This window comes from Vibrio sp. Isolate33, from assembly GCF_022397895.1.
In the GTDB taxonomy this organism is placed as follows: domain Bacteria; phylum Pseudomonadota; class Gammaproteobacteria; order Enterobacterales; family Vibrionaceae; genus Vibrio; species Vibrio pomeroyi.
Genome location: NZ_JAKEUP010000006.1, coordinates 173,014 through 217,151, shown reverse-complemented (window position 1 = coordinate 217,151; position 44,138 = coordinate 173,014). Strand labels below are relative to the sequence as shown.

Sequence of the window (44,138 nt, the reverse complement as noted above, 5' to 3'; positions counted from 1 at the left end):
TGAATATCTTCGTATAAGGAGGTGATCCAGCCCCAGGTTCCCCTAGGGCTACCTTGTTACGACTTCACCCCAGTCATGAACCACAAAGTGGTGAGCGTCCTCCCCGAAAGGTTAAACTACCCACTTCTTTTGCAGCCCACTCCCATGGTGTGACGGGCGGTGTGTACAAGGCCCGGGAACGTATTCACCGTAGCATTCTGATCTACGATTACTAGCGATTCCGACTTCATGGAGTCGAGTTGCAGACTCCAATCCGGACTACGACGCACTTTTTGGGATTCGCTCACYATCGCTRGCTTGCTGCCCTCTGTATGCGCCATTGTAGCACGTGTGTAGCCCTACTCGTAAGGGCCATGATGACTTGACGTCGTCCCCACCTTCCTCCGGTTTATCACCGGCAGTCTCCCTGGAGTTCCCGACATTACTCGCTGGCAAACAAGGATAAGGGTTGCGCTCGTTGCGGGACTTAACCCAACATTTCACAACACGAGCTGACGACAGCCATGCAGCACCTGTCTCAGAGCTCCCGAAGGCACACCTGCGTCTCCGCTGGCTTCTCTGGATGTCAAGAGTAGGTAAGGTTCTTCGCGTTGCATCGAATTAAACCACATGCTCCACCGCTTGTGCGGGCCCCCGTCAATTCATTTGAGTTTTAATCTTGCGACCGTACTCCCCAGGCGGTCTACTTAACGCGTTAGCTCCGAAAGCCACGGCTCAAGGCCACAACCTCCAAGTAGACATCGTTTACGGCGTGGACTACCAGGGTATCTAATCCTGTTTGCTCCCCACGCTTTCGCATCTGAGTGTCAGTATCTGTCCAGGGGGCCGCCTTCGCCACTGGTATTCCTTCAGATCTCTACGCATTTCACCGCTACACCTGAAATTCTACCCCCCTCTACAGTACTCTAGTTCACCAGTTTCAAATGCAGTTCCGAGGTTGAGCCCCGGGCTTTCACATCTGACTTAATGAACCACCTGCATGCGCTTTACGCCCAGTAATTCCGATTAACGCTCGCACCCTCCGTATTACCGCGGCTGCTGGCACGGAGTTAGCCGGTGCTTCTTCTGTTGCTAACGTCAAGAGATAGCGCTATTAACRCTACCCCCTTCCTCACAACTGAAAGTACTTTACAACCCGAAGGCCTTCTTCATACACGCGGCATGGCTGCATCAGGCTTTCGCCCATTGTGCAATATTCCCCACTGCTGCCTCCCGTAGGAGTCTGGACCGTGTCTCAGTTCCAGTGTGGCTGATCATCCTCTCAGACCAGCTAGGGATCGTCGCCTTGGTGAGCCATTACCTCACCAACTAGCTAATCCCACCTAGGCATATCTTGACGCGAGAGGCCCGAAGGTCCCCCTCTTTGGCCCGTAGGCATTATGCGGTATTAGCCATCGTTTCCAATGGTTATCCCCCACATCAAGGCAATTTCCTAGGCATTACTCACCCGTCCGCCGCTCGACGCCCATTAACGCACCCGAAGGATTGTTAGTGTCGTTTCCGCTCGACTTGCATGTGTTAGGCCTGCCGCCAGCGTTCAATCTGAGCCATGATCAAACTCTTCAATTTAAGATTTTGYGACTCAACGAATACTGACTTCANNGTTTCCGCTCGACTTGCATGTGTTAGGCCTGCCGCCAGCGTTCAATCTGAGCCATGATCAAACTCTTCAATTTAAGATTTTGYGACTCAACGAATACTGACTTCAAAACTACTRTGTAATTYTAAAGCTATTACCATTCCAACAGAATGGTAATGAATTGACTGTGCCAAATAACCGARGTTATTYGTATTGGTCACTCAGTTCATTGAAATCATTTTGATTCCGAAGAATCTGTTTTATCTAACGATAAAACGTTTTGATATTCATCAACGAGTGCCCACACAGATTGATAGGTTTAAATTGTTAAAGAGCTNGCCAAATAACCGAGGTTATTTGTATTGGTCACTCAGTTCATTGAAATCATTTTGATTCCGAAGAATCTGTTTTATCTAACGATAAAACGTTTTGATATTCATCAACGAGTGCCCACACAGATTGATAGGTTTAAATTGTTAAAGAGCTTCTCTTCATTGTGACTTACATCACTTCGGAAGAGGCGGCCATTCTAGCGATTTAATTCTCAGTGTCAAACACTTTTGAAAATTAATTTCTACTTTCTAAAAGTAGAAGCGAATAATCGCTTAAAGCTAGTTGCCTCACTAACATTCTTCGCTGAAGCCTTGTGGCGTCTGCCGTGTCAGTGAGGCGGCATTATAGAGATGTTCATCACATTGGCAAGTGTTTATTAAAGAAAAATGCAAAAATAACGACTACATGACGAATAAACACCCAAAGCCTTATTTATGCAACTTTAACTACAAAGTACCTACAAAATAACCACAGACTTATCCACAATTGCTTTAATTTTATCCCCTAGAAACAAAAAAGCTGCCTTATGTCAGCCTTTAAATAGAAAGGAGTTTAAATTCCAGAGCCATATTGCTCTCCATCATCCTCATGAAGCCCACATTCTCGTTTTAATCCATTAAAGCGGGTTTCTTCTTCCGTCATACCCGGTTCCCATTTCTTAGTCGTATGTGTATCTCCAACAGAAAGGTAACCCTGATCTCGAAGCGGGTGATAACTCAGGCCATGTTCTTCTAGGTAGTAGTGAACATCTTTATTCGTCCAATCGATTACCGGCAAGAATTTAAACACACCATTTTGGATAGATAAGATTGGCAGATTTGCACGCGATTGAGATTGCTCCCTTCTTAAACCGGAAAACCATGTCCCAGCCTCAAGCTCATCTAGCGCACGTCTCATCGGTTCTACTTTATTAAGCTTGTTGTACTTCTCTATCCCTTCGATACCTTGGTCCCAAAGTTTGCCATATTGCGCTTCTTGCCAATTAGGGCTCTGCTGCGCGCGAAAGACTTGAAGGTTTAGAGTCAGTTTCTGACTTAACTCATCTATAAAACGATACGTTTCAGGGAATAGGTAACCTGTATCCGTCAAGATAACGGGAATATCCGGTTTTGCTTGTGTGACCAAATGAAGCATTAACGCGGCTTGAATGCCGAAACTTGAAGACACCACATGTGTTCCTTCCAAGTTTTCTAGCGCCCACTTAACTCTTTCTAATGCTGTTAGCTGCTCTAACTCAGCATTAATTTGTCCAAGACGAAGTATTTGCTCCGTCTTAGTCAATGCGAGTAGTTCTGCTAACTTCAGCTTTGAAGCGACAGAATTATGCATGCAGATCCCTCTTTGAAATGATCACCTCTTCGATGATGCCAGCTCGGATGGTAAAATCGCCAAAGCCTTCATTGTCTTGTCGTTCTGTAGCCCAGCGCCCTACCAGCGAATCAATCTCTTCTAAGATCTGAGCTGATGTGATGTTCTCTTTATACATCTTAGGAATACGAGTACCTGCTTTGTTCCCACCTAAGTGCATATTGTAACGACCTGGTGCTTTACCCACTAAACCAAGTTCAGCCAACATCGCGCGACCACAACCATTTGGACAACCAGTGATTCGAAGGATAATGTTATCTTCTTCTGGTAATCCATGTTTATTGAGAATGTCTTCAACATCTGTCACGAACTCAGGAAGAAAACGTTCGGCTTCTGCCATTGCTAGAGGACATGTTGGGAATGCCACACACGCCATTGAATTTTTGCGTTGCTCGCTTACCGCGTCATCCATCAAGCCGTATTGACGAGCCAGTTTCTCAATTTTAGCCTTCTGGCTTTTAGGGACACCTGCAACAATTAAGTTTTGGTTTGCAGTCATGCGGAAATCACCTTTGTGGACTTTCGCAATTTCAGCCACACCCGTTTTCAAAGCCTTACCTGGGGAATCAAGTAAACGACCATTTTCAATAAACAGTGCTAAGTGGTGTTTGCCGTCAATACCTTCCGCCCAACCGATACGGTCACCACGGCCAGTAAACTCATAAGGACGGCTTTCAGAGAACTCGACGCCTGCACGCTTTTCGACTTCCGCTTTGAATACATCAATGCCAACACGGTCTAGTGTGTATTTGGTTTTTGCGTTCTTACGGTTTGAACGGTTACCCCAATCACGCTGTGTAGTCACAACGGCTGCTGCTACATCTAATGTCTTCTCTAATGGTACAAAACCAAAGTCGTCAGCTTTACGTGCATAAGTAGAGGTATCGCCGTGCGTCATTGCTAAACCACCACCCACTAACACGTTAAAGCCCACCAGCTTTCCGTCTTTAGCAATCGCAACAAAGTTAAGATCATTGGCATGAACATCTACGTCATTCTGTGGAGGGATCACAACCGTCGTCTTGAACTTACGCGGTAGGTAGTTGCTACCTAAGATAGGTTCTTCATCCGTTGTTTCTAACTTCTCACCATCCAACCAGATTTCTGCATAAGCGCGAGTCTTAGGTAATAGATGTTCACTGATCTTTTTCGCCCACTCATACGCTTCTTGATGAAGCTCAGATTCAACCGGGTTTGTTGTACACAGAACATTCCGGTTTACGTCACCTGCTGTCGCAATTGAATCAATGCCAATACTGTTTAGCGTTTGGTGCATCAGCTTGATATTTGGCTTTAACACGCCGTGAAACTGAAACGTTTGACGAGTCGTTAAACGGATTGAACCATAAGACGTGCTTTCATCGGCAAACTTATCTATTGCTAACCACTGCTTAGGAGTAATGATGCCACCTGGCATACGCGCACGAAGCATGACATTATGTAAAGGTTCTAACTTTTGTTTTGCACGCTCGTTGCGGATATCACGGTCATCTTGTTGATACATACCATGGAAGCGGATCAGCTGAAAGTTGTCTGCGGTAAAACCACCAGTTATACGGTCTTGAAGATCTTGTTCAATCGTACCGCGTAGATTCTTACTTTCACGCTTCAAACGCTCATTGTCAGCCAAAGGTCCAAGTACTTGACCTAGCACTTCTTGCTCTATTACTTGCTTGCTCATTAGTACACATCCCTTTGGTAACGTTTCGCTTTACGTAAATCATTAATATATTGTTCAGCTTGCTCACGGCTCTGGTTGCCATGTTTTTCCGCAATAGTAACTAATGCTTCATGAACATCTTTCGCCATTCGAGTCGCATCACCACAAACATAAAGGTACGCGCCCTCTTGCAGCCATTGCCAAAGCTGCTCTGCCTGTTCGATTAAACGGTCTTGAACATAAACTTTTTCTTTTTGGTCGCGGCTAAAGGCAACATCCAACCTGGTTAGCGCACCAGACTTGAGGTATTTCTGCCATTCAACTTGGTATAAGAAATCTTGAGTAAAGGTACGGTCGCCGAAGAACAACCAGCTCTTACCTTGAGCATCATTGTTTTCACGCTCTTGAACAAAGCTGCGGAAAGGTGCGATACCAGTGCCTGGGCCGACCATGATGATTGGCGTGTTGTCGTCTTGTGGTAACTTAAAGTTATTGTTGTTCTCTACAAACACCTTAACTTCGCCACCTTCTTCAAGGCGCTGAGCCAAGAAGCTTGATGCTCCACCTAAACGAGACTCTTCACCTTTTTGGTATTCAACTAAGCCAACCGTTAAGTGAACTTCTTCATCCACTTCTGCTTGACTCGATGCAATAGAATAGAGACGCGGAGTCAGCTTACGTAATAGGCCTAATAACTCATCAGCCGATAACTTGGTTTTCTTCTCTGCTAGTACGTCAACGATCTGAGTATTACCTGCATATTCACGAAGCTTGTCTTTATCTTCCACCAGCTTGATTAACTTCTTGCTGCCAGATAACTCAGCAAACTTAGTTACAAGTTGAGGATTTGACGTGGTGATCTCGAACTTACTCACTAGAGCGCTATGAATAGATAAGCTTTCACCATCTACATCGACACTCTCAATACCAGACAGCCCAACCTTCGCAAGAATCTGATTCGCCAATTCTGAACTGTTTTCGTACCACACGCCCAACGCGTCACCCGGTTGGTAAGTGATACCCGACTCATCAAGATCAATCTCGATATGACGAACATCTTTACCTGAATCACGACCAGTGATCTTCTGGCTTGCTAGCAATGTCGCTGTGTATGGGTTTTGTTTGGTGTATTGCGAATGTCCAGCAGCCGCTTGGCCTACTGGTAGTTGAACTACTTCCGCTTCAGCGCCCGTCGACAATGCTTCTTGAACTTGAGACAGCGCTTTCGCACGCCACTCTGTTGCCGATGCTTCGTAATCAACATCGCAATCAAGACGATCGACAAACGATTTAGCACCACGCTTAGAAAGGAAGTTATCGAAGTCTTTGGCGGTTTGGCAGAAGAACTCGTAGCTTGAGTCACCTAAACCAATCACACCATATTGTAGGTTTGCTAGTTTTGGCGCTTTCTTCGATTGTAAGAATTCGTGCAACTCAATAGCGTTATCAGGCGCTTCACCCTCACCATTGGTAGATGCTACAAAAATGACGTGTGTCTCTTTCGCTAGATTCTTACCTTTGTAGTCACTGGCATCGAAAAGCTCGACGGCAATACCTAAGGCTTTGGCTTCTGCTTCAAGCGATTCAGCAACACCTTTCGCGTTACCCGTTTGAGAAGCAAAGATAATACTTAGCTTACCCGCTGGTTTAGCGGCTACAGAAGCGGCAGCTTGAGCGATTGGTGCAGCTGCACCTACAGGCTGAGCTTGGCTCACACCCCAAAGATAGCCGCTGACCCATGCCAGTTGCTGAGAAGATAGTTCAGAAACAGTTTGCTGAAGATGACCTAATTGTTGGTCATTAAGTGGTGCTGCTAGTCCAGGTAACTCATTAGCCCCAGACTGTGCATTATTATTTTGTGAAGACTCTTTCTTATTTAAAGACATGGTCACGACATCCCTAATCATTGCGTGACGATAGATTAACCACTCCTTTTAATAACAAGAAAGAATAGAAAAGTATGTTTTATAACTTTTTGGAAGTAAAAACCGATTGAAACGTAATTTTACTTACTGGTTTTCGATCCGAACTTGCTGAAAGCCAACCGCCATTGCCGACTTAGATGCTAAGTCTAGATCCGCATAATGGCACTCCTCACCATGAACATCAGTGAGCAGAACAAAGCCGCCTCCCATATGGCGAAACTCTACAACCCAAGACCCTTCTTGTATTGAGGGCTCTATGACCGCTTCCACTAGCAGGTTTTCTCGATATAAATTTCGTAATTCATTGAGTGTCATATTCCATCCCTTGCTTTGACCTCACAACATAGACTCTATAAGAATAGACGCTAATCAGCTCCCTGTATAAGGATGGTCGAAAGTGATGAATGTGCTAACTAATTCCAGAAAGATATATACCCAAGTAACCTCAAGATGCTTGGGTATAACCAATAGATATAAAAAAAACGCCACTTAATAAAGTGGCGTTCTTAAAATTTGTTCTAAATGCTTTTCAAAATAAGCTTTAATCGCTTAGAAACGAACTTCCGCACCAGCAAACCAGCCATCTACCATGACAAAGTTTTTACCTAGATCAGATTTAAAGAACTCATCTGAGTCTAGGTCGATAACACGGTAGCCACCACGCAGAGCAATTTCAGATTCTGACACAGGAATTCGGTACTGAACACCTGCCATTAAGTCCGTACTCTTAATTTCGCTGCTATCACCGAATTCCATCGTACCGATGATATCAAAGTTGGTATCAGGAACGTTGATCTCTGCGTTGCCGTAGAAGCTCCACGTAAATTCATCAAAAGTTGATGTTTTCGCGCCTGTCGCTATTGGTTCTATGTAATTCGAGTTTGAATACTGAGTAAACGTCACACCCGCATCGAAGTTCATCAGCTTGTGTTCTAACAGCGTGTAGTAAAACGTGTAGTCGTACTTATCAAAAGCCAACGCATCCGTATCAATAGACGTATAACGGAAGCTAGCATTTGGTAGCATTGGGGCATTATGCTCAAATGCGAAATACACCGAAGGTGAATTAGAATCTTCGTCTTGTCTCACTTCGTTTAGCTTGGTACTTCCCCACCACATATCGGCACCGACTTTAGCCGTGTAAGAAAACTCTTCTTCAGCAGCGACTGCCGAACTTAAAGATAGCATTCCTACTAAAGCAATTAATGGCATTTTATTCATTTGAGATAGCTCCAATTCCATATCGTTGTGCTAAGTGTATGCACATTCATAGATTATTGGGGAAAATTCTATCACACATCTTAAAGACTAGAACGATAAACCGCTGGTGAATAAAGATTTGACGGCACCATGACGTTAGTAACGTCTTTGGTTAGAACTGTGTACATAGTTTTTGAAAAACCACACACCGATTGCAATCACAATCAACCAAGGCAACAGCTTAAAGACGACACTCATCATACCCAAGACCAGCATGACTAACAGTGCTACGCCAGTTGCGGCCAATACCGTCATAAACGTAATACCAGTGACAAGCAGAGTTGCTACGAAAATAAGAACAAAGATTAATTCAAACATAATGGTCTCCCTAATGAGTTCATGACCTATCTTTCCTACTTTCTAACATTGCAGCTTCTGTACCAAGTCATAAAAAATCAACAAAACCCTTATTTATCAAGCAAATAAAAAGCCACATATTTTCATGCGTGGCTTTCCAATAAGTCAAAGTGGTAAATTTAGCCTCTAATGGCGAATTTAACCTTAACGTTTGAGAGATGCTATACGTTCAACTCTTTAGGAATCTTAGCCAATGCCGTCTGCATTACTTCGATACCCGCGCCTTTCTTATGCGCATTTTCACTGATGTAGCGACGCCATTGTCTTGCACCTGGCATGCTTTGGAACAAACCAAGCATATGACGAGAGATATGTCCTAAGCTCGCACCATTTGAAAGTTCACGCTCAATGTATGGGTACATCTCTTCAACAACTTGTGAGCGTTTCTTAATTGGCGTATCTAAGCCAAAGATCTGTTGGTCAACTTCCGCAAGAATAAATGGACTATGGTAAGCCTCACGACCAATCATCACACCATCAAGGTGCTGAAGATGTTCTTTAGTCTGTTCTAACGTAGTGATACCGCCGTTGACTGCGATCACTAGATCTGAGAAGTCTTTCTTGATTTGGTATGCACGATCGTAGTCTAGAGGTGGGATCTCACGGTTCTCTTTCGGGCTTAGACCACTCAACCATGCTTTGCGGGCATGGATAGTAAATTGCTCACAGCCGCCTTTTTCAGAAACAGTAGAAACAAACTTAGTTAGAAACTCATAAGAGTCTTGATCATCGATACCAATTCGCGTTTTCACTGTGATTGGAATATCGGTCACTTCTTTCATTGCTGATACACAATCTGCCACCAGCTCAGGCTCAGCCATTAAACAAGCACCAAAGCGACCATTTTGAACTCGGTCTGAAGGACAACCTACGTTTAGGTTCACTTCATCGTAGCCGCGCTCACCAGCAAGTTTCGCACAAGCAGCTAAATCAACTGGGTTAGAGCCACCAAGTTGAAGTGCAAGAGGGTGTTCTTGCTCGTTATATTCTAGGAAGTCGCCCTTACCATGTAAGATCGCGCCCGTTGTTACCATTTCCGTGTACAGAAGAGTCTGCTGAGAAAGCAAACGGTGAAAGTAACGACAGTGGCGGTCAGTCCAATCGAGCATTGGAGCGACGGACAGCCTACATGAATGTGTCATGGCAAAGTACCCTAGTAGCGAGTCAAAAAAATATGCTGGAATACCCAGCAAAAGTAAGGTCGGCTATTGTAAATGCTATGCCCTGTTTGTGCTATATGAACTTTGCCTCACACTTTTTTTATAAACCTATTCACCAGATCTCTAATTCAACCTCACTAATCAGTTATGCCTTGAGTCACACTGTCATTTTGAGTTACCTTGTCTTATTCAAAGTCGTGGGTCACAATACGCTCTGTACCTGACTTTAATAGAAATCATTGGTCCCCAAAACGTAGTAACCTAGAAATAGAGTTTGAATAGGGATGGCCGATTGAATGGTGAAAAATTTGGACCACACATTAATAGAGCAAGTTGAAGGGATATGCGCATCGCGAGGTGTTAGATTAACGCCTCAGAGAAAGCGAGTGTTTGAGCTCATTCTCTCTAATAAAAAAGCCTCCAGTGCTTATGAATTGTTAGAGCAGTTGAAAGTCAGTGAACCACAAGCCAAACCACCTACGGTTTATCGCGCTTTAGATTTCTTGTTAGAACAAGGTTTCATTCACCGAGTTGAGTCAACCAATAGCTTTATATGCTGCTGTTCTTGCAATGCCGACAAACATTTCTCTCAACTACTGATCTGCGATAAATGTGGCACTGTGATAGAACTGCAAGACGATGCGCTTGTCACTCTACTCGCGAGTAACGCTGAGAAGCATGGCTTTCAATTGACCAATCATGTCATTGAATCACATGGCATTTGCCAAAGCTGCTCCTCTGAGATGAAAGAATAAGATTATAGAAGAACATTATGCGCGCTGAATTTGTAAACCCGTTTTTAGCTTCTTTGATGAACGTATTAAAAACGATGGCTTCTCTAGAATTGAAGCCACAAAAACCAAGAGTGAAGAAAGATGAAATCGCTCGTGGTGATGTATCTGGCCTGATCGGTATGGTGGGTACACAGTCTCGTGGTTCGATGTCGATCACCTTTGATGAAGGTCTCGCTCTCGAAATCATGGAAAACATGCTAGGTGAACGACCAAACGGCCTCAACGAAGAAGTGACCGATATGGTGGGTGAAATCACTAACATGGTAACAGGCGGTGCAAAACGTATTCTTGCAGAAAGCGGTTTTGACTTCGACATGGCAACGCCAATCGTGGTTTCAGGTAAAGGCCACACGATTCGTCACAAGTGTGATGGGGCAATCATCATCATGCCTTTCTCATCTCAATGGGGTAATGCCTTCATCGAGATCTGCTTCGAATAAAAGTCGCCACTACGAATATTTAGAAGGCTGACGCTGTATTTAAGAGGCTGACAGGTATGTCAGCTTTTTTATTACCTGAGATTCAACCCTTGCTTACTCTACAGATACAAAAACGCCAACCCGAAGGTTGGCGTTTCTTTTTAGTCTATCAACTCAATTAAGCTTTAAGTGCTTTAAATGCGTTGATTAGACCGTTAGTTGAGCTGTCGTGAGACGTTACTTGTGCGTCGTCAGCAAGCTCTGGAAGAATTTGGTTTGCTAGTTGCTTACCAAGTTCTACGCCCCATTGGTCGAAACTAAAGATGTTCCAGATAACGCCTTGAACAAAGATCTTGTGCTCGTACATCGCAATTAGATTACCTAAAGAGCGAGGGTTGATTTGCTTAACAAGAATTGAGTTAGTTGGGCGGTTACCTTCAAATACTTTGAAAGGTACTAGCTCAGCTACTTCTTCAGCTGTTTTGCCCGCCGCTAGGAATTCAGCTTCTACTGTCTCTTTTGTCTTACCGAAAGCAAGTGCTTCAGTTTGAGCAAAGAAGTTAGACATCAGCTTCTGGTGGTGATCAGACGCTGGGTTGTGGCTGATAGCAGGCGCGATGAAGTCTGATGGGATCAGCTTAGTGCCTTGGTGAATCAGTTGGTAGAAAGCGTGCTGGCCGTTTGTACCTGGTTCACCCCAGATGATAGGACCTGTTTGGTACTCTACTGGGTTGCCTTCACGGTCTACAAACTTACCGTTCGACTCCATGTTGCCTTGCTGGAAGTACGCAGCGAAACGATGCATGTATTGGTCGTAAGGTAGAATTGCTTCCGACTCAGCGCCGTGGAAGTTGTTGTACCAAATACCGATAAGCGCAAGGATTACTGGAATGTTGCTTTCAAACTCAGTTGAAGCAAAGTGGTTATCCATCTCGTGAGCACCTTCTAGTAGCTCAACGAAGTTATCGAAGCCTACAGAAAGAGAAATAGAAAGACCGATCGCAGACCATAGTGAGTAGCGACCACCAACCCAGTCCCAGAATTCGAACATGTTGTCAGTATCGATACCAAACTCAGCTACCGCAGTTGCGTTAGTTGACAGTGCTGCGAAGTGTTTAGCAACGTGTGCGTTGTCACCCGCTTCAGCCAAGAACCAATCACGTGCAGAGTGCGCGTTCGTCATTGTTTCTTGAGTAGTGAATGTTTTAGATGCAACTAGGAATAACGTTGTTTCTGGGTTTAGAGGCTTAAGTGTCTCAACAATGTGAGTGCCATCTACGTTAGAAACGAAGTGCATGTTTAGGCGAGTTTTGTATGGTGTTAGCGCTTCAGTCACCATGTATGGACCAAGGTCCGAACCGCCGATACCGATGTTTACTACATCAGTGATCTCTTTACCTGTGTAACCTTTCCACTCACCAGAAACGATGCGGTGCGTGAACAGTTCCATTTTTGCTAGTACAGCGTTAACAGCTGGCATTACGTCTTTGCCATCAACCATTACTGGGTTGTCGCTACGGTTACGCAGAGCTGTGTGAAGTACTGAACGGCCTTCAGTCTTGTTGATTGCATCACCGCCAAACATCGCTTCAATTGCAGACTTAACTTCAGTCTCGTTTGCAAGAGCAAATAGGTGCTGCATAGTCTCAGCGTCGATTAGGTTCTTAGAGTAATCCACTAAGATGTCTGAACCGAAGCGAGTAGAAAAGCTCTCGAAACGCTTTGCATCTTGAGCAAATAGCTCTTTCATATCCATATCTTGAGCAGACTCAAAATGTGCAGTTAGAGCTTTCCACGCTTGTGTTTGCGTTGGGTTGATATTTTTCAACATGGTATCTATCCCGATGTTACTGTAGGTTTTATTCTAAACGTCACCTGGGTGATGAATAGAACCCCCGATTAGGCGAAAGTTTATATTTTTCTGTGATGACCAAACCGCATCACCACTGAAAGATTCTTTGTAATTTTTTTTCACGACGTATTATGCCGTATATGAAGAGCTGCACCTTGAGATAAATCAGGATTCGAATTCCTGACAGAAAGATCGGAGCAGACTCTAGCTCTAACATAATTAAATGTGAGCGAGACCTGATAAATTCAAGTTCAAAAGATAGCGTTAAACCACTTTTTTTCCAAATACATTATAAAGGATGGCGTATGTGGATTCAGAAGACTATACACCTAAATGCACGAAAGCGTGGATTCCATCTCATTACTGATGAAATTGAACAACAGATACACGATATCAATTCTCTATCTGTTGGTTTATTACATCTCTTTATTCAGCATACCTCTGCCAGCCTAACGCTGAATGAGAACGCCGATCCGACTGTCCGTAGCGATATGGAATCGCACTTCAATAAGTTTGTCCCAGAGCGAGCACCCTACTACAGACACACCTATGAGGGCGATGATGATATGCCAGCTCACATTAAAGCATCGACACTTGGCAACTGTGTGACAATCCCTATCACCAACGGTCGTTTAGCTTTGGGAACATGGCAGGGTATTTACTTAGGTGAACATCGAGATTGTGGTGGAAGCCGAACAGTAATTGCTACGATTCAAGGTAAGTAGGCTGCTTGAAAGCTAGGTCTCTTAAATAAAAACAATATCTTATTAATAAAAAAGAGTGGTGTGTTTCCACTACCACTCTGATAAAAATAGTATTAGGCCTGCTGTAGGCCAAATGCTTTAGAAGGGCTGGTTTATCATAACCCTAAAGGTCCCTTCATCGCCGCCTCGTGCTAATTCCGCACGAACAACAATGCCTTCCACTTGGAAACGAACCGCGCCGCCAAGGCTCCATTTCATATCCGTGTGCAGTGTTTTGATATCGTACTCATCCGCAACGCGCCCTACTTCGGCAAACGCTACCCATTGCCACCAAGGCAAATCGTAGTAGTTAATCAGCGGAATATCTCCCAATGGCTGCCAATCTGGAAGCACTCGATATTCTGCAGAGTAATGTACCGCCGAACGTCCATGGTAGCGACCTCCGGTATAGCCGCGTAAGCGATATAAACCACCCAGTCTAGCTTGCTCCGTTTCCGGTGGACGAGCACAGTCTTGACTAGAACAGTTATCCCAAGTTGGTGTATCAGCCGTATAGAAATCAAATGCCACGACTTGTTGGTCGAACAGATCCCCTAACGGACCTAAAGCGAAATACTGACTATTTTGGAAGGCCCACTTCAACCACAAGTCATCATCAGACCAACTATCGGCACCGGTGGTGAACTCAAGATTAGTATGAGAACCTTTGGTTGGGTTACGTGTGCTATCACGGTTATCCCAATCAAACGCTAAACTAAAGCCTGTTGCTTCTTCAGTGTTATTCAAACCTTCTAGCTCACGAGCGGTATAAAAAGGCGTGAAGATAATCGAGCTAACACCCGACTCGACTGGCGAAGCAAAACTCACATCTTTGATTGGCTGAAAAGCGCCAAGCAAACCATGCTCTGCAACATTGCCCCAAGGCAGCAAATACTTAAATTCGAACTGATAGTTTTGTTCTAGACCATCGGCAATGGTTTTGTCATCGATAGATGAATCGTTATCGCCTTGAGAGCCAATGTAATACGGATTGTCGTTAAAGCACGCTTGATACATCTGAGTGCTAAACAACACGTTCTCAGACAAGGCATAGTTAAACGCAGAGAGAAAACCAACATAGCTGTCTTTGTCAGAATAAAGCGCCATACCAAACAGAGCAGCTTGAGGTTGCCAAACACCCTTTGCGACACCCGCAACACCAAAGGTATTGCCCATGGTTTCAGTGCTGAAATAGAAAGGGACAAAAGCGGTATCTTTTTCTTCACTTAAGGCTGAAGAAGAAAAGCTAACACCGAGTAATGCCATTGCTGACATTAACCAGTGTCGAGTCGTTCGCTTGAACATAATTTACCTTACAAGACCCATAGCTACTTCACATACTCCATCGCAACACGAGAAGTCAGCTTAGTGACCAACTCATAAGCGATAGTGCCAATATGTTCCGCCACTTCTTCTGAAGGTAAATCTTTACCCCATAGCGTCGCTTCATCACCCACTTGATCGATCGCATCAGGGCCTAAGTCGACCGTTAACATATCCATCGATACTCGGCCTGCGATAGGCACCTTTCTACCGTTAACGAACACTGGCGTGCCGTTAGGTGCAGTGCGAGGGTAACCATCGCCATAACCAATTGCGATTACACCAACTTTAGTATCACGTTTACTGGTCCAGTTACCGCCATAACCCACGCTTTCACCCGCTTTAACATCACGAACGGCAATCAGGTGCGAGGTAAGAGTCATCACAGGCATAAAGCCAAGCTCTTGTGCTGATTTATCAACAAACGGCGATACACCGTAAGAGATGATACCAGGGCGAACCCAATCAAGGTGGCTATCAGGCCAAGCTAACAAACCAGCAGAAGCTGCCAGTGAGCGCTCACCCTCACAGCCTTCAGTCAAAGACAGAAATAATTCAGTCTGTTGCTCTGTGGTTGCTTTGTCTAACTCATCAGCACAGCCAAAGTGGCTCATGTAGCGCAAAGGCTTAGCCACGTTAGGGCACTGATGCAGGCGCTCAACGAAATCTTGATATTGTTCAGAACGAACACCCAAGCGATGCATGCCGCTATCAACTTTCAGCCACACCACAACGGGTGATTCAAGAACCGAGTTTTCTAGGGCGCTCAGTTGCTCTTCACAATGCACCACGGTTTGGATGTTATTGGTCACCAATATTGGTAAATCACCTGACGAGTAAAAACCCTCAAGCAATAGAACAGGTTGAACAATGCCACCAGCACGCAGTTGTAAGGCTTCTTCAATACGAGCCACACCAAACGCATCTGAGTTTTTCGAATGTTTAGCAATATGCAGTAAGCCGTGTCCGTAGCCATTCGCTTTCACAACCGACATGACTTTACATTGCGGAGCCTTCGACTTTATTTGACGAAGGTTATGTTCCAACGCACTAAGATCAATGCTTGCCGTCGCTGCTTTCATATACGTCATTAACGATTACTCATCATCAAATGCAGGACCTGCATAGTTATCAAATCGGGAATGTTGACCTTGGAATGTCAGACGAACCGAACCGATAGGACCGTTACGCTGCTTACCAAGGATGATCTCAGCAATGCCCTTTAGTGAGCTATCTGGGTTATAAACCTCATCTCGATAGATAAACATGATCAAATCGGCATCTTGCTCGATCGAACCTGATTCACGCAAATCCGAGTTTACTGGGCGCTTATCAGCACGTTGCTCTAGGGAACGGTTAAGCTGAGAAAGTGCGACAACCGGAACGTTCAGTTCTTTCGCTAGCGCTTTCAATGAACGAGAGATCTCGGCGATTTCAAGAGTACGGTTATCAGACAAAGAAGGAACACGCATTAATTGAAGGTAATCTATCATGATCATAGAGATACCATCGTGTTCACGAGCAATACGTCGAGCACGAGAACGTACTTCGGTTGGCGTTAGACCCGAGCTATCATCGATATACATATTCTTCTTATCCATCAGAATACCCATACTCGATGAGATACGAGCCCAATCTTCATCGTCCAATTGACCGGTACGAATCTTGGTTTGGTCTACGCGAGAAAGTGACGCAAGCATACGCATCATCAGCTGTTCAGCTGGCATCTCTAGCGAGAAGATTAATACGGGCTTATCTTGCTTCATCGCCGCGTTTTCACACAGGTTCATCGCAAAGGTCGTTTTACCCATCGATGGACGCGCAGCGACAATGATTAAGTCAGAACCTTGTAGGCCAGCGGTCTTTTTATTGAGGTCGTTGAAACCCGTATCGACACCTGTCACACCATCTTGTGGCGTTTTATATAGGATTTCGATACGTTCTAGTGTTTTCTCTAGAATGCTATCAACGTTTTGCGGACCTTCGTTTTCACTAGCACGGCCTTCAGCAATCGCGAAGACTTTACTTTCAGCAAGGTCAACCAGCTCTTCCGAAGTACGACCTTGTGGATCATAACCGGAATCCGCAATCTCATTTGCCACACCAATTAAGCTACGAACCAATGCACGCTGTGCCACGATATCCGCATAAGCATTGATGTTTGCTGCACTTGGCGTGTTTTTAGCTAAATCAGCTAGGTAAGCGAAGCCACCGACTTCTTCAAGTTGCTCACGTAGCTCTAGGTGTTCAGAGAGTGTAATAAGATCCAGAGGAGAGCTCTCTTCAAGGATATCTTTTACCGCTTCAAAGATCAGACGGTGAGGACGACTATAAAAGTCTTTGGCCACAACCTTTTCGGCAACCGTATCCCAGCGTTCGTTATCCAATAACAAACCGCCAATCACAGATTGCTCAGCTTCTAATGAATGTGGCGGGACCTTGATGGCGTCCACCTGATCGTTGGCTGATTTCTGACTTTTGGTATCCACTATGACTACACTCAATAACTAATAATGATCGTTCATTATACCCAAGAACACTCATTTGTAATCCGATCCTATGAGTTTGTTTTATTCTTCAGGAAGAATTTACTTATTGCTGACGGAATTAACCAAGGGTAGCATTACGATCCTTCCATTCATTCACTGTATAACTGAGGTATGCGTGTCCAAATTATTGGCTCTGAGCACTGGTCTTCTAAGCACTAGTCTCCTGAGCACTCCGATGGCCTTCGCTGATGATGCTAAAGGCTCTGTTGATGCAATCCTCGACTCTATAGTAGTACCAGAACCTACTGCTGAGCCGATCGTCGTTGCACCGACACCTGAAGAAAAAGATATGGATATCGCACCAAGTGATACAAGTGACACAGAACTGCCAAGCCCCCTCAAAACTGAAGTCGAATTTGGATATCAGTCGCATACTGGTAATTCTGATTCACGTTCATTGAATGCACGCCTAAACGGTGAGTACACGGCTGGCCGTCACAGAACCAGTGGCGAATGGAAATACTACAACCTCTACAAAGACGGTGAAGAAGATAAAAGGCAATCGACTTACTCTGCTCAGAGTGACTACAAGTTAAGCCCTAAAACCTATCTTTACGGCAGCTTTAAAGGTGTCGATTCTCGGTACAGCGCTTACTTTAAGGACTACACCGTTTCGAGCGGTCTGGGTTACCAATTTTCGAATACCGAAGAGTTTGTATTGGAAGTCGAAGTGGGCCCGGGTTTTCGTTACCAGGAGCCGAATCTCGATGAGCTAGACGATGATGACATCATCTTCCCTGAGATTGTTGAAGAAGCAATTTTCCGAGGTAACGTGAATACGTCTTGGCAGGTATTGAAGAACTTGCAGCTCAAAGCGGATGTGACGCTGGTGTCTGGTCACAGTAACCTAAAGTTTGATACCGAACTCGAGGCCATCAACGATATTACTGACAATATCGCACTTAAGATCGCTCACTCTCGCCAATACCACGATAAGGTACCTGAGGGGTTAAGCAAAGAAGACTCTGTACTGTCTATTAACCTGCTCTTCCAATTCTAATCTTAAGACCAACTTTAACCTCAAGAGCAATTCCAATCTTAACTGCACTGCCTGTTCAGCAATAAGAGCTTATGGATCACCATAGGCTTTTTGCTTACTTTAACCTTCCCTGATGTTTCCTATATTCCAGACATAAAAAAACACCAGCCGAAGCTGGTGTTTAAAACTTTCATAAAGAAAGAATTCGTCTTGGTACTGAAATTACTCAGCTGCAACGATAGCGATTTTCGCAGTAGCAAAAACTTCAGAGTGAAGTTGGATGCTTACTTCGAATTCGCCGATGTTACGTAGAGCGCCTTCAGGTAGGCGTACTTCGCTCTTAGCTACTGCAACACCTGCCGCTGTAATAGCGTCAGCGATGTCACGAGTACCGATAGAACCGAATAGTTTACCTTCGTCACCAGCTTTAGAAGCGATTGAAACGCCTTCTAGAGTGTTAACGCTCTCTGCACGAGCTTCAGCAGCAGCTAGTTGCTCAGCAACTTTAGCTTCTAGTTCAGCACGACGAGTTTCGAACATAGCAACGTTGTCTTTAGTTGCCATAACTGCTTTACCCTGTGGGATAAGGAAGTTACGAGCGTAACCAGATTTAACGTTTACTTGGTCGCCAAGGCCACCTAGGTTACCGATCTTATCAAGTAGAATAACTTGCATTATCTTAGTCCTCTTAAACTATTATTAACTATTACCGATTACTGATGCTTGTCAGTGTACGGTAGTAGAGCTAGGTAACGAGAACGCTTGATAGCGCGAGCTAGTTGACGCTGGTACTTAGCGCTTGTACCAGTGATACGGCTAGGTACGATTTTACCAGCTTCAGTGATGTAGTTTTTAAGAGTTGCTACGTCTTTGTAGTCAATCTCTTGTACGCCTTCTGCAGTGAAACGGCAGAATTTACGACGACGGAAGAAACGAGCCATGGGCTATCTCCTGATCTTAAATTTAGTAAAGCGGTCTTTCACAATTATCGAAATAACTATCAACGACCTAAAACAAGTTGAGAATTTTTTAAGGCATTAAGCCAAAAAAGAATTACTCAGCAGCTGCTTCTGGTTTAGCTTCTGTACGCTCTTCACGACGAGGAGCACGCTCTGCACGCTCTTCTTTTTGCTTAAGCATAATAGATTGCTCAGTCACAGCGCCTTTAGTGCGCATGATCATGTTACGTAGAACTGCATCGTTGAAACGGAAAGCAGTTTCTAGCTCGTCAATCACTTCTTGACCAGCTTCAACGTTCATAAGAACGTAGTGAGCTTTGTGAAGCTTGTTGATTGGGTAAGCCATTTGACGACGACCCCAGTCTTCTAGACGGTGGATAGTACCGCCAGCTTCAGTGATAGAACCAGTGTAACGCTCGATCATGCCAGCAACTTGCTCGCTTTGATCAGGGTGAACCATGAATACGATTTCGTAATGACGCATTTGGTTGCTCCTTACGGATTATTAGCTTCCACGAGTGGCCCGGTCGTCCAGAGGAAGCAAGGAACTAAAGATAAATGACCGAGTTTTAAGGACGGCAAATATTATAGAAAGAACCCTGTATTGGCAAGCGGTATTTGGCGAATAATGAAACAGTTTTTCTTTCGCCATTTAGGGGCTGTTAATCTTTCGAGCTGGCTTTTGCAGCTCTTTGTGGGAAATTTATACAAGACAGAGGCTTTGACGTGTAGCTAGCCTACATAAAAAGCCGATAACGCAGTAGAAATGAGCCACAAAGGCTGCCCGAAGGGTTCGGCTAAAATCGTTTTATGCTTTGTTGAAGAATATTTGCTTAGAATGACTAGGCTACATAATCTTCGCCGCGCCTAAAACGATTTTATCTCGAACAAAACTCAACCACGAAAGAGCAACAACCCCTTACCATCTGTGATTCTTCCAATTTGTCACTCTACGCCTTTAAAACAAACGCCCACCAGCAAGTGGTGAGCGTTAATAAATTCATAGACTTAAAGTCGTTTTGTCTTTTAACTCAGCTTAATGCTATTGAGCTAGACGTTGACGTACCGCTTCAAACAAACAAATACCAGAAGCTACGGAAACGTTCAGGCTTGATACGCTACCAGCCATCGGGATCTTGATTAGGTCATCACAGGTTTCACGCGTTAGACGACGCATACCGTCACCTTCTGCGCCCATCACAACCGCAAGTGGGCCTGTTAGTTTTGCTTGGTAGATGTCATGCGTTGCTTCACCTGCCGTGCCCACAAACCATACGCCTTGTTCTTGCAGGGCACGCATTGTGCGAGCCAGGTTAGTTACACGTACTAGAGGAACAGTTTCAGCCGCACCACACGCTACTTTGCTAACCGTTGCCGTTAACGGCGAAGAACGATCTTTCGGTACGATAACTGCCGCCACACCCGCCGCATCCGCGTTACGCAGACAAGCACCTAGGTTGTGAGGGTCTGTTACGCCATCTAGAACTAACAATAGCGGTTGTTCGTGCTGCGCTAGGATGTCGTCTAGGTGAGTTTCGTTAAGCTGCTTAGCAGGCTTCACCTTAGCGATAATACCTTGGTGATTTGCACCTTGTGCTTTTTCATCAAGCGGCTTACGACCCATCTGTTGGATCGACACGCCGAACTGTTGCAGTTGGTTCAGTAATGGAAGAAGACGCTCGTCTTGGCGACCTTTCAGTACATACGCTTCGATAAAACGTGCTGGATCTTTTTCTAGTACGGCTTTCACCGCGTGAATACCGTAAATAAATTCGTTACTCATTGTCTCAAATTACTCTTATTGCCCAGGGGAGAGTGACGTCAAACCGACGTATTCATCTCTGTATTGTTTATTTCGAGAGTATGCATCTTCCGCCTGATACTCTCGCATTTAGATACGCTCATATAAAATGAGTGAGGCGCTATAGCTGATTTAGCACAGCGCCTTATGACCTTAAGATTTATCAGTCTTAAGACTTATCAGCCTTTGGCTTACGGGTTGCAGCACGCTTTTTCTTAGCACGCGCTTTAGCAGCTCCAGTTTTGTTCGATGACTTTTTCTTCTTAGCTGGGCCTTCGCTGCTTCCATCAGGTCGCTTAGTTGGCTCAACCAAAGGCTTCGCTGATACGCCCGGCTTATTGCTCTTCACTGCAGAACGTTTCTTGCTCTTCGCCTTTTTCATCGCTTCAGCTGCACGCTTCTTGGCTGTTTTGCCTTTACCACGCGGCTGACGATCGGTGTCTTCTAAATCAAAGTCGATTTGGCGAGTTTCTAAGTTAACCGCAGAAACCTTCACTTTAACCGAATCACCCAAGCGGTAGATGTTACCTGAGCTTTCACCTACCAGACGCTGACCAACAGCATCAAATTGGTAGTAATCGTTCGCAAGCGCTGAGATGTGTACCAAACCATCAATGTGCAGTTCAGTTAGACGCACAAAGAAACCGAAGCCTGTCACGTTGGCAATCACGCCATCCATCACTTCACCGACATGGTCTTGCATGTATTCACATTTCAGCCAGTCGTTCACTTCACGAGTAGCATCGTCTGCACGACGCTCAGTCATAGAACACTGCTCGCCGTAGAAGTCCATATCATCGAAAGTGTAGTGGTAACCACCCGTCGGCGTCCAACGTTCGCTGTTACGACCGCCTTCTTTCGCAATTAGGTACTTAATCGCACGGTGCAATAGCAAGTCAGGGTAACGACGAATCGGCGAGGTAAAGTGAGCATAGCGCTTAAGAGCTAAACCAAAGTGACCAGCGTTATCCGCGTTGTAGACTGCTTGCTTCATTGAACGCAATAGCATGGTTTGGATTAACTCACGATCTTCACGCTCGTTAATCTGTTGCATCAGTTGTGCGTAGTCTACCGGAGATGGCGACAGACCACCTTCCAGTGTTAAGCCTAATTCACTTAAGAAGCTCTTGAAGCCCATTAAGCGTTCTTCACCTGGAGTTTCGTGAACACGGTACAGAGCAGGCTCTTTCGCTTTTTCTACGTAAGACGCCGATGCGATGTTCGCAAGAATCATACATTCTTCGATGATCTTGTGTGCATCGTTACGAACAACAGGTTCAATACGGTCAATCTTGCGATCCGCATTAAAGATAAATTTGGTTTCTACCGTTTCAAATTCAATCGCGCCACGCTCATCACGAGTCTTCTTCAGCACTTTGTACATCTTGTGCAACTCTTCTAGATGCGGCACTTCTTGAACGTAACGTTCACGAAGCTCTTCGTTGCCATCTAAGATCGCGCCTACTTTGTTGTAAGTAAGACGAGCATGAGAGTTCATTACCGCTTCGTAGTGCTTGTAGCCTGATAGCTTACCTTTGTCTGAGATAGTCATCTCACACACCATACACAAACGGTCTACTTGCGGGTTCAATGAACACAGGCCATTAGAAAGTACTTCTGGCAGCATAGGCACAACTTGCGATGGGAAGTATACCGAGTTACCACGGTTAATCGCTTCTTTGTCTAGCGCAGTGTCTGGGCGAACGTAGTAACTTACGTCAGCAATTGCCACCCAAAGGCGCCAACCTCCGCCTTTCTTCGCTTCACAGAAAACGGCATCATCGAAGTCACGCGCGTCTTCGCCATCAATGGTAACCAGTGGCAGTTTACGCAGATCAACACGGCCTTCTTTTGCTTCTTCAGGAACATGTTCACCGAGGTTTTCGATTTGCTTATCAACTGCTTCAGGCCACTCTTGTGGGATCTGGTGAGTACGGATCGCGATCTGCGTTTCCATACCCGGCGCCATGTTCTCACCAAGAACTTCAGTCACTTTACCCATCATGTTACGAGAACGACCGCCACGATCCGTAATTTCAATCACAACCACATTACCCATTCGAGCTCCGCCTTTATGCTCGGTTGGGATTAGGATGTCATGACTGATACGTGAATCATCAGCAACTACGTAAGAATGACCGTACTCAAGGAAGAAACGACCAACTAACGGAGTGGTACGCTCTTCAAGTACGCGAACCAAACGACCTTCACGACGACCACGCTTACTGTTGTCTGTAGGTTGAGCCAGTACATAGTCACCATGCATGATGGTTTTCATCTGGTGATGTGGCAGCAAGATATCGTTATCTTTACCCACGCTGCCATCTGGGCGAACCCAGCCATGACCGTCTTTATGACCAATCACATAGCCTTTAATCAGCTCTAACTTTTCAGGTAGTGCGTAGCATTGGCGACGAGTAAAGACCAGTTGTCCATCACGTTCCATAGCACGTAAACGACGACGCAGCCCTTCATATTGCTCCTCGCCAGCAAGGCCAAGAGCTTCGAATAGATCGTTGCGGTTCATTGGGATATTCGCTTCTGTTAGAAACGATAGAATGAACTCTCGGCTTGGTACTGGGTTGTCGTAATTTTTCGACTCTCGGTCGGCAAAAGGGTCAACATTGGTTGTAGCTGTCGTGTTTTCTGACATCGGTGTGTTTTTTGACATAGGCGGGCCTGCTTAAGCAAGGAAGGTATATACCCCTAGTATATCTGATGCTAGAGGTAAGCTACAGATATGCTTTAGAAAACCCTCAAATAACCTCAGATTGATACATATCTTCATTTTGTGAAACATCACTTCATAGCTGCGGACTATCATCAGATTTTTAAGCAAACGATAAAACAAACGTTTGCGCCATGAATGAAATACACTATTATCCACGCACTTTACCAACTCCTGTTCTGAGTATTGATATGAAATTAAAACGCACCCTATTGGCTTCAGCTATGGCGAGCCTAGCGCTGTTCCCATTCGCAAGTTCAGCAATGGAAAAAGCTGACCTAATGATTACCGATGCGATGGTTCTCACTATGAACCAAGACAAAACGGTTTATGAGAGCGGTACAGTTGTCGTCAAAGACAACAAAATTATTGCCGTTGGTGATGCCTCATTAGAACAGCAGTACCAAGCGAAGCAAGTGTTAGACGTTGATGGTGATATTGTGATGCCGGGCCTTATCAATACTCATACTCACGTATCGATGACGGTTTTCCGTTCACTGGCCGATGATGTGCCAGACCGCCTACACCGCTACATCTTCCCACTAGAGAAGAAACTGGTATCGCGCGACATGGTACGTATTGGTGCCAACCTAGGTAACGTTGAAATGGTGAAAGGCGGTGTTACCACATACGCCGACATGTATTACTTCGAGGATGAAGTGGCAAAAACCGTCGATAAAATCGGTATGCGTGCCATTCTTGGTGAAACTGTAATTAAGTTCCCAGTTGCCGATGCTGCCAATGCGGAAGAAGGCATCAAATACGCGTTGAACTTCATTGAAGAATACAAAGATCACCCACGTATCACGCCAGCATTTGCGCCGCATGCCCCTTACACCAACACCACAGAGATCCTGCAGAAGATTTCTAAGTTGTCACTAGAGCTTGATGTACCAGTAATGATTCACCTTGCCGAGTCGCACCGTGAAGAAGAGAAAATAGCAGAACGCTCAGATGGTTTGTCTCCGGTTCAGTACATGGACAGCATCGGTGCGCTAAACAAGAACCTTGTTGGTGCACACATGATCCTTGTTGATGACCATGACATCGAACTTGTGAAGAAATCGGATATGGGTGTCGCTCATAACATGAGTGCCAACATCAAATCGGCAAAAGGCGTATCGCCAGCACTTAAGATGTATGACGAGAACGTGCGTATCGGTTTAGGTACTGATGGCCCGATGTCTGGTAATACACTGAGCACGATTGATGAGTTCAACCAAGTGGCTAAGGTTCACAAGCTAGTAAACAAAGATCGTGCAGCGATGCCGCCGATCAAAGTGATCGATATGGCGACAATGGGCGCAGCAAAAGCGCTACACATAGAAGATAAGATCGGCTCTCTTGAAACAGGTAAGCTAGCGGACATCATAGTGATCGATACTAAGGCTCCGAACATGGTGCCAGTGTACAACCCATATTCAGCGTTAGTGTATTCAGCGAACTCAGGTAATGTTCGTCACACGATCGTTGATGGCAAGATCATCATGCAAGATCGCGACATGCTAACGGTAGACGAAGATAAGATCCGCCAAGAAGCGCTCGATTTCACTAAAGTCGTTCGTGATACCGTGATTGAGTCAGGTGAAGTGGTTCAATAACACCAATAGTTAATGAACGGCTTCCCGTTGAAATCAAAAAGGCCTCGCAGGTATTCACCAGCGAGGCCTTTCTATTTCTAACTATCTTAGTCTTGGTGATTAACGAGTGCAGTAGTTAATCATCAAGCTTCAATAGCCTTCTCAATTACCAGAACACGTCTCTACGTTTCGCTCGAGCAATAATATTGTCTGGCATTCTTTGTTCTAAGCCACTTCTAAGCACAGTAATACGCTTGTGCTGTCTTTGGTCTGCGGTTACCGAGTTATATAACCAACGGTAAGCATCTTCATAATCCAGCGGGCTGCCATAGTCGCGCAACAGCAGCTCAGCTAAGTGAATACTCGCACTTAAGTTTCCCATAGACGCCGCTTCACGTAGGTACGGAATCGCGCGCTCTTTGTCTTGTTGCACCAAGGTGCCACGAGAATAATAACGTCCTAGCTGCTCAAGTGCCGCTGGTAAGCCTTGATGTGCTGCGTTTTCCATATAGTAAAGACCAAGCTCTACATCTTGTGGAACACACACGCCCCAAGCCAGCATATCACCGTATAAAAACTCATAAGAAGGCAAGCTAATACGCGTTGCACGAGCAACGATATCTTCGACTAACTGGCACTTATCAGCTTTCACTCGCTCTAGGTGTTGATTATTTTCGATTAATTTTATCAGTTCAGCTTCTGTATAGATTGGAACAGGCTCTCCCACATCAGCCAAATTAGCATGACTCAAGGGTGAGCTCAGCGCCATTATCAATGAAGCTGCTACAATTCGTAGCTTCATACCTGCACTCTATTATCTGTAGCTAAAGTTATCTATTGAGGGCGATAGACAATGTCTACACGCACCAAAACAGGGTGAACTTCACTTTCCATGATATCTGTATCGGCAATAACCTTGACGGCTTTAGACAAAACTTGCCGCTAATGGGCAATATTTTGCCAGATGGCGTTCAAAAGATCACCACCTAACGTTTCGATGCTAAATTGCAGGTATTAAAAAGCCGACTTAATAAAGTCGGCTTTTAGAAACGATTAAATTATCAAGCACTTTACGTGCTGTGGTAATCACTCAACAGGCATTATGCGCCGTATGGGTGAACCTTGATGATAGTTTCGTTACGATCTGGACCAGTTGATACGATATCAATTGGAACGCCAGTCAGGTCTTCGATACGCTTAATGTAATCTAGAGCAGCTTGTGGAAGCGCGTCGATAGATTTAGCACCAAATGTGTTTTCAGACCAACCAGGCATTGTTTCGTAGATTGGCGTCGCTTCTTCGAATGACTCAGCAGCCATTGGAGAAACTTCTAGAATAGAACCGTCTTTCATCTTGTAACCAGTACAGATTTTCAGTTCTTCTAGGCCATCTAGAACGTCTAGTTTAGTTAGACACATACCAGATAGAGAGTTGATTTGGATTGCACGACGCATAGCAACAGCATCGAACCAACCAGTACGACGTAGACGACCAGTTGTTGCGCCAAACTCGTGACCAACATCGCCTAGGTGCTTACCAACTGGGTCTTGCTTCTCAAGGCCATCGTATAGCTCAGTTGGGAATGGACCTGAACCAACACGAGTACAGTAAGCCTTAGTAATACCAAGGATGTAACCGATGTGACGAGGACCGAAACCAGAACCTGCAGCAACACCACCAGCAGTCGTGTTAGAAGACGTTACGTATGGGTAAGTACCGTGGTCGATATCTAGTAGCGTACCTTGAGCACCTTCGAACATGATCTTGTCGCCGCGCTTACGTGCTGCGTCTAGTTCGTCAGTTACGTCGATAACCATCGCAGTTAACATGTCTGCGTAGCTCATCGCTTGCTCAAGAACTTCTTCGTAGCTTACTGTTTCAGCTTTGTAGAAGTGCTCTAGTTGGAAGTTGTGGAATTCCATAACTTCTTTTAGCTTCTCAGCAAATGCTTCTTTATCGAAAAGGTCGCCAACGCGTAAACCGCGACGAGCAACTTTATCTTCGTAAGCAGGACCGATACCACGACCCGTTGTACCGATAGCTTTAGCGCCACGAGCGATTTCACGCGCGTTGTCGATAGCAATGTGGTACGGAAGAATTAGAGGACAAGCTTCAGAGATGAAAAGACGTTCACGTACTGGAATACCGCGATCTTCAAGAGGCTTCATTTCTTTAAGAAGTGCGTCAGGCGATAATACTACACCGTTACCAATAACACATTTAACGTTATTACGTAGGATGCCTGATGGAATTAAGTGAAGAACGGTTTTTTCACCGTCAATTACAAGTGTGTGACCTGCATTGTGACCGCCTTGGTAGCGAACCACGTATTTTGCATCTTCAGTTAAAAGGTCAACGATTTTACCTTTACCTTCATCACCCCATTGGGTGCCTAGAACGACTACGTTATTTCCCATCTTTCCAATTTCTGTTGCTAATTAAAAATGGATTCTAGCACTGAATCACACTTCTTGCAGTCACTTTTTGTTCATAAACGTTAACGCTGTACAAAATTAAACCAGCGATATTCGAGCGAAGATGTGTAAAGATACTGATATCATTGTGTTTTTACAGACAAAAGGCAGAAGCATGTCTCAATCAATTTGGCTCGCTATTGGGCTTGTTCTTATCGTCGAAGGGCTTGGTCCCTTAATTGCGCCCAATGGTTGGAGAAACATGGTCGCTCAACTCAGTGAGCAGCCAGACACTCAACTGCGCCGTATCGGTGGCTGCCTTGTTGTTGCGGGAGCGGTTATCGCGTTCATGACTTACCGTTAGGCTTTCTCAAAGCACAACACTACTGAGCGGCTCCCCTGAGATTCCAAAACAGTGAATGATCAGCTGCCAGAAAACAAAAAGGCTCCCATGATGGGAGCCTTTTTAATTTTAGTGTATTTCGCTACTTGAACTAAGCATTCGCTTTTCCAATTAACGAATCAGCTTATTTTGCTTGAACACCGCTTGCTTGATTCATGTATTGGAAGAAGTCTGTCTTCGGATCCAGTACTAGAATGTCGCTCTTATCGCTAAATGATGTCTCATAAGCTTGCAGTGAACGCATGAAGCCAAAGAACTCAGGGTCTTTGTTGTACGCGTCAGAGTAGATTTTCGCAGCTTCTGCGTCAGCATCACCACGAGTCACTCGAGCAGTACGGTCTGCTTCTGCAAGAACAGTCGCTACTTCTAGCTCAGCTTGAGCACGGATAACTTCTGCTTTTTCACGACCTTGAGAACGGTGTCTACGAGCAACCGATTCACGTTCTGCACGCATACGTCGGTAGATAGATTCACTGATTTCGTCAGGAAGGTTAATCTTCTTCATTCGGAAATCAACAACTTCAACACCTAAATCAGCCATCGCACTTTCTGACGTTCCAGATAGAACGTTTTCCATGATCTTATCGCGTTCGCCATCAACTTCTAGAGCTTCTGCAGCCGCTACCGTTGTAACAACTTCGCTATCAGCAGAGTCTGGCAGGATGTCCTTATTACGAGGTCCTGATACGATCTGCTTAATTTCACGAGAACCAATCTCAGAACGAAGAACATCTGTCACTTTACGCTCAAGAAGTGCTTCTGCCGTCATGATATTACCGCCACCGGTACTCAGATAAAAACGTCCAAAATCAGCAATACGCCATTTTGCGTAGGTATCAATTAGAACGTCTTTTTTCTCTGATGTTACGAAACGGTCAGAGCGACCATCCATCGTTTGAATACGAGCATCAAGTACTTTTACGCGATCAAACATTGGCAGTTTAAAGTGCAGGCCTGGTTCATAGATTCGTGATACGCCGTTGTCATCGAGAACTCGACCAAAACGAATTACCATGCCACGCTCACCTTCTTGAATCACAAACAGTGACATCAACAGAAGGGCAATCGTCACAACTAATACAGGGATCATTAATTTACGCATTATTAGTATCTCCCTTGGCGTGAACTGTCTGAACGAGTTTGAGTGCTAGGCTTAGGATCCGCTTGAGTTTCTAACTCAATTTGATCGTAAGTTGATGATGCTTTTGCAGGGCGAGTGCCCGACTGAGAACCACCTTGTGCGCCTAGCTTATCAATTGGTAGGTATAGCAAGTTACCGCTTGATTCAGAATCAATCAGGACTTTCGATGTGCTTGAGTACACTTTTTCCATTGTATCAAGGTACATACGGTTACGTGTTACTTCAGGAGCTGCTTGGTATTCAGGTAGCAGTTTCTCGAATTGAGCAACTTGACCTAGAGCACCATTAACTGTGCGCTCTGAGTAACCCACCGCTTCTTTCTTCAAACGCTCAGCACGACCTGTTGCTTTTGGAAGAATGTCATTTCGGTATGCTTCAGCTTCACGTTCGAAACGCTCTTCATCCTCACGAGCCGCGATTGCATCATCAAATGCATCTTTAACTTGCTCAGGTGGACGTGCTGACTGGAAGTTAACGTCAACAATAAGAATACCCATATCGTAGCTATCGATAATACGGTTTAGCGTTTCTTGAGTGCTTTGACGAATCTGTTGACGACCACTTGTCAGGATACTATCCATCAGTGAGTCACCAATTACTGCACGAAGCGCAGAATCTGTCGCTTGGCGTAAACTGTCGTCCGCATTCGTTACACGATACAAGTACTTGTATGGGTCAGAAACACGGTATTGAACACCCATTTCAACGGTCACAACGTTTTCGTCTTTAGTCAGCATGGTGCCTGACGCACGTAGAGAACGAATCGCTTGAACGTTTACAAGCTGCTCATCACTGATTTCATCGATGAAGCGTGGGTGCCAGTTAAGACCAGGTTCTTCGATACGGTCGAACTGACCCAGTCGAAGTACTACTGCTCTTTCTGCTTCGCCAACGGTGTAGAAACCCGCGAAGAACCAGATAGCAATCGCGATAACGGCAATGACACCAAAGCCAATTGCACCGCCACCACCGATAGATGGTCCGTTACCGTTGCCACCCTTTTTACCAAACTTGCCACCTAACTTTTGACTTAGTTTGCTAAAAACTTCGTCTAGATCTGGCGGTCCTTGATCTCGGCCGCCGCGATTATTTTTATTACCCCAAGGGTCATTATCGCGGCCGTTATTATCGCCGTTGTTGTTATTTCCAGGCTCATTCCACGCCATTAGAAAGCTCCATCATTTGATATGACGTTATACTGTAGCAGTCTCTTTGGTAACGATAAAGTCACCTAAGAGCGCCCCTTCTCTTTTTTCAAGTTTAGACCAATCTATTTGTTGCATTCGGATATCTATCAACAAGTTACCATTTTCATCATACTCTTCCTGTTGAATACATTTCATCTCGAAGAATAAGCTGCGAATACGGCCCTGATGTTGATGTGGAATACACAACCGGAATTGAACCATCTGGCTAGCTAAACGCTCAGTTAAAGCTTCGAACAGCAGTTCAATACCTTCTCCTTCCATTGCAGAAACCCAAACAGCGCGAGGTGCGCCCTCTTCGTCTCTTTCAATTCGAGGTTTTTGGTCTTCCATGCAGTCAATCTTATTCATGACTACAAGGGTTGGCACTTCATGAGCATCGATTTCTTCTAATACTTCATGAACCGCCTGAATGTTCTCACGAAAGCGGTCGTCACTGGCATCAACAACATGTAACAAAATGTCAGCTTCCTGCGTCTCTTGTAACGTAGCCTTGAACGCAGCGACCAAGTCGTGTGGTAGATGACGGATAAAACCTACGGTATCTGCGAGAATTGCAGGCCCGACATCTGCCAAATCAATCTTACGTAGTGTTGGGTCTAGGGTTGCAAACAGTTGGTCTGCAGCATAAACACCTGCACTAGTGATTCGATTGAAAAGTGTTGATTTCCCTGCGTTGGTATAACCAACCAAAGAAATTGTTGGGATTTCAGCTCGATTACGAGCACGTCGTCCTTGTTCACGCTGTTTAGCTACTTTCGCTAAACGACGCAATATTGCCTTTATACGGTCACGCAACAAACGTCGATCGGTTTCCAGTTGAGTTTCACCTGGACCACGAAGACCAATACCACCTTTCTGCCTTTCAAGGTGAGTCCAACCACGAATCAGTCGAGTAGAGATATGACGAAGCTGAGCGAGCTCAACTTGTAGCTTACCTTCGTGAGTTCGTGCACGTTGTGCAAAGATATCTAAGATCAGACCCGTGCGATCAATCACACGACATTTACACAATTGCTCGAGGTTTCGCTCTTGGGCAGGAGAGAGGGAGTGGTTAAAAATCACAATTTCAGCACCGGTTAGCTGAACAGCTTGTGCGATTTCTAGGGCTTTACCTTCTCCAACGTAGTATTTAGGGAGTGGGGATTGTCGACTACCAGTAATAACTTGTAGCGTTTCTACCCCCGCTGAGGAGACCAGCATTTCACATTCGCTCAGGTCTTCCCATTCTCCCTCTTGCGTGAAGTTGATATGAACAAGTACGGCTCGCTCGCCGGATTCATAACGGTCAAACAAGCAACCAACTCCTTATTACAGCGCAAGCTGTATCAATTGAACGATTAATCTTCAGTCTTCTCTGGACGATCAGATGGCGTGCGTTGCTCGCCGCTGTGGTGACTGACTGCACGTGCAGGTACCACAGTAGAAATCGCATGCTTGTAAACCATTTGGTTTACAGTGTTCTTCAATAAGATCACGAATTGATCGAAAGACTCGATCTGACCTTGCAGCTTAATGCCGTTAACAAGATAGATAGAGACTGGAATGCGCTCACGACGGAGTGCATTTAGGAATGGGTCTTGTAGCGATTGCCCCTTAGCCATTTTATTTTCCTTATTTGTATTTTGTTGTAATTATTTAGCTAGTGGTGCACAAAAAGGTGCGGCCTTTGCATCTGAGCTAAATGAATAAAAAAACTCCGTTGTTATTGAAAGGCTGTGATTTTTTAAAAGCCTCAATAACGGATCCTTTCCAGAGTATATTCACGCAAAAGCGATCACATTATACACAGCAATACTAATCAGATGCTATTGCATCTGAAAGAGTTTCTAACGCTTGTTCAATGTTTTCGCTATCTAACCAAGTTAAATCATCCCAGCTGCGCAACCAGGTGATCTGTCGCTTGGCCAACTGACGGGTTGCACAGACACCACGGAAAACCGCTTCGTCTAAATCACAATTACCGTCTAAATAATCCCACATCTGCCTATAACCAACGCATCGGATCGATGGTAGCTCAGGGTGAAGATCTTCTCTGGCGTACAACGCCTTCATTTCCTCTTCAAAGCCCGCTTCTATCATCTTCTCGAAACGCAGCTCAATGCGGCGATGGAGTTCAGTCCTTTCCTTGGGAGCTATAGCAAATTGTTTTACACGAAATGGCAGGCTATCGCCTTTCGTTTGAGTTAGCTCAGTTAATGTTTTACCCGAAATTCGATAAACTTCCAATGCCCTTGAAAGCCTTTGTGGATCATTTGGGTGTATTCTTTCAGCGGATACGGGATCTATCTCTCTTAATTGATCATGCAGAGCCTGCCAACCTTGCTCGATAGATTCCGCTTCAATCTGCTTACGAATCTCTTGATCCGCTGCGGGTAATGGCGATAAACCTTCCAACAATGCCTTGTAGTAAAGCATTGTTCCGCCAACAAGTAGCGGAATTTTGCCTTCCGCTACAATTGCATTCATTTCATTGATCGCATCACGACGAAAATCTGCCGCAGAGTACGCTTCGCTTGGATCAAGAATATCAATCAAGCGATGAGGCGCGAGCGCAAGCTCTTCTGCATCCGGTTTAGCGGTGCCGATATCCATGTCTTTGTAGATCAATGCCGAATCGACACTGATGATCTCTACTGGGTATTTCTGACGTAAGCGGATAGCTAAATCTGTTTTGCCTGATGCCGTAGGGCCCATTAAAAACAACGCTAAAGGTAATTTTTCAGTCATGATATTTAGTATTTGTTTCTCTGTTATAGCGCTTTTTAGCAAAGGGCTTTATATCGCGATACATCCTCAAAAAAGGATGTCATCGCCAAAAGTTAAACCATAAACAGCCAAAGCCGTAAATAAGCTTAATGTACTCGTAAACTAAGCCATAAATGCCGCAATAGTCGCTGAAAAGTCGATAGGATTAACAAACTCTGGATCATCTAATGGAAGTAGACCATGCCAAAGTTGTTCAAGTTCCCCAACTAATTGAACCGCTTCAGATAAAGTGTAGTCGCTTTTTACTTGTGCGGTTTGAATCCCGATCCAGTTAACCAAGGATGGCAACAGGTCGTTAGACTGCTTCACTGCACTCTGGGCATTTATTGAAGCCGCGTACGATAACAGATCTGGCATCAGAATTTGTAAGTTTTGCTGCCTCAAAGGAGACGGCACACCCATCACCATCACAGCTTCACTGTTTCGAGCTTTAAGCTCAATACCCAGCAACGCCAATGTTGAACTCAGCGCCTTCGCAACCTCAACCAACTCACTACCAAGCTTTATAGATAACGGAACCAATAACGGTTGGCTTTTTAACGCGCCACCTCGAGTATCAAGCTGACCAACAACACGCAGTAATTCAGCCTTGGCCAAGGAAACCAAAACACAGCCGTTCTTGTTGCCCATCACGAGATATTGACGCTCAACAATCGAGACCGCTTTCCCTAAGTCTGTCACTGGTGTTCTTGGCTTCGAGTGAATTAGTTTCTGTTGAACAGTCTCGGCTTCTGTTGAGGCTGTTTGTGCCACCTGTTCTTGAGGAGAGGTGAATTCCACAGTGTGCTCATCAAAGTTTGGCGTTTTTAAAAGCTCTTTATAGGCTTTAACTTCGCGCTTTGAGGGCGCTGGCTCAGCATGATGTTGGTGTGGCTCTTTTTCTTTCTTCGGTGCAGGTCGAGACTCTATCCACTCCTGGCGAGGAGAGCCTGTAAAGTTGCTTTCACTAACAGACGAGCTTCGGCCTGTTGATGAGCTTGGACTAGCTGATGAACTTGGGCTGCTTGATGAAGCATAGTGTTGCCCGCCATCATTAACGCTGTGTTGAGGCTTGTCATGAACCTGCTCAGATTCGGCTTTTCTCGGGTAGGCTGGTGTTTGTTCAATGGCGTGTCGCACCCGCTCTGAAACCTGTGCATCATCCGAGTTAGTCGGTGTTCTGTGTGCTGGCTCAGAGAAGCCCGCACTATCACCCATGTCAGTCATCGAACCATCTTTTTGATAATTCGGCGCTTCTGATTGGTGGAAGGCAGACTGATTGATCGGTGCAGCATCGATCTGCTTGCTCTGTGCTAAGCCATCACTCAGTGCTTGGTAAATAAAGTCGTGCACAAGGCGCGCTTGATGGAAACGCACTTCATGTTTGGCAGGGTGAACATTTACATCGACTTGATGTGGGTCCAGCTCAATAAACAACACATACGTTGCGAATTGGTCTGGACGCAGGCTGGTCTCGTAACTTTGACGAATCGCGTGATTGATCAATTTGTCACGCATCATACGGCCATTCACATAGCAGTATTGCAGATCACTTTGCTGCCTTGCCCCTTCAGGCGTGGTGATCCAGCCATGAAGTTTTAACCCTTGATGTTCAAGTTCAATCTTGATCATGTGACGAACAAACGCATTACCACACACTGCAGCGATACGCTTCTCAGCCTGAACATCGGTTTTTGCCGCACGATACTGACGAATCATTTTACCGTTATGACGAAGATTGATCGTCACATCAAAACGGCTCAGTGCGATGCGTTTCAACAGTTCATCAATATGCGTGAATTCGGTTTTCTCGGTGCGTAAGAACTTACGACGAGCGGGAGTGTTGAAGAACAAGTCCAACACCTCAACAGAGGTACCAATGGGATGCGCCGCTGGCTGCAGTTTCACCTGCATATCTCGGCCTTCACTGTGTGCAGCCCACGCTTGATCTTGAGTCGCAGGGCGTGAAGTCATAGTTAAGCGCGCAACAGAGCTGATACTCGCCAGCGCTTCACCACGGAAGCCAAGGCTGACGATCGCCTCTAGGTCATCAAGAGTATGGATTTTGGAGGTAGCATGACGACTCAGTGCCAACGCAAGCTCATCTTTAACGATGCCTTTACCGTTGTCACGAACGCGGATCATCTTGGCGCCACCTTTCTCGATATCAATATCGATACGTGTCGCACCAGAATCCAAACTGTTCTCAACCAGCTCTTTTACAACAGAGGCTGGCCTTTCTACCACTTCACCAGCTGCGATTTGGTTCGCTAAGCGAGCTGGCAGTATTTTGATCGTCATATTAATTGCTACCTTACTGCCATTGATGAAAACGCTTTACGTTTATGTTCGCACTTCTAAGTTAGTATTCTCACGCTTGAAGTCACTGAGTTGTTGCCAAAATTATTTATGCGGAATAATCAGAACTTGACCTATCGCCAGTTCATCAGAGCGTAGCTTGTTCGCTTGGCGAATACTGTTAACGCTCACGCCATATTTCGACGCAATCTTGCCAAGATAATCGCCTCTTGCGACTTTATGTTTGCGCAGAGGGACATCCTTCACTTCAACCGTAATTCGTAACTTTTGGCCCACTCTCACCGTCTCTGATTTCAAGCGGTTCTCACGTTTAATATCTGCGACCGATACTTTGTAGCGGCTGGCTATCTTGCCTAGGTATTCTCCAGACTTAACCGTGTGAGTGATAGTCTTAGTTTTAACAGCACTGCTTGATGATGAGCTTGAAGCGCTGCCCGGAATCTTAAGTACTTGGCCAATCGCTAGGCTGCTTGATTTCAGATTATTCAGTTTCATCAAAGCCTGTGTTGATGTGCCATATTTGCTCGCGATCACCGATAAAGACTCGCCACGAGACACTTTATGCTGGCTTACACTACCCGTTGATGATGTAGCATTCGACAAGATAATCCCTTCAGGTGGGTTAGCCTTCAAATACTTCACCACGGCTTTGGTTACAGCACGCGCAAGCTTGTCTTGGTGAGAACGTTGGAAAAGCAGCTTCTCTTCCGTCGGGTTCGAAATAAAACCAGTTTCGACTAGTACTGATGGAATCTGTGGTGAACGTAATACTGCCAAGCTGGTGTTGATCGGTTTGCTGTTGTGTAGCTTAGACACCTTGCCCATTTCAGACAGAATAGCCGTTGCCAACTTATAACCTTCTTTTTGCGAATGGCTGAACTGTAAATCCAACAAGGTTTGGTTCACGTTCTTATCATGCATATTACTTGTGAACGCCACACCGCTGCCACCCAGCAATTCTGATTGTTTTTCTCTATTCTCAATCCAACGTGAAATCTCTGTATTGGCGCGTCGAGTATTCAATACAAACACGGAACCACCTCGAGGTTGAGGCGTCGTAAAGGCATCGGCGTGAATAGAGATCATTAGGTGTGCTTCATTCTCACGAGCAATCGCAACACGTCGGTTCAGGTTTACAAAGTAATCGGCATTGCGCGTTAAGCGTGTCTTTATTCCCGGCACTGCATTGAGGTGTGCCGCAAGCTTTTTAGAAATGCTGAGAGTCGCATCTTTTTCATACTTACGAGATGGACCAATCGAACCCGGGTCTTCACCACCGTGGCCAGGATCAATCACGATCAAAATATCTTTCTGGCGCTTAACCTGATTAATGTCTTTGCTTACGGTCGGCTTACTCGGTGTTGTAGCTGGTTTGCTTTTACTTTTCGCACCGTGAGGGAGATCGATAACCAAGCGGTGACCATATTGACCACCCGGAGTTGGGCTCAGTTTAAAGAGCTCAGCATTAGAAGATTTCTTTAATTCAAAAACTAAGCGATACGTCCCTTTCTGCGGTGGAGAGCTCTTACGAACCTTCGATAACACAGGGCTATCTTTCACCACGACAGGTAGCTTGGTTGCTAACTCAGTATTTTTTAAATCGACGACTAAGCGACTTGGACTACTCAGGGTGAAATAGCTAAAGTCGACTTCTGACTTTAGATCGATAACCACACGAGTTTCTTCCGGTGAAGGCCAAACCCTCAAACCTTTCAGTGCATTCGCAGAAACAAGTGATGAAAACAATAAAGAGAAAACAGCAGCCATCATGGCTACTGTTGAAAAAAGGCGTTTAGAAATCAACATAACTCCAACTGACTAAGTAAGCGCTGTCCGTATTCACTATTAGCGGTTAAAGAAACAATACGGTGATCGTCTTGGTAACGAATATCAATATCCATGTCCGCTTCTGGTAGCATGCCATAGCCTTTTTCAGGCCATTCAACCAAACAGATCGCGTCAGGGGTAAAGTAATCACGAATCCCCATAAACTCGAGTTCTTCAGGATCGGCTAGGCGATATAGATCGAAGTGATACACCTGCCAATCTGCAAGTTGATAAGGTTCAACTAGAGTATACGTTGGGCTCTTTACATTTCCTTGATGGCCAAGTGCTTTTACAAAGCCACGACTGAACGTCGTTTTACCTGCGCCAAGATCACCATGCAGATAAATAGTCGTCTGCTGTGAGCAAAGATTAGAAAGCTCCGTTCCTAGTTGAATCGTTGCTTGTTCATCTTTCAAAGTAAATTGTTTAGTGCTCATGAATACGTTCTCTAAAAATCGATCGTTGACTATATAAAAATCAAAAGAACAAGAATAGTAAACCGTGATGCTTTTGGGAGACAAGCACTCAAGTGTAAGTTCTATGAAAAATACTGATCAAAACACGTCTGTTCTGGTCAATACCACTAAGATCCGTTAAGATCCGCCCCCATTTTTGCCGAACCTAATTTTAATCGATAAGAATCAAGCCATGAACCTAGACCATCTTGCTGAAAAAATTAAAATTTGGGGAAAAGAGTTAGGCTTTCAAAAAGTTGGCATCTGTGATGTTGATTTAAGTGAACACGAAGCTCCTCTTCAAGCATGGCTAGATGCGGGTAATCACGGCGAAATGGATTGGATGGCTCGACATGGAATGATGCGAGCACGTCCTGATGAGCTTCACCCTGGCACCATTCGAGTGATCAGCGCCCGAATGAACTACCTACCACCAGAAGCTCAATTTGCCTCTAACCTAAGCGATACCACTCAAGGCTATATCAGCCGTTACTCTTTAGGCCGCGATTATCACAAATTGTTCCGTAACCAGTTGAAAAAGCTGGGACAAAGAATAGAGAAAGAGGTCGAAGGTTTAGACTCACGCCCTTTCGTGGATTCAGCGCCTATCTTGGAAAGACCACTTGCTCAAAAAGCAGGGCTAGGTTGGACAGGTAAGCACTCGCTTATTCTCGATAAAGACGCTGGGTCTTGGTTCTTCTTAGGAGAGCTACTGGTTAACATCCCTCTTCCTGTCGATCTACCTAGTGTTGACCAGTGTGGTAAATGCACCGCATGTATCACTTCTTGTCCAACAGGGGCTATTATTGCTGATGGCGTTGTGGATGCGCGCAAATGTATCTCGTACTTAACCATCGAATATGATGGCGTGATCCCTGAAGAATTTAGAGACGCGATAGGAAACCGTATCTACGGTTGCGATGATTGCCAATTAGTTTGCCCGTGGAATCGTGAAGCGGATATCACAGAACAAACTGACTTTCACCGCAGAGAAGATTTCCAAGAGGCTGATCTCGTCTCACTTTCAAGTTGGGATGAAGCAACCTTTCTGAAGAAAATGGAAGGTTCAGCAATAAGACGCATTGGCCATACTCAATGGTTGCGCAATATTTTCGTCGCGATGGGCAATGCACCGTTTCAACAACGTATTGTTGAAACGCTTGAGTCTCATCGAGGGGAAAGTGACTTACTAGACGTACACATTGAGTGGGCTTTGCAAAAACAACTACAGCAGTTACCTACCTCAAATAGCGTGCAAGAGGGCAGCAGCAAAATCGCCACTAAAAAGCACAGATTGATACGTATTGTTGAGAAAGGCCTTCCAAGAGATGCCTAGCCCTTTAAGTACCAAGGATTGTCTCGTTACACCACATCAGCAGTCCAATATTTAAGACAACCCGTTGCACATAATTTTAGAACAATGTTTGACCTTGTTCTCAATTTTAACAATGTGGAAAAAATTCAGATCTCTCGTAAACTTCCGACACCCACACAAAGTTAAACACAGTGCTGATAAATGATTAAGATCAAAAAACAACAAGTTAACGATCTTTTATCAAATTGAAGATGCACAGCTAACCTTATAAAAAACAGCAAGTTACCAACACCACAATTCAGCTAATATATTGAAAACAAGAAAGATCTTTTTGAGATATATAAAGAATTAAGCCTGAAATAACTTTATCAACCAAGTTATCCACATCGAACTATTTGTGGATAAGTCTGTTTATAGATGTGAAAAACCTCAAGTATCTGCTTCAGAGACCTGATGTTTACTAGCATTCCAGTTGCTAAGAAAAATTTAAGACAAAAAAATATCCACCATGATGGAGGATTATTTGCTTTTTTGGGGGATTATGCTTCGCAGCATTAAAGAAAGAGCGTGACCTTTAAGGTCGCCTTTAAACTCTGTGATCTAAAGAAAAACACGGTGGTTTAAAGTATCTTATTAGCTTTTTTAGAAGAAAGCTGGAGCGATACATCGGGTTCGAACCGATGACCTCAACCTTGGCAAGGTTGCGCTCTACCAACTGAGCTAGTATCGCATAAGTTAAYCGCTGTCGCGYTTAACTGTAATRTGGTTGCGGGAGCCGGATTTGAACCGACGACCTTCGGGTTATGAGCCCGACGAGCTACCAAGCTGCTCCATCCCGCGTCCGGATGCATTGTTTAAGTCAATGAGTCTTGTCTCTAGGAGACTAATTTGGAGCGATACATCGGGTTCGAACCGATGACCTCAACCTTGGCAAGGTTGCGCTCTACCAACTGAGCTAGTATCGCATAAGTTAACCGCTRTCGCGTTTAACTGTAATGTGGTTGCGGGAGCCGGATTTGAACCGACGACCTTCGGGTTNCGATGACCTCAACCTTGGCAAGGTTGCGCTCTACCAACTGAGCTAGTATCGCATAAGTTAACCGCTRTCGCGTTTAACTGTAATGTGGTTGCGGGAGCCGGATTTGAACCGACGACCTTCGGGTTATGAGCCCGACGAGCTACCAARCTGCTCCATCCCGCGTCCGGATGCATTGTTTAAGACAATGAGACTAAACCATTTTCATTCTGAGTACTTTCTCTAGGAGATGACTTCTAAGAATATAACTTCTTGTTCGAATAAAAGTGGAGCGATACATCGGGTTCGAACCGATGACCTCAACCTTGGCAAGGTTGCGCTCTACCAACTGAGCTAGTATCGCATAAGTTAACCGCTGTCGCGTTTAACTGTAATGTGGTTGCGGGAGCCGGATTTGAACCGACGACCTTCGGGTTNTGGAGCGATACATCGGGTTCGAACCGATGACCTCAACCTTGGCAAGGTTGCGCTCTACCAACTGAGCTAGTATCGCATRAGTTAACCGCTGTYGCGTTTAACTGTAATGTGGTTGCGGGAGCCGGATTTGAACCGACGACCTTCGGGTTATGAGCCCGACGAGCTACCAAGCTGCTCCATCCCGCGTCCGGATGCATCATTTAAGTTGATGATTCTTTAATTTGGAGCGATACATCGGGTTCGAACCGATGACCTCAACCTTGGCAAGGTTGCGCTCTACCAACTGAGCTAGTATCGCATTATAAAAGGTCTTTCACCTTTCGATTACCGCTTTCGCCATAACCTACAAATTGGAGCGATACATCGGGTTCGAACCGATGACCTCAACCTTGGCAAGGTTGCGCTCTACCAACTGAGCTAGTATCGCAATCTGAAAACGTCTTTCGCCGTTCAGGGCTGCGAATTATAAGAGCATTTTTTTGTGATGCAAGTCCTTAATGCAAAATTACGAAACTTTTTACTCAACTGCTGTAAAAGCACACAGATTTGCAAAAAAATTAGCTCTTATGTCCCTGAAAAGTTAGATAAACGTGATCATTTTATCCGACTAGATGTTAATAATCGTTTTTCGGTAGTACTGCAGCTCTGCGATCGACTCTCGAATATCATCAAGTGCTAGGTGACTTCCAGACTTTGAAAAACCGTCTAACACTTCAGGCTTCCAACGACGAGTCAGCTCTTTCAGCGTGCTTACGTCGACATAACGGTAATGAAAGTACTCTTCCAATTCAGGCATGTGTTTGTATAGGAATCGGCGATCTTGACCGATGCTATTGCCACAGATTGGAGACTTACCTTTTGGTACCCACTTCTCAAGAAACTCAATCGTTTGTTGGATGGCGTCTTGTTCTGAAACCGTACTTTCTTGGATTCGTTTCACTAGGCCGCTGCCGGTGTGAGTCGTTGTGCACCACTCGTCCATCTTGTCTAATTCACTCTGAGGTTGGTGAATAGCCAAAACAGGTCCTTCAGCAAGGATGTTAAGCTCACTATCGGTAACGATAGTCGCAATTTCAATGATTTTATGAGTTTCAGGATCCAGTCCTGTCATCTCTAGATCAACCCAAATTAGGTTCTGATCGCTAAAGGACATAAGGCGTCGCCTATTTGTTTAAGTGTAAAAGAGGTACTATACCCAAATAACTATACTCAAACTAGCTTTAGGGCCATCGAAATCACGTGGTACCAGCGACACCCAGTTTGAGTTCCCAATCATCAAGTTAGATGTGTTAAGTGAAAAATTGTGGCTAAAAAAAAGAAGTTAACCAAAGGTCAGGTACGTCGAGTACGTAGCAACCAGAACAAGCGACTCAAGAAAGAAGATTCTATCCAATGGGATGAGAACATGCTTGGCGGAACCAAAAGCGGACTCGTGATTACGCGCTTTGGCCAACATGCTGATATCGAAGATCTTGAAACAAACGAAGTTCATCGTTGTAACTTACGCCGTAGTATCGAGACATTGGTTTCTGGTGACCGAGTGACTTGGCGTGCAGGCTTAGAATCCATGGCTGGTATTTCTGGCGTTGTAGAAGCCGTTGAACCAAGAACTTCAATGCTGACTCGCCCTGATTACTACGACGGCCTAAAACCGGTTGCGGCTAACGTTGACCAAATGGTAATCGTATCGGCTGTGCTACCAGAGCTATCACTTAATATTATCGACCGCTACTTGATCGCTTCTGAGACGGTCAACATCGCCCCTCTTGTTGTTCTGAACAAGGTAGATTTGCTGACCGAAGAACAGATTGCGGAATACCGTGAAACGCTTAAAGAGTACGAGAAGATCGGCTACAAAGTGATGTTCGTGAGTAAAGAATCTGGCTACGGCATCAAAGAGCTGGAAGCTGAGCTTAAAGATCGCATCAACATCTTTGTTGGTCAGTCTGGTGTAGGTAAATCAAGCCTAGTGAATGCGTTAATGCCAACGCTGGACATTGAAGAGGGTGAAGTCTCTGAGAACTCAGGTCTTGGCCAACATACAACTACGGCAGCTCGTTTATACCACTTCCCTTCAGGTGGCGACCTTATCGATTCTCCAGGGGTTCGTGAGTTTGGCTTATGGCACTTGGAAGCGGACGAAATCACTGAAGCCTTCATCGAATTCAAACCTTACCTTGGCGGCTGTAAGTTCCGCGACTGTAAGCACAATGATGACCCTGGCTGTATCCTGCGAGAAGCCGTTGAAGATGGAAAGATCAGTCGACTGCGTTTCGACAACTACCATCGCATCATTGAAAGCATGGCAAATAACAAAGATAACCGTCAGTATTCACGCAACAAAAAAGCCGATCTCTAATCGCGTTTTTGTGAACAAATGTGTGCATTTACTGACAATTGGCGCGAATTTAAGTAACATCTCGCGCCCTAAAGCGTCATCGACAGATTTAATTGAACAACAAATAGCATTGGAAAATTAATACAATGGATAAGATTAAAGTTGGATTGCAGTACTGGATTCCACAACATGGACTGACTCGTCTAGTCGGCAAACTTGCGTCAGCTAAAGCGGGCGGCTTAACGACAGCGATCATCAACTGGTTCATCAAGCAATACAAAGTGAACATGGATGAAGCTCTGCATAGCGATCCAAAGCACTTTAAAACATTCAATGAATTCTTCGTACGTGAATTGAAAGAAGGCATGCGCCCTATCGCTGAAGGCGAGTCTGTTATCGTTCACCCTGCCGATGCTCGCGTAAGCCAATTTGGTCCAATTACTGACGGCCAACTGATTCAGGCTAAAGGTCACGATTACTCAGCTCGCGAGCTATTAGGTGGTGATGCTGCATTAGCGGATGAGTTTAAAGACGGTGAATTCGCAACGCTTTACTTGTCTCCAAGTGATTACCACCGCGTGCACATGCCATGCGATGGCACACTACGCCAAATGATCTACGTTCCAGGTGATCTTTTCTCTGTAAACCCACTAACGGCAGAGAACGTTCCAAACCTATTCGCACGTAACGAGCGCGTAGTGTGTATCTTCGATACGGAATTTGGCCCAATGGCACAAGTATTAGTTGGTGCGACTATCGTAGGTAGCATCGAGCAAGTATGGGCTGGCACGATTACTCCACCTCGTGGCAACTCGGTTTACAAGTGGGATTACCCAGCACAAGGTGACAAAGCAATCATCTTGAAGAAAGGCGAAGAAATGGGTCGCTTTAAACTTGGCTCAACCGTGATCAACCTATTTGCGAAAGATGCAATCAAGTTTGACGACACTATGCAAAATGGCGAGAAGACCGTTCTAGGTACACCTTTCGCGCACATTGTTGGTAAAGGTGCTGAGACTGAAGCTGTTGATTCAGCAGAGAGCACAGACCAAGCTTAATGATTTGAGTTTAACTCATTCAGTTTTAAAGGCGCGTTTTTCTATATTTAGAGAAGAACGCGCCTTTTTCTTATCTAGTTCGAGACACTTCCC

General features: G+C 45.0%; 36 protein-coding genes, 9 tRNA genes and 1 rRNA gene. 9 read left to right on the top strand and 37 right to left on the bottom strand.

All coding sequences use genetic code 11. From position 1 onward, the window contains the following. Positions 1-14: 14 nt before the first annotated feature. The 8 genes from L1D37_RS12140 to dusA all read right to left on the bottom strand — a co-directional run bounded on the left by L1D37_RS12140 (position 15) and on the right by dusA (position 9,624). Positions 15-1,569 (bottom strand): 16S ribosomal RNA (locus L1D37_RS12140). A gap of 895 nt (positions 1,570-2,464) precedes the next feature. Further along, positions 2,465-3,241: a phosphoadenylyl-sulfate reductase gene (locus L1D37_RS12135; protein WP_239848035.1), complete on the bottom strand. Its 777-nt coding sequence runs from the start codon at positions 3,239-3,241 to the stop codon at positions 2,465-2,467. Further along, positions 3,234-4,961 (bottom strand): assimilatory sulfite reductase (NADPH) hemoprotein subunit, encoded by a 1,728-nt coding sequence (gene cysI / locus L1D37_RS12130; RefSeq protein WP_239848034.1) that lies wholly within the window; start codon positions 4,959-4,961, stop codon positions 3,234-3,236. The genes L1D37_RS12135 and cysI overlap by 8 nt, the downstream gene beginning before the upstream one ends. Beyond that, positions 4,961-6,826 (bottom strand): assimilatory sulfite reductase (NADPH) flavoprotein subunit, encoded by a 1,866-nt coding sequence (locus tag L1D37_RS12125; protein ID WP_239848033.1) that lies wholly within the window; start codon positions 6,824-6,826, stop codon positions 4,961-4,963. Before L1D37_RS12125 ends, cysI begins: the two co-directional genes overlap by 1 nt. Positions 6,827-6,949: 123 nt before the next feature. Then, on the bottom strand, positions 6,950-7,180 hold the full coding sequence (locus tag L1D37_RS12120; protein ID WP_017632684.1) for a hypothetical protein: 231 nt from the start codon (positions 7,178-7,180) through the stop codon (positions 6,950-6,952). 234 nt (positions 7,181-7,414) lie between these two features. Beyond that, entirely contained in the window at positions 7,415-8,086 is a 672-nt protein-coding gene (locus L1D37_RS12115; RefSeq protein ID WP_239848032.1) for a TIGR04219 family outer membrane beta-barrel protein, read from the bottom strand. A gap of 135 nt (positions 8,087-8,221) precedes the next feature. After that, positions 8,222-8,443: an envelope stress response protein PspG gene (pspG, locus tag L1D37_RS12110; protein ID WP_017632687.1), complete on the bottom strand. Its 222-nt coding sequence runs from the start codon at positions 8,441-8,443 to the stop codon at positions 8,222-8,224. 200 nt (positions 8,444-8,643) lie between these two features. Further along, positions 8,644-9,624 (bottom strand): tRNA dihydrouridine(20/20a) synthase DusA, encoded by a 981-nt coding sequence (dusA, locus tag L1D37_RS12105; RefSeq protein ID WP_017063186.1) that lies wholly within the window; start codon positions 9,622-9,624, stop codon positions 8,644-8,646. A 314-nt stretch (positions 9,625-9,938) separates the two neighbouring features. On the opposite strand from dusA, the gene zur reads away from it, so the two are divergent. Next, positions 9,939-10,397, top strand: coding sequence for a zinc uptake transcriptional repressor Zur (gene zur, locus L1D37_RS12100; protein WP_026084434.1), 459 nt, complete (start codon positions 9,939-9,941; stop codon positions 10,395-10,397). Between the two features lie 17 nt (positions 10,398-10,414). Next, complete coding sequence (locus L1D37_RS12095) at positions 10,415-10,876, top strand: chemotaxis protein CheX (protein ID WP_017059940.1); 462 nt, start codon at positions 10,415-10,417, stop codon at positions 10,874-10,876. Positions 10,877-11,033: 157 nt separating this feature from the next. On the opposite strand, the gene pgi is transcribed toward L1D37_RS12095, so the two are convergent. Then, positions 11,034-12,686: a glucose-6-phosphate isomerase gene (gene pgi, locus L1D37_RS12090; RefSeq protein WP_017632690.1), complete on the bottom strand. Its 1,653-nt coding sequence runs from the start codon at positions 12,684-12,686 to the stop codon at positions 11,034-11,036. A 326-nt stretch (positions 12,687-13,012) separates the two neighbouring features. Between pgi and L1D37_RS12085 the strand changes: the two genes are divergently transcribed. Beyond that, on the top strand, positions 13,013-13,432 hold the full coding sequence (locus L1D37_RS12085; RefSeq protein WP_239848031.1) for a secondary thiamine-phosphate synthase enzyme YjbQ: 420 nt from the start codon (positions 13,013-13,015) through the stop codon (positions 13,430-13,432). A gap of 117 nt (positions 13,433-13,549) precedes the next feature. On the opposite strand, the gene L1D37_RS12080 is transcribed toward L1D37_RS12085, so the two are convergent. From L1D37_RS12080 to L1D37_RS12070, 3 genes are read right to left on the bottom strand one after another with little or no spacing between them, the layout of a single operon-like run. Next, positions 13,550-14,755 (bottom strand): BamA/TamA family outer membrane protein, encoded by a 1,206-nt coding sequence (locus L1D37_RS12080; RefSeq protein ID WP_239848030.1) that lies wholly within the window; start codon positions 14,753-14,755, stop codon positions 13,550-13,552. A 23-nt stretch (positions 14,756-14,778) separates the two neighbouring features. Continuing rightward, entirely contained in the window at positions 14,779-15,864 is a 1,086-nt protein-coding gene (gene alr / locus L1D37_RS12075; protein WP_239848029.1) for an alanine racemase, read from the bottom strand. Between the two features lie 6 nt (positions 15,865-15,870). Next, positions 15,871-17,262 (bottom strand): replicative DNA helicase, encoded by a 1,392-nt coding sequence (locus L1D37_RS12070; RefSeq protein ID WP_016767560.1) that lies wholly within the window; start codon positions 17,260-17,262, stop codon positions 15,871-15,873. A gap of 175 nt (positions 17,263-17,437) precedes the next feature. On the opposite strand from L1D37_RS12070, the gene L1D37_RS12065 reads away from it, so the two are divergent. After that, positions 17,438-18,322, top strand: a complete 885-nt coding sequence (locus L1D37_RS12065) for a DUF481 domain-containing protein (RefSeq protein ID WP_239848028.1) — start codon at positions 17,438-17,440, stop codon at positions 18,320-18,322. A 201-nt stretch (positions 18,323-18,523) separates the two neighbouring features. On the opposite strand, the gene rplI is transcribed toward L1D37_RS12065, so the two are convergent. From rplI to rnr, 5 genes are all read right to left on the bottom strand, one after another. Beyond that, on the bottom strand, positions 18,524-18,976 hold the full coding sequence (rplI, locus tag L1D37_RS12060) for a 50S ribosomal protein L9 (protein WP_017632695.1): 453 nt from the start codon (positions 18,974-18,976) through the stop codon (positions 18,524-18,526). A gap of 38 nt (positions 18,977-19,014) precedes the next feature. Then, positions 19,015-19,242: a 30S ribosomal protein S18 gene (gene rpsR / locus L1D37_RS12055; RefSeq protein ID WP_000090472.1), complete on the bottom strand. Its 228-nt coding sequence runs from the start codon at positions 19,240-19,242 to the stop codon at positions 19,015-19,017. Positions 19,243-19,354: 112 nt separating this feature from the next. Beyond that, positions 19,355-19,744: a 30S ribosomal protein S6 gene (gene rpsF, locus L1D37_RS12050; protein WP_004741278.1), complete on the bottom strand. Its 390-nt coding sequence runs from the start codon at positions 19,742-19,744 to the stop codon at positions 19,355-19,357. Positions 19,745-20,302: 558 nt separating this feature from the next. Continuing rightward, positions 20,303-21,043: a 23S rRNA (guanosine(2251)-2'-O)-methyltransferase RlmB gene (gene rlmB / locus L1D37_RS12045; RefSeq protein ID WP_017632696.1), complete on the bottom strand. Its 741-nt coding sequence runs from the start codon at positions 21,041-21,043 to the stop codon at positions 20,303-20,305. A 187-nt stretch (positions 21,044-21,230) separates the two neighbouring features. Continuing rightward, complete coding sequence (gene rnr / locus L1D37_RS12040; RefSeq protein WP_176680796.1) at positions 21,231-23,732, bottom strand: ribonuclease R; 2,502 nt, start codon at positions 23,730-23,732, stop codon at positions 21,231-21,233. Positions 23,733-23,980: 248 nt separating this feature from the next. Here rnr and L1D37_RS12035 point away from each other — a divergent pair, with 248 nt between their 5' ends. Further along, entirely contained in the window at positions 23,981-25,390 is a 1,410-nt protein-coding gene (locus tag L1D37_RS12035; protein ID WP_239848027.1) for an amidohydrolase, read from the top strand. A 145-nt stretch (positions 25,391-25,535) separates the two neighbouring features. Here L1D37_RS12035 and L1D37_RS12030 read toward each other — a convergent pair whose 3' ends face one another. Together L1D37_RS12030 and L1D37_RS12025 are read right to left on the bottom strand one after the other, a co-directional pair. Next, positions 25,536-26,171, bottom strand: coding sequence for a tetratricopeptide repeat protein (locus L1D37_RS12030; RefSeq protein WP_017632699.1), 636 nt, complete (start codon positions 26,169-26,171; stop codon positions 25,536-25,538). Positions 26,172-26,469: 298 nt separating this feature from the next. Next, entirely contained in the window at positions 26,470-27,786 is a 1,317-nt protein-coding gene (locus L1D37_RS12025; protein ID WP_010434108.1) for an adenylosuccinate synthase, read from the bottom strand. Positions 27,787-27,958: 172 nt separating this feature from the next. Here L1D37_RS12025 and L1D37_RS12020 point away from each other — a divergent pair, with 172 nt between their 5' ends. Further along, entirely contained in the window at positions 27,959-28,147 is a 189-nt protein-coding gene (locus L1D37_RS12020) for a DUF2065 domain-containing protein (RefSeq protein WP_010434105.1), read from the top strand. Between the two features lie 163 nt (positions 28,148-28,310). Here the strand turns inward: L1D37_RS12020 and hflC are convergent, their stop codons facing one another. The 8 genes from hflC to tsaE all read right to left on the bottom strand — a co-directional run bounded on the left by hflC (position 28,311) and on the right by tsaE (position 37,863). After that, complete coding sequence (hflC, locus tag L1D37_RS12015; RefSeq protein ID WP_017632701.1) at positions 28,311-29,288, bottom strand: protease modulator HflC; 978 nt, start codon at positions 29,286-29,288, stop codon at positions 28,311-28,313. A 2-nt stretch (positions 29,289-29,290) separates the two neighbouring features. After that, complete coding sequence (hflK, locus tag L1D37_RS12010; RefSeq protein ID WP_239848026.1) at positions 29,291-30,493, bottom strand: FtsH protease activity modulator HflK; 1,203 nt, start codon at positions 30,491-30,493, stop codon at positions 29,291-29,293. A 27-nt stretch (positions 30,494-30,520) separates the two neighbouring features. Then, entirely contained in the window at positions 30,521-31,828 is a 1,308-nt protein-coding gene (gene hflX, locus L1D37_RS12005) for a ribosome rescue GTPase HflX (protein WP_017059928.1), read from the bottom strand. Between the two features lie 44 nt (positions 31,829-31,872). Next, on the bottom strand, positions 31,873-32,136 hold the full coding sequence (gene hfq, locus L1D37_RS12000) for an RNA chaperone Hfq (RefSeq protein ID WP_017059927.1): 264 nt from the start codon (positions 32,134-32,136) through the stop codon (positions 31,873-31,875). A gap of 193 nt (positions 32,137-32,329) precedes the next feature. Beyond that, entirely contained in the window at positions 32,330-33,262 is a 933-nt protein-coding gene (gene miaA / locus L1D37_RS11995; protein WP_176680793.1) for a tRNA (adenosine(37)-N6)-dimethylallyltransferase MiaA, read from the bottom strand. Between the two features lie 141 nt (positions 33,263-33,403). Beyond that, on the bottom strand, positions 33,404-35,581 hold the full coding sequence (mutL, locus tag L1D37_RS11990) for a DNA mismatch repair endonuclease MutL (protein ID WP_239848025.1): 2,178 nt from the start codon (positions 35,579-35,581) through the stop codon (positions 33,404-33,406). Positions 35,582-35,683: 102 nt separating this feature from the next. Then, positions 35,684-37,405, bottom strand: a complete 1,722-nt coding sequence (locus tag L1D37_RS11985) for an N-acetylmuramoyl-L-alanine amidase (RefSeq protein WP_239848024.1) — start codon at positions 37,403-37,405, stop codon at positions 35,684-35,686. Then, positions 37,399-37,863 carry a tRNA (adenosine(37)-N6)-threonylcarbamoyltransferase complex ATPase subunit type 1 TsaE gene (gene tsaE, locus L1D37_RS11980; protein ID WP_017632706.1) on the bottom strand — a complete coding sequence of 155 codons (465 nt, stop codon included), beginning with the start codon at positions 37,861-37,863 and terminating at the stop codon, positions 37,399-37,401. The genes L1D37_RS11985 and tsaE overlap by 7 nt, the downstream gene beginning before the upstream one ends. A gap of 211 nt (positions 37,864-38,074) precedes the next feature. Between tsaE and queG the strand changes: the two genes are divergently transcribed. Beyond that, entirely contained in the window at positions 38,075-39,217 is a 1,143-nt protein-coding gene (gene queG, locus L1D37_RS11975; protein WP_239848023.1) for a tRNA epoxyqueuosine(34) reductase QueG, read from the top strand. A 633-nt stretch (positions 39,218-39,850) separates the two neighbouring features. Here the strand turns inward: queG and L1D37_RS11970 are convergent. From L1D37_RS11970 to orn, 10 genes are all read right to left on the bottom strand, one after another. Further along, positions 39,851-39,926 (bottom strand) — tRNA-Gly (locus tag L1D37_RS11970). 33 nt (positions 39,927-39,959) lie between these two features. Then, positions 39,960-40,036, bottom strand: a tRNA-Met gene (locus L1D37_RS11965). A gap of 49 nt (positions 40,037-40,085) precedes the next feature. After that, positions 40,086-40,161, bottom strand: a tRNA-Gly gene (locus L1D37_RS11960). 159 nt (positions 40,162-40,320) lie between these two features. After that, a tRNA-Met gene (locus L1D37_RS11955) sits at positions 40,321-40,397 on the bottom strand. A gap of 102 nt (positions 40,398-40,499) precedes the next feature. Further along, positions 40,500-40,575, bottom strand: a tRNA-Gly gene (locus tag L1D37_RS11950). Between the two features lie 74 nt (positions 40,576-40,649). Continuing rightward, positions 40,650-40,725, bottom strand: a tRNA-Gly gene (locus L1D37_RS11945). Between the two features lie 33 nt (positions 40,726-40,758). Then, a tRNA-Met gene (locus L1D37_RS11940) sits at positions 40,759-40,835 on the bottom strand. A 36-nt stretch (positions 40,836-40,871) separates the two neighbouring features. Further along, positions 40,872-40,947, bottom strand: a tRNA-Gly gene (locus L1D37_RS11935). Between the two features lie 53 nt (positions 40,948-41,000). After that, positions 41,001-41,076, bottom strand: a tRNA-Gly gene (locus tag L1D37_RS11930). A gap of 180 nt (positions 41,077-41,256) precedes the next feature. Then, positions 41,257-41,802 carry an oligoribonuclease gene (orn, locus tag L1D37_RS11925; RefSeq protein ID WP_010434065.1) on the bottom strand — a complete coding sequence of 182 codons (546 nt, stop codon included), beginning with the start codon at positions 41,800-41,802 and terminating at the stop codon, positions 41,257-41,259. A gap of 150 nt (positions 41,803-41,952) precedes the next feature. On the opposite strand from orn, the gene rsgA reads away from it, so the two are divergent. Beyond that, the gene (rsgA, locus tag L1D37_RS11920; RefSeq protein WP_239848022.1) at positions 41,953-43,008 is read left to right on the top strand and encodes a small ribosomal subunit biogenesis GTPase RsgA; all 1,056 of its coding nucleotides are present in this window, start codon (positions 41,953-41,955) and stop codon (positions 43,006-43,008) included. 125 nt (positions 43,009-43,133) lie between these two features. After that, positions 43,134-44,045 (top strand): archaetidylserine decarboxylase, encoded by a 912-nt coding sequence (gene asd / locus L1D37_RS11915; RefSeq protein ID WP_239848021.1) that lies wholly within the window; start codon positions 43,134-43,136, stop codon positions 44,043-44,045. Positions 44,046-44,138: the final 93 nt, after the last annotated feature.

Bases quoted from the DNA above. Each gene is read 5' to 3' on its own strand.
- L1D37_RS12135 (WP_239848035.1), bottom strand. From the start codon at position 3,241: ATGCATAATTCTGTCGCTTCAAAGCTGAAGTTAGCAGAACTACTCGCA.
- rlmB (WP_017632696.1), bottom strand. From the start codon at position 21,043: ATGAGTAACGAATTTATTTACGGTATTCACGCGGTGAAAGCCGTACTA.
- hfq (WP_017059927.1), bottom strand. From the start codon at position 32,136: ATGGCTAAGGGGCAATCGCTACAAGACCCATTCCTAAATGCACTCCGT.
- L1D37_RS11985 (WP_239848024.1), bottom strand. From the start codon at position 37,405: ATGTTGATTTCTAAACGCCTTTTTTCAACAGTAGCCATGATGGCTGCT.
- rpsR (WP_000090472.1), bottom strand. From the start codon at position 19,242: ATGGCTCGTTTCTTCCGTCGTCGTAAATTCTGCCGTTTCACTGCAGAA.
- queG (WP_239848023.1), top strand. From the start codon at position 38,075: ATGAACCTAGACCATCTTGCTGAAAAAATTAAAATTTGGGGAAAAGAG.
- L1D37_RS12025 (WP_010434108.1), bottom strand. From the start codon at position 27,786: ATGGGAAATAACGTAGTCGTTCTAGGCACCCAATGGGGTGATGAAGGT.
- asd (WP_239848021.1), top strand. From the start codon at position 43,134: ATGGATAAGATTAAAGTTGGATTGCAGTACTGGATTCCACAACATGGA.
- L1D37_RS12125 (WP_239848033.1), bottom strand. From the start codon at position 6,826: ATGTCTTTAAATAAGAAAGAGTCTTCACAAAATAATAATGCACAGTCT.
- L1D37_RS12085 (WP_239848031.1), top strand. From the start codon at position 13,013: ATGTGGATTCAGAAGACTATACACCTAAATGCACGAAAGCGTGGATTC.
- L1D37_RS12120 (WP_017632684.1), bottom strand. From the start codon at position 7,180: ATGACACTCAATGAATTACGAAATTTATATCGAGAAAACCTGCTAGTG.
- cysI (WP_239848034.1), bottom strand. From the start codon at position 4,961: ATGAGCAAGCAAGTAATAGAGCAAGAAGTGCTAGGTCAAGTACTTGGA.
- L1D37_RS12115 (WP_239848032.1), bottom strand. From the start codon at position 8,086: ATGAATAAAATGCCATTAATTGCTTTAGTAGGAATGCTATCTTTAAGT.
- mutL (WP_239848025.1), bottom strand. From the start codon at position 35,581: ATGACGATCAAAATACTGCCAGCTCGCTTAGCGAACCAAATCGCAGCT.
- L1D37_RS12020 (WP_010434105.1), top strand. From the start codon at position 27,959: ATGTCTCAATCAATTTGGCTCGCTATTGGGCTTGTTCTTATCGTCGAA.
- miaA (WP_176680793.1), bottom strand. From the start codon at position 33,262: ATGACTGAAAAATTACCTTTAGCGTTGTTTTTAATGGGCCCTACGGCA.
- zur (WP_026084434.1), top strand. From the start codon at position 9,939: ATGGTGAAAAATTTGGACCACACATTAATAGAGCAAGTTGAAGGGATA.
- rnr (WP_176680796.1), bottom strand. From the start codon at position 23,732: ATGTCAAAAAACACACCGATGTCAGAAAACACGACAGCTACAACCAAT.
- pspG (WP_017632687.1), bottom strand. From the start codon at position 8,443: ATGTTTGAATTAATCTTTGTTCTTATTTTCGTAGCAACTCTGCTTGTC.
- hflC (WP_017632701.1), bottom strand. From the start codon at position 29,288: ATGCGTAAATTAATGATCCCTGTATTAGTTGTGACGATTGCCCTTCTG.
- hflK (WP_239848026.1), bottom strand. From the start codon at position 30,493: ATGGCGTGGAATGAGCCTGGAAATAACAACAACGGCGATAATAACGGC.
- tsaE (WP_017632706.1), bottom strand. From the start codon at position 37,863: ATGAGCACTAAACAATTTACTTTGAAAGATGAACAAGCAACGATTCAA.
- alr (WP_239848029.1), bottom strand. From the start codon at position 15,864: ATGACGTATATGAAAGCAGCGACGGCAAGCATTGATCTTAGTGCGTTG.
- pgi (WP_017632690.1), bottom strand. From the start codon at position 12,686: ATGTTGAAAAATATCAACCCAACGCAAACACAAGCGTGGAAAGCTCTA.
- L1D37_RS12030 (WP_017632699.1), bottom strand. From the start codon at position 26,171: ATGAAGCTACGAATTGTAGCAGCTTCATTGATAATGGCGCTGAGCTCA.
- L1D37_RS12080 (WP_239848030.1), bottom strand. From the start codon at position 14,755: ATGTTCAAGCGAACGACTCGACACTGGTTAATGTCAGCAATGGCATTA.
- rplI (WP_017632695.1), bottom strand. From the start codon at position 18,976: ATGCAAGTTATTCTACTTGATAAGATCGGTAACCTAGGTGGCCTTGGC.
- rpsF (WP_004741278.1), bottom strand. From the start codon at position 19,744: ATGCGTCATTACGAAATCGTATTCATGGTTCACCCTGATCAAAGCGAG.
- orn (WP_010434065.1), bottom strand. From the start codon at position 41,802: ATGTCCTTTAGCGATCAGAACCTAATTTGGGTTGATCTAGAGATGACA.
- L1D37_RS12095 (WP_017059940.1), top strand. From the start codon at position 10,415: ATGCGCGCTGAATTTGTAAACCCGTTTTTAGCTTCTTTGATGAACGTA.
- L1D37_RS12035 (WP_239848027.1), top strand. From the start codon at position 23,981: ATGAAATTAAAACGCACCCTATTGGCTTCAGCTATGGCGAGCCTAGCG.
- dusA (WP_017063186.1), bottom strand. From the start codon at position 9,624: ATGACACATTCATGTAGGCTGTCCGTCGCTCCAATGCTCGATTGGACT.